Origin of the sequence: Streptomyces wedmorensis (genome assembly GCF_000716445.1) — a bacterium.
Taxonomy (GTDB): Bacteria; Actinomycetota; Actinomycetes; order Streptomycetales; family Streptomycetaceae; genus Streptomyces; species Streptomyces wedmorensis.
The window spans coordinates 1-54558 of the sequence record NZ_JNWK01000047.1; the positions used below are offsets into that span (position 1 = coordinate 1).

50 protein-coding genes and 7 pseudogenes are annotated in these 54558 nt (G+C 70.1%); 31 read left to right on the forward strand and 26 right to left on the reverse strand.

From position 1 onward, the window contains the following. Nucleotides 1-686 precede the first annotated feature (686 nt). The 5 genes from OO54_RS30175 to OO54_RS30195 all read left to right on the forward strand — a co-directional run bounded on the left by OO54_RS30175 (nucleotide 687) and on the right by OO54_RS30195 (nucleotide 5010). Nucleotides 687-1688 carry a magnesium and cobalt transport protein CorA gene (locus tag OO54_RS30175; RefSeq protein ID WP_200146748.1) on the forward strand — a complete coding sequence of 334 codons (1002 nt, stop codon included), beginning with the start codon at nucleotides 687-689 and terminating at the stop codon, nucleotides 1686-1688. A gap of 372 nt (nucleotides 1689-2060) precedes the next feature. Further along, the gene (locus OO54_RS30180) at nucleotides 2061-2429 is read left to right on the forward strand and encodes an SAV_915 family protein (protein ID WP_033208691.1); all 369 of its coding nucleotides are present in this window, start codon (nucleotides 2061-2063) and stop codon (nucleotides 2427-2429) included. A gap of 217 nt (nucleotides 2430-2646) precedes the next feature. After that, nucleotides 2647-3729, forward strand: a complete 1083-nt coding sequence (corA, locus tag OO54_RS30185; protein ID WP_033208763.1) for a magnesium/cobalt transporter CorA — start codon at nucleotides 2647-2649, stop codon at nucleotides 3727-3729. A 170-nt stretch (nucleotides 3730-3899) separates the two neighbouring features. Beyond that, nucleotides 3900-4628 carry a DUF998 domain-containing protein gene (locus OO54_RS30190; protein ID WP_157856531.1) on the forward strand — a complete coding sequence of 243 codons (729 nt, stop codon included), beginning with the start codon at nucleotides 3900-3902 and terminating at the stop codon, nucleotides 4626-4628. After that, the gene (locus tag OO54_RS30195; protein WP_033208694.1) at nucleotides 4621-5010 is read left to right on the forward strand and encodes a hypothetical protein; all 390 of its coding nucleotides are present in this window, start codon (nucleotides 4621-4623) and stop codon (nucleotides 5008-5010) included. The genes OO54_RS30190 and OO54_RS30195 overlap by 8 nt, the downstream gene beginning before the upstream one ends. A gap of 156 nt (nucleotides 5011-5166) precedes the next feature. Here OO54_RS30195 and OO54_RS30200 read toward each other — a convergent pair whose 3' ends face one another. Together OO54_RS30200 and OO54_RS30205 are read right to left on the reverse strand one after the other, a co-directional pair. Further along, nucleotides 5167-7296 carry a trehalose-6-phosphate synthase gene (locus OO54_RS30200; RefSeq protein ID WP_051787284.1) on the reverse strand — a complete coding sequence of 710 codons (2130 nt, stop codon included), beginning with the start codon at nucleotides 7294-7296 and terminating at the stop codon, nucleotides 5167-5169. Between the two features lie 923 nt (nucleotides 7297-8219). Next, nucleotides 8220-8624 (reverse strand): hypothetical protein, encoded by a 405-nt coding sequence (locus tag OO54_RS30205; protein ID WP_033208697.1) that lies wholly within the window; start codon nucleotides 8622-8624, stop codon nucleotides 8220-8222. 186 nt (nucleotides 8625-8810) lie between these two features. Between OO54_RS30205 and OO54_RS47645 the strand changes: the two are divergent. The 6 genes and pseudogenes from OO54_RS47645 to OO54_RS30230 all read left to right on the forward strand — a co-directional run. Further along, nucleotides 8811-9082: pseudogene (locus OO54_RS47645) on the forward strand (type 1 glutamine amidotransferase family protein); the annotation flags it as partial. A gap of 141 nt (nucleotides 9083-9223) precedes the next feature. Then, nucleotides 9224-10402, forward strand: a complete 1179-nt coding sequence (locus OO54_RS30210; protein ID WP_033208700.1) for an alginate lyase family protein — start codon at nucleotides 9224-9226, stop codon at nucleotides 10400-10402. A gap of 818 nt (nucleotides 10403-11220) precedes the next feature. Further along, nucleotides 11221-11895 (forward strand): annotated as a pseudogene (locus OO54_RS47650) (ATP-binding cassette domain-containing protein); the annotation flags it as partial. 222 nt (nucleotides 11896-12117) lie between these two features. Then, a pseudogene (locus OO54_RS47655) lies at nucleotides 12118-13254 on the forward strand (SpoIIE family protein phosphatase); the annotation flags it as partial. 783 nt (nucleotides 13255-14037) lie between these two features. Next, entirely contained in the window at nucleotides 14038-15195 is a 1158-nt protein-coding gene (locus OO54_RS41810; RefSeq protein WP_051787286.1) for a serine/threonine-protein kinase, read from the forward strand. Between the two features lie 43 nt (nucleotides 15196-15238). Then, nucleotides 15239-16027, forward strand: coding sequence for an MFS transporter (locus OO54_RS30230; protein WP_051787287.1), 789 nt, complete (start codon nucleotides 15239-15241; stop codon nucleotides 16025-16027). Between the two features lie 259 nt (nucleotides 16028-16286). Here OO54_RS30230 and OO54_RS41815 read toward each other — a convergent pair. Beyond that, a pseudogene (locus OO54_RS41815) lies at nucleotides 16287-17482 on the reverse strand (FAD-dependent monooxygenase). On the opposite strand from OO54_RS41815, the gene OO54_RS30240 reads away from it, so the two are divergent. Further along, a complete protein-coding gene (locus tag OO54_RS30240) occupies nucleotides 17467-17943 on the forward strand; it encodes a TetR/AcrR family transcriptional regulator (RefSeq protein ID WP_051787296.1) in 477 nt (158 codons plus the stop codon). The pseudogene OO54_RS41815 and the gene OO54_RS30240 overlap by 16 nt on opposite strands. Nucleotides 17944-18114: 171 nt before the next feature. Here OO54_RS30240 and OO54_RS44070 read toward each other — a convergent pair whose 3' ends face one another. The 3 genes from OO54_RS44070 to OO54_RS30255 form a co-directional block, all read right to left on the reverse strand. Continuing rightward, nucleotides 18115-18417, reverse strand: coding sequence for a WhiB family transcriptional regulator (locus tag OO54_RS44070; protein ID WP_033208703.1), 303 nt, complete (start codon nucleotides 18415-18417; stop codon nucleotides 18115-18117). A 239-nt stretch (nucleotides 18418-18656) separates the two neighbouring features. After that, the gene (locus OO54_RS30250; RefSeq protein WP_033208706.1) at nucleotides 18657-19277 is read right to left on the reverse strand and encodes a LysE family translocator; all 621 of its coding nucleotides are present in this window, start codon (nucleotides 19275-19277) and stop codon (nucleotides 18657-18659) included. Between the two features lie 131 nt (nucleotides 19278-19408). Next, nucleotides 19409-20008 carry a CGNR zinc finger domain-containing protein gene (locus tag OO54_RS30255; protein WP_033208708.1) on the reverse strand — a complete coding sequence of 200 codons (600 nt, stop codon included), beginning with the start codon at nucleotides 20006-20008 and terminating at the stop codon, nucleotides 19409-19411. Between the two features lie 88 nt (nucleotides 20009-20096). Between OO54_RS30255 and OO54_RS30260 the strand changes: the two genes are divergently transcribed. Further along, entirely contained in the window at nucleotides 20097-20861 is a 765-nt protein-coding gene (locus OO54_RS30260; protein ID WP_033208711.1) for an MBL fold metallo-hydrolase, read from the forward strand. A 386-nt stretch (nucleotides 20862-21247) separates the two neighbouring features. Here OO54_RS30260 and OO54_RS30265 read toward each other — a convergent pair whose 3' ends face one another. Beyond that, a complete protein-coding gene (locus OO54_RS30265; RefSeq protein ID WP_033208713.1) occupies nucleotides 21248-21826 on the reverse strand; it encodes a TetR/AcrR family transcriptional regulator in 579 nt (192 codons plus the stop codon). A 90-nt stretch (nucleotides 21827-21916) separates the two neighbouring features. Between OO54_RS30265 and OO54_RS30270 the strand changes: the two genes are divergently transcribed. Beyond that, nucleotides 21917-22363, forward strand: a complete 447-nt coding sequence (locus OO54_RS30270) for an anthrone oxygenase family protein (RefSeq protein ID WP_033208774.1) — start codon at nucleotides 21917-21919, stop codon at nucleotides 22361-22363. 240 nt (nucleotides 22364-22603) lie between these two features. Here OO54_RS30270 and OO54_RS30275 read toward each other — a convergent pair whose 3' ends face one another. The 3 genes from OO54_RS30275 to OO54_RS30285 form a co-directional block, all read right to left on the reverse strand. Next, complete coding sequence (locus tag OO54_RS30275) at nucleotides 22604-23194, reverse strand: agmatine deiminase family protein (protein WP_051787288.1); 591 nt, start codon at nucleotides 23192-23194, stop codon at nucleotides 22604-22606. A 392-nt stretch (nucleotides 23195-23586) separates the two neighbouring features. Continuing rightward, nucleotides 23587-24045: a hypothetical protein gene (locus tag OO54_RS30280; RefSeq protein WP_033208716.1), complete on the reverse strand. Its 459-nt coding sequence runs from the start codon at nucleotides 24043-24045 to the stop codon at nucleotides 23587-23589. 44 nt (nucleotides 24046-24089) lie between these two features. Continuing rightward, nucleotides 24090-24791, reverse strand: coding sequence for a cysteine hydrolase family protein (locus OO54_RS30285; protein WP_234439518.1), 702 nt, complete (start codon nucleotides 24789-24791; stop codon nucleotides 24090-24092). Between the two features lie 44 nt (nucleotides 24792-24835). Between OO54_RS30285 and OO54_RS30290 the strand changes: the two genes are divergently transcribed. Next, nucleotides 24836-25348: a PadR family transcriptional regulator gene (locus OO54_RS30290; protein ID WP_033208720.1), complete on the forward strand. Its 513-nt coding sequence runs from the start codon at nucleotides 24836-24838 to the stop codon at nucleotides 25346-25348. Nucleotides 25349-25522: 174 nt separating this feature from the next. Here OO54_RS30290 and OO54_RS30295 read toward each other — a convergent pair whose 3' ends face one another. Then, complete coding sequence (locus tag OO54_RS30295; protein ID WP_033208723.1) at nucleotides 25523-25885, reverse strand: winged helix-turn-helix transcriptional regulator; 363 nt, start codon at nucleotides 25883-25885, stop codon at nucleotides 25523-25525. A gap of 139 nt (nucleotides 25886-26024) precedes the next feature. On the opposite strand from OO54_RS30295, the gene OO54_RS30300 reads away from it, so the two are divergent. Next, nucleotides 26025-26903: an NAD(P)-dependent oxidoreductase gene (locus OO54_RS30300; RefSeq protein WP_033208726.1), complete on the forward strand. Its 879-nt coding sequence runs from the start codon at nucleotides 26025-26027 to the stop codon at nucleotides 26901-26903. A gap of 43 nt (nucleotides 26904-26946) precedes the next feature. Here OO54_RS30300 and OO54_RS46025 read toward each other — a convergent pair whose 3' ends face one another. After that, nucleotides 26947-27642 (reverse strand): NADH-quinone oxidoreductase subunit E, encoded by a 696-nt coding sequence (locus OO54_RS46025; RefSeq protein WP_033208729.1) that lies wholly within the window; start codon nucleotides 27640-27642, stop codon nucleotides 26947-26949. Nucleotides 27643-27765: 123 nt separating this feature from the next. Then, nucleotides 27766-29805: an RICIN domain-containing protein gene (locus OO54_RS30310; protein ID WP_245236736.1), complete on the reverse strand. Its 2040-nt coding sequence runs from the start codon at nucleotides 29803-29805 to the stop codon at nucleotides 27766-27768. 997 nt (nucleotides 29806-30802) lie between these two features. Here OO54_RS30310 and OO54_RS42570 point away from each other — a divergent pair. Further along, entirely contained in the window at nucleotides 30803-31243 is a 441-nt protein-coding gene (locus tag OO54_RS42570) for a hypothetical protein (RefSeq protein ID WP_051787289.1), read from the forward strand. Continuing rightward, the gene (locus OO54_RS30320; RefSeq protein WP_051787290.1) at nucleotides 31240-34194 is read left to right on the forward strand and encodes a tetratricopeptide repeat protein; all 2955 of its coding nucleotides are present in this window, start codon (nucleotides 31240-31242) and stop codon (nucleotides 34192-34194) included. Before OO54_RS42570 ends, OO54_RS30320 begins: the two co-directional genes overlap by 4 nt. A 44-nt stretch (nucleotides 34195-34238) precedes the next feature. Here OO54_RS30320 and OO54_RS47660 read toward each other — a convergent pair. Both OO54_RS47660 and OO54_RS30325 read right to left on the reverse strand, forming a co-directional pair. Then, nucleotides 34239-34440, reverse strand: a pseudogene (locus OO54_RS47660) (hypothetical protein); the annotation flags it as partial. Between the two features lie 86 nt (nucleotides 34441-34526). Continuing rightward, nucleotides 34527-35219, reverse strand: a complete 693-nt coding sequence (locus OO54_RS30325) for a D-Ala-D-Ala carboxypeptidase family metallohydrolase (RefSeq protein ID WP_418953278.1) — start codon at nucleotides 35217-35219, stop codon at nucleotides 34527-34529. 723 nt (nucleotides 35220-35942) lie between these two features. On the opposite strand from OO54_RS30325, the gene OO54_RS30330 reads away from it, so the two are divergent. Both OO54_RS30330 and OO54_RS30335 read left to right on the forward strand, forming a co-directional pair. Further along, a complete protein-coding gene (locus OO54_RS30330; protein ID WP_033208733.1) occupies nucleotides 35943-36455 on the forward strand; it encodes an RICIN domain-containing protein in 513 nt (170 codons plus the stop codon). Continuing rightward, nucleotides 36455-37000 carry a hypothetical protein gene (locus OO54_RS30335; RefSeq protein WP_033208735.1) on the forward strand — a complete coding sequence of 182 codons (546 nt, stop codon included), beginning with the start codon at nucleotides 36455-36457 and terminating at the stop codon, nucleotides 36998-37000. Before OO54_RS30330 ends, OO54_RS30335 begins: the two co-directional genes overlap by 1 nt. On the opposite strand, the gene OO54_RS30340 is transcribed toward OO54_RS30335, so the two are convergent. Both OO54_RS30340 and OO54_RS30345 read right to left on the reverse strand, forming a co-directional pair. Further along, a complete protein-coding gene (locus tag OO54_RS30340; protein WP_234439520.1) occupies nucleotides 36957-37304 on the reverse strand; it encodes a transposase in 348 nt (115 codons plus the stop codon). The two genes, OO54_RS30335 and OO54_RS30340, sit on opposite strands and share 44 nt — an antisense overlap. Nucleotides 37305-37827: 523 nt before the next feature. After that, nucleotides 37828-38628 carry a maleylpyruvate isomerase family mycothiol-dependent enzyme gene (locus OO54_RS30345; RefSeq protein WP_033208738.1) on the reverse strand — a complete coding sequence of 267 codons (801 nt, stop codon included), beginning with the start codon at nucleotides 38626-38628 and terminating at the stop codon, nucleotides 37828-37830. A 377-nt stretch (nucleotides 38629-39005) separates the two neighbouring features. On the opposite strand from OO54_RS30345, the gene OO54_RS46030 reads away from it, so the two are divergent. The 4 genes from OO54_RS46030 (at nucleotide 39006) to OO54_RS30360 (ending at nucleotide 41983) form a co-directional block, all read left to right on the forward strand. Then, complete coding sequence (locus OO54_RS46030) at nucleotides 39006-39149, forward strand: hypothetical protein (RefSeq protein WP_157856533.1); 144 nt, start codon at nucleotides 39006-39008, stop codon at nucleotides 39147-39149. 340 nt (nucleotides 39150-39489) lie between these two features. After that, a complete protein-coding gene (locus tag OO54_RS49055) occupies nucleotides 39490-40233 on the forward strand; it encodes an RsbRD N-terminal domain-containing protein (protein ID WP_033208740.1) in 744 nt (247 codons plus the stop codon). Next, a complete protein-coding gene (locus OO54_RS30355) occupies nucleotides 40152-40787 on the forward strand; it encodes an alpha/beta hydrolase (protein WP_078905413.1) in 636 nt (211 codons plus the stop codon). Before OO54_RS49055 ends, OO54_RS30355 begins: the two co-directional genes overlap by 82 nt. Nucleotides 40788-40816: 29 nt before the next feature. Then, nucleotides 40817-41983, forward strand: coding sequence for an alpha-hydroxy-acid oxidizing protein (locus OO54_RS30360; protein ID WP_033208742.1), 1167 nt, complete (start codon nucleotides 40817-40819; stop codon nucleotides 41981-41983). 59 nt (nucleotides 41984-42042) lie between these two features. On the opposite strand, the gene OO54_RS41820 is transcribed toward OO54_RS30360, so the two are convergent. Further along, nucleotides 42043-42645 (reverse strand): alpha/beta fold hydrolase, encoded by a 603-nt coding sequence (locus OO54_RS41820; RefSeq protein WP_051787291.1) that lies wholly within the window; start codon nucleotides 42643-42645, stop codon nucleotides 42043-42045. Nucleotides 42646-43597: 952 nt separating this feature from the next. Here OO54_RS41820 and OO54_RS30370 point away from each other — a divergent pair. Both OO54_RS30370 and OO54_RS30375 read left to right on the forward strand, forming a co-directional pair. Continuing rightward, nucleotides 43598-44197 carry a 3'-5' exonuclease gene (locus OO54_RS30370; RefSeq protein WP_033208786.1) on the forward strand — a complete coding sequence of 200 codons (600 nt, stop codon included), beginning with the start codon at nucleotides 43598-43600 and terminating at the stop codon, nucleotides 44195-44197. Nucleotides 44198-44642: 445 nt separating this feature from the next. Continuing rightward, complete coding sequence (locus OO54_RS30375; protein ID WP_033208744.1) at nucleotides 44643-45212, forward strand: suppressor of fused domain protein; 570 nt, start codon at nucleotides 44643-44645, stop codon at nucleotides 45210-45212. A gap of 27 nt (nucleotides 45213-45239) precedes the next feature. Here the strand turns inward: OO54_RS30375 and OO54_RS46850 are convergent, their stop codons facing one another. From OO54_RS46850 to OO54_RS30395, 4 genes and pseudogenes are all read right to left on the reverse strand, one after another. Further along, nucleotides 45240-45719 carry a transposase gene (locus OO54_RS46850; RefSeq protein ID WP_200146750.1) on the reverse strand — a complete coding sequence of 160 codons (480 nt, stop codon included), beginning with the start codon at nucleotides 45717-45719 and terminating at the stop codon, nucleotides 45240-45242. A 353-nt stretch (nucleotides 45720-46072) separates the two neighbouring features. Next, entirely contained in the window at nucleotides 46073-46582 is a 510-nt protein-coding gene (locus OO54_RS46855; RefSeq protein ID WP_200146751.1) for a transposase, read from the reverse strand. Between the two features lie 25 nt (nucleotides 46583-46607). Continuing rightward, nucleotides 46608-46844 (reverse strand): annotated as a pseudogene (locus OO54_RS48605) (ISL3 family transposase); the annotation flags it as partial. Nucleotides 46845-48005: 1161 nt separating this feature from the next. Continuing rightward, the gene (locus tag OO54_RS30395) at nucleotides 48006-48935 is read right to left on the reverse strand and encodes an AraC family transcriptional regulator (RefSeq protein WP_033208749.1); all 930 of its coding nucleotides are present in this window, start codon (nucleotides 48933-48935) and stop codon (nucleotides 48006-48008) included. A gap of 110 nt (nucleotides 48936-49045) precedes the next feature. Here OO54_RS30395 and OO54_RS30400 point away from each other — a divergent pair, with 110 nt between their 5' ends. The 3 genes from OO54_RS30400 (at nucleotide 49046) to OO54_RS30415 (ending at nucleotide 51142) form a co-directional block, all read left to right on the forward strand. After that, nucleotides 49046-49726 carry an NAD(P)H oxidoreductase gene (locus OO54_RS30400; protein WP_033208751.1) on the forward strand — a complete coding sequence of 227 codons (681 nt, stop codon included), beginning with the start codon at nucleotides 49046-49048 and terminating at the stop codon, nucleotides 49724-49726. Nucleotides 49727-50415: 689 nt separating this feature from the next. Next, nucleotides 50416-50682 carry a ribosomal protein L7/L12 gene (locus OO54_RS30410; RefSeq protein WP_033208754.1) on the forward strand — a complete coding sequence of 89 codons (267 nt, stop codon included), beginning with the start codon at nucleotides 50416-50418 and terminating at the stop codon, nucleotides 50680-50682. Between the two features lie 85 nt (nucleotides 50683-50767). Further along, the gene (locus tag OO54_RS30415; RefSeq protein ID WP_234439365.1) at nucleotides 50768-51142 is read left to right on the forward strand and encodes a hypothetical protein; all 375 of its coding nucleotides are present in this window, start codon (nucleotides 50768-50770) and stop codon (nucleotides 51140-51142) included. A 34-nt stretch (nucleotides 51143-51176) separates the two neighbouring features. On the opposite strand, the gene OO54_RS30420 is transcribed toward OO54_RS30415, so the two are convergent. Then, nucleotides 51177-51428, reverse strand: a complete 252-nt coding sequence (locus tag OO54_RS30420) for a DUF7660 family protein (protein ID WP_033208756.1) — start codon at nucleotides 51426-51428, stop codon at nucleotides 51177-51179. A gap of 385 nt (nucleotides 51429-51813) precedes the next feature. Here OO54_RS30420 and OO54_RS41830 point away from each other — a divergent pair, with 385 nt between their 5' ends. Continuing rightward, the gene (locus OO54_RS41830) at nucleotides 51814-52059 is read left to right on the forward strand and encodes a hypothetical protein (RefSeq protein WP_157856534.1); all 246 of its coding nucleotides are present in this window, start codon (nucleotides 51814-51816) and stop codon (nucleotides 52057-52059) included. A gap of 284 nt (nucleotides 52060-52343) precedes the next feature. On the opposite strand, the gene OO54_RS30430 is transcribed toward OO54_RS41830, so the two are convergent. After that, nucleotides 52344-52775, reverse strand: coding sequence for a winged helix-turn-helix transcriptional regulator (locus OO54_RS30430; protein WP_051787295.1), 432 nt, complete (start codon nucleotides 52773-52775; stop codon nucleotides 52344-52346). Between the two features lie 96 nt (nucleotides 52776-52871). Between OO54_RS30430 and OO54_RS30435 the strand changes: the two genes are divergently transcribed. Then, entirely contained in the window at nucleotides 52872-53222 is a 351-nt protein-coding gene (locus tag OO54_RS30435; RefSeq protein WP_033208759.1) for a DoxX family protein, read from the forward strand. A 105-nt stretch (nucleotides 53223-53327) separates the two neighbouring features. Here the strand turns inward: OO54_RS30435 and OO54_RS30440 are convergent, their stop codons facing one another. Together OO54_RS30440 and OO54_RS45275 are read right to left on the reverse strand one after the other, a co-directional pair. Further along, nucleotides 53328-54419, reverse strand: a complete 1092-nt coding sequence (locus OO54_RS30440; RefSeq protein WP_200146648.1) for an IS630 family transposase — start codon at nucleotides 54417-54419, stop codon at nucleotides 53328-53330. Nucleotides 54420-54468: 49 nt separating this feature from the next. After that, nucleotides 54469-54558: pseudogene (locus OO54_RS45275) on the reverse strand (IS5/IS1182 family transposase); the annotation flags it as partial.

Here is a 54558-nt window from a genome sequence, read left to right on the forward strand (position 1 = left end):
ACGGCCGAAACGCCCCAGTAGCTCCGCTACGAGGGCGCCCCGGCCGCACGCCGATCGCACGCACCGAACGACCCGGCCTGATCCGACGCGAATTGTCAGGCAGGCCCTAGGAGCCCCAGACGTCCACCCGCCGCCACTTCCTCGCCGGGTCCCCGTCCGCCGTCGGCCTCGCCTCGTTCTCCGCCGCACCGGCGGCCCAAGCGGCGGCTCAGGTTGCGGCGAGTGGGGCCGGACGTGCGGGAGGGATACGGCCCCCCTTGCTCTGCCGGCAAGGGGGCCCGGAGGGCAGCGCGGGCGGAGGTGCCATCCTTCGTGCCCCGTGGGGCGTGCGCATGACCTCGTGGTCGTGGACGAGTGGTGGAGCGTCCTTCGCGCCCCTGACCACGGGGCCCTCATGGCTGCTGCCAGGGGAAAGGGCTTGGAGGGCGTGCGACGTTGGCGCACAGGGCGCCGGACCGGTGACGAGGGCGGCGTCGAGTAGTCGCTGCTGCGCGTCAGGAAGTCCGGGTCTGGTCCAGACAGGACATTCCCGATGACTTGGAGGAACATCTATTGTCGTGAGGCCGGCACGGCGCGCCACGCCGCCGGGGGCCAGGAAACGGCGCACGTCGGCCGGCCGCGAGGAGGCGGCGATGATCGTCGACTGTGCTCATTATCGGGGCGGGCGTCGGCAGCACGAGGGCGCCATGCCTCTGGAGCAGGCGGCTGCGCACTGCAAGCTGGGCGGGTTCGTCTGGCTGGGCATGTTCGAACCGGGTCCCGAGGAGCTGAGCCGGGTCCGGGAGGTCTTCGGACTGCACGAGCTCGCCGTCGAGGACGCCCGGACGTTCCACCTGCGGCCGAAGGCCGAGCAGTACGAGGACGGCACCGAACTGATCATCCTCCGCACGGCGCGCTACGACGACGAGCGGGAGGAAGTCGACACCGGAGAGATCAGCATCTTCCTCGCCGAACACTTCGTGATCACCGTGCGTCAGGGCATCGCGAGCGAGCTGCACGAAGCGCGAAGCCGACTCGAGAGCCGCCCCGAGCTGCTGAAGACCGGCAGCGCGTCCACGCTGTGGGCCATCTTCGACCAGGTGGTGGACAGCTACGCTCCGGTCGTCGAGGAGCTCGAACGCGACATCGAGCAGATCGAGGCCACCGTGTTCTCCGGGGCGGTCGCTCCTACCGAACGGATCTACTTCCTGCGCCGTGAGGTGACCGATTTCTACCGCGCCGTGCACCCGCTGCTCGCCGTGCTCGGGCGGCGCCTGCAAGCCGGCAGGTCGCCGTCCGTGCTCCTGCCGTACATCCGCGACGTGCACGATCACCTACAGCTGGTCAACGAGGAGGTCGCCGCCCAACGTGACCTCCTGACCACCGTCCTCGAAGCGAACATCGCAGTCATATCCGTCGAGCAGAACAAGATCAACCTCCGGCAGAGCGCCACGATGGAGCGGCTCACGATTCTCGCGAGCGTGTTCCTCCCGCTGTCCTTCGTCGTCGGCTTCTTCGGGCAGAACTTCGAGTGGCTGGTCAGCCACATCAGCGGCCTCACGGCATTCCTGGCCCTCACCATCGGCGGACTCCTGCTGCCGTGCCTGATGCTCTACATCTGGCTGCGCCGACGTCGCGCCCACCCGCCGCAGCCGACACCGGAGGTGACCGACACCCTCCGTCGCGGAGCAGCAGCCCCCAGGGAGTGAGGACGGCACCGGCGTGGAGCTGACGGAAGACAGCCGGCCGTCGCTCCCGGGCAGGCGCGTTGCAGGTGCGGATCACCTTCCACAGTGGCGGGGCGAAGCCCCCGTGCGACCGGACTTCACCTCTGCCGCTTCTCTGACCGGCTCAGGGCTGTTCCGGCTCCCTGGCAGGCATGTGCAGCGTTCGCGCGCCTGCCCTCGTACGGCAGGCATGGGTGTGTCAGGGATTCGAACGAAGACGGTCGGTGGCCGTCAAGGTCCCGTCAGGGGCCGGCCGGACGGGTGGGGACCGGGGCATAGCTTCGTAGCCGTGCCGGTTCGAGTTCACGCGTCCGGCAGGTGTCCACCCGTTCCACGTTCCTCAAGGAGCGCCTCATGTGCCTCTTCCAGTTCGACGACGATCCCGAGCCCGAGGAACCCGCCCCGGCCGGGCTCCTGTACGTCCCGGTCCGGCCGGGAACACACGCGGTGGCGGTCCGTGTCTTCCACACGCCGCCGGGCAGCCGTACGACTGTCGGGTTGACCACCGTGGAGAGGCCGGCCGCCACACTCGGCGCGGAGCAGTCCTGGATTTGCCTCCCGGAGTCGGTCCTGCGCTCGTTGGCCGAGCCGCTGGGGGTGGAGCCGCTGACCGTCGACCCGACACTCACCGCCCCCGCCGTCACAGGCCCCGGGGCCTCCGCTGGGTCGCTGCGTGCGGGTTCGGCCGTCCGTGACGTCGGGCACGCGGCCCGGACCGCCTGACCATGCCACACACCGCGCCGCGCCGGTCCCGCCACGACGGAACCGGCGCGGCGCGGTGTGTGGCCACCAAGGTGAAGCCGGACACGGCCATACCGGGGCGCTCTCCGCCCCCGGACGCGGGCGGGCACGCGCCCCGGACGCGGCTGTGACCGCCTGTCGTCCACGAACGGACTGGTGGCAGACTGGCCGCGATCTGCCGAAGGAGCACCTCGTGTCGATGATTCACCGCCTGCGCAGCGCCGTCCGCCGCACGTACCGGCGTGCCGTGGACCTCAGCCACCCGGCGCGCTCGCCGCTCGGCAGCACGGTGGTCAACTGCGTCGTCTACCGCGACGGAGTGCGGCAGGGCGGGGTCCGGTCGGCCGAGGAGGCCGTGCGGCGCGTGCGCAAGTCCGGTGACGGGTTCGTGTGGATCGGTCTGCACGAACCGGATGAGAAGGAGTTCGCGGGGCTGGCCGAGCTGTTCGGGCTGCACCCGCTCGCGGTGGAGGACGCCGTCCACGCCCACCAGCGTCCGAAGCTGGAGCAGTACGACGACGTGCTGTTCGCCGTCTTCAAGACGGTGTGTTACGTGGAGCACGAGGAGCTCACCGCATCGAGCGAGGTGGTGGACACGGGCGAGCTGATGGCTTTCACCGGGCCCGACTTCGTCATCACGATCCGCCACGGAGGGCACGGTTCGCTCGGCCCGCTCCGCGAGGCCCTGGAATCGGAGCCGGAGCAGCTGGCCAAGGGGCCCTCCGCGGTGCTGCACGCGATCGCGGACCATGTCGTCGACGACTACCTCGCCGTCGCCGAGGCCGTGCAGGACGATCTGGACGCGATCGAGACCGCGGTCTTCTCCGAACAGGGCCACCGGAGCGACGTCGGCCGGATCTACCAGCTCAAGCGAGAACTCCTCGAACTCAAGCGGGCCGTGGCACCACTGGGCCGTCCGCTCCAGCGCCTCACGACCGAACCCTTGCCGATGGTCGCGCCGGAGATACGTGCGTACTTCCGGGATGTGACCGACCACCTGACGCGGGTCACCGAGCAGGTCGCCTCGTACGAAACGCTCCTCGACTCGATCCTCCAGGCCCACCTCGCGCAGGTGACCGTCGCGCAGAACGAGGACATGCGCAAGATCACGGCTTGGGCCGCCATCATCGCGGTCCCGACCATGGTCTGCGGCGTCTACGGGATGAACTTCGACCACATGCCCGAGCTGCGCTGGACCTACGGCTACCCCGTGGTCCTCGGCGTCATGGCTGTCGCCTGCTTCGTCATCCACCGAGGCTTCCGCCGCAACGGCTGGCTCTGACCTCCCCTGACGCGAGGCACGGCCGTGTCGGCTCGCTGAGGGCAGAGACGACGGCGTGCCCGTGACGTAGGGCCTGTCCCACCCCGCTTCAGGGGGCTCGTCGGCGTGTCCCGGTCCGGCACCGCGTGATCGGCTGTCCTCACGGAACACGCGTGACGAAAGGCGGACAGGTGAGGACACGGATCGGGTACGGGGCATGGATCGTGGGCGTGGCGCAGTTCTTCGTCGTCCACGTGATCGCCGAGTCGGCGTGGGCCAGACCCTACAGCTGGGCCCGGAACAACATCAGCGACCTGGGCAACGTGCACTGCGTCGTGCAGTCCGAACCTGAGCCGCGGTACATCTGTTCCCCCGAGCACGCTCTGATGAATGTCTCGTTCACCGCCCTGGGCGTGCTCCTCCTCGTCGGCGCGGCTCTGACCGGCGGCGCCCTATGGCGCACCGGCCGGCCCGCCGCCACGGCCCGCCTGCTGCTGGCCGGTGCCGGAGCGGGATTCGTGCTGGTCGGGCTGGCGCCCGCGGACGTCAACGAGAACCAGCACGTCCTGGGCGCCCTCCTCATCATGGCGGCCGGCAACATCGGCCTCGTCGTCGCGGGATTCGCCCTGGCGCCACGCGTACCCGTCCTCCTGCGGTGGGGCGCCGTCCTCTCGGGCGTGGCAGCGCTCACCGCCTTGGGGCTGTTCCTCTCACACACCTACCTCGGTCTCGGCATGGGAGGCATGGAACGGGTCGCCGCCTTCCCCCTCCTGCTCTGGTCGCTCGCCGTCGCCACGCACGGCGTCATCGCCCGGCCGGCACGTGCCCGAAAGGCACCGGGCCGCGACGTCCTCCACGCGGCCACAGCCCCGCGGAGCGGAACCGCCGACCTGCCCTCGACGTCGAAGGGCCATGTCTGAGAGAACCGCACAGATCATCGTCACCCTCATGCTTGCCGCCGGCGTACTCACGGGCTGCACCGAGTCCGACACGGGAAGCGCAGAGGCCGACACGGGCGGCGCGCGGGCCGTACGGTCGACACCGGCCGTCCGGACGATCCCCTTCGACCTCCTCACGCACTGCGGAATCGACGAGGCCCGCATCGGCTCCACGTACTTCGAAGCGGAGACCCCGCTCTCCAACGGCTCGGGCAGCCCACCCGAAGGGTGGGACAACCCGACCCAGCGCGGCACGATGACCTTGAAGTCCGAGACCGAGGCCGTCTTCACCGACGACGCCGGGCACGAGGTGATCTTCCGAGCCAGGCCGGGCGCGTCCGCGTTCAAACGCATCTGTGCCTGAGACGCCGTCGTACTCGATGTGTCGTCAGTAGACGACGGGAAGCTCTACATCGACCTCGAGGACGAGCAGGACGAGCAGGACGGTCAGCCCGTCATCCGGCAGCGCCGCCGGCCCGCCATCCGCGCCGCGCCGCCATCCCGCCCTCCTGGCTCGTGCTCACACCATGGCGTGAGCGGCGGGGGTGAGGGGGTGAGCGGGCTGCTCGGGGGTCCGGGAGCGGTGGATGGCGGTGATGCAGGCGCGGGCCCACTGGTCGGGGGCCGGGAGGTCGAGCAGGTCGTGCAGGCGGTTGATGTGCGCCGTGCGGTCCGCTACGGGCATGGCCAGTGCGGTGCGAAGGGTGGCGACGAGGTCACGCTCGCTGTGGGGGTCGGTGAGCAGGGCGGCGGATCCCGTGTGCCGGGCCACTCCCGCGTACCGGGACAGGACGAGGGTTCCGGGGCGGTGGGTGGCGTGGTGGGTGGTGACGTACTCCTGGGCCGTGAGGTTCATGCCGTCGGCGAGTGAGGTCACCCAGAAGACGTCGGCGGCCAGGTAGTGGTCGACGACCGCGGGGAAGTCGAGGTTGTGGGGGATGTAGTCGACGGGCTGCCAGGCTGCTGTGGCCCAACGGTGGTTGACGCGGTCGACCGCGCTTTCGAGTTCCTCGCGCGTGGTGTCGTAGGCGGCGATGCCGGGTTCCGGAGGCGGACATATCAGCCGGTAGGACACCTTCTCCCGGAGCTGGGGTGTCTGTGCGAGGAGCGTGTCGAGTGCCTGGATCTTGCGAACAGGTGCTTTGGCGTAGTCGAGCCGTTCCACGGACAGGACGAGCTGGGTGTCGCCACCGGCGCCCTGGCGCCGGTGGCCGAGGCGGGCCTTGGCCATCTCGGCGACGGCTCGGCGGTCGATGCCGAGGGGATGTACGCCGAGTTGTGGTGTTGTCCTGAAGGCAGAGGTGAAGAGCCGGCGGAAGTTGTCGGCGCTGTCAGCGGTGTGGAACCCCGCCCAGTCCAGGTACGCCAGGGACGAGATCAGCTGCTCGGCTTGCGGGATCCGGCGGAAGACTTCGGGTTGGGGGAACGGCGTGTGGTGGAACAGGCCGACGGCCAGGTCGGGTCGACGGGACTTGAGCACCGCGGGGACGAGCCAGAGGTTGTAGTCGTGCAGCCAGACCGTGCCTCCCTGCGCCGCGAGGGAGGCGATGTGGCGGGCGAAGGCGACGTTGACCCGCTCGTAGTCGGACCAGTGCTCGGGCAGGTCGCGGATGAGGTCGGGCTGGGACATCAGGGCGGGCCACAGTGTCTCCTTGCACGCACGGTGGAAATAGCCCGCCCATCGATCGGGACTCAGCGGCAGGAGCGAGAGCGACACCCCGGCAGCCGTCGCGGCTGTGGCGGTCGGTGCACTCTCGCCGGTGTGGGCCGCCGCCCACACGGCGTCCAGACGCTCATCGGCGAGCGCGCTCCGCAAGGTCGGCAGGATCCCGTTGGGACTGCACGGCGAACGCCAGCCGCCGTCGATCCAGCGTACGGGAGGGCGGTGATAGCCGACCGTCACCGAACGGCAGTCCAGCCAGCCCAGCCGCTCCATGCCCTCCAGGACCGCCGCGGCGCCTTCCCATACCGAGTGATGCACTTCCTCCCTCGCGGGAGCAGCGGCGGCCAGGGCCACTTCGGCGTTCGCCACGACGACGGCGTGGGTGCCGGTGGAGAGCATCGAGAGGTCGTTGAGCGAGTCCCCCACCGCGAGGACCCCCTGACGTGCCCAGCCCATGCCTCGCCGGAGGAGCTCCAGGGCGTTCCCCTTGCTCGCACCGACCGGCAGCACGTCGAAGAACCGTCCCGAGGAGTAGGTCCAGGAGCACCCCAGGTCCTTGACCGCGTACCGCAGAGCACCGGTGAGACCCGTCGGGTCCAGATGGAACGAACACCGGCCTTCCTGCGCCACACCGTCCTGGTACACGAGCTGCGAGAAGGAGCTCAGCCTTGCCCGCACCTGTTCCGCGCCCGGCCAGCCCATGCGCAGCTGTTCCTCCAAGGCGTCGACGTGCAGCATCCGCGGCCCGTCGATGACGCTCGCACCGACGTCCGCGATGATCCAGTGGGAGATCGGTATCAGGGGGTCGTCACGCAGGAGTTCCCGCACGGAAGCAAGACTGCGCCCGGTGGCGAAGACCACCTTGATGTGCGGATGCCGGGCCAGAGCGTCGCGCAGGCGTCGCCGTTCCCTCCGATCGCCGCCGAGGAGGGTGCCGTCCAGGTCGGTCACCAGCACCCTGGCCGCTGAGACTGCTCGCCGGTCCATCGGAGTCTCCCTTCACCGTCCACCGCCGCCGCGCCACCGCGTGCGCGGGGTGATGCTGTTCGGTCTGTGGTGCTTCGGCGCTTCACCAAACGGGGTCGCACTGAGCGGAACTCACCCAGCGGATTTCACGAAGAGGGATCCCGTCTGGGCGGATGCCATCAAGACGGATCTCACCAGGCGGGATCGTGAGTGACGGGGTCCATGGGCAGGACTTCCTCGCCTGCTTCCTTCGGATGCGCAGAGGCTTGCCGGCAGTCTCGGATCGCCATTCCGAGCAGTGACTCGCGACGGTCGTCGCTTTCCAGGAGCCGAGTGATCAAGCTGTCCGGAGCGTTGCACGCGGCTTCCACGAGACGATCGGCGGCAGGCTCATGAGGTGCCATCTGTACCTCCCGTTGCACTGAGGAAGGGCGTCGAGCCGCACGCTCATCACCCACCGGGCAATGCGGACAGAGCAGGGCCACCGACCTCGGCGGGGCCGTGTGCTGCCGTGCTGCGCCCCGGTCCGCCGCAGCATGCGATGAGCTGGGCGACGTGCCGAGGGCCGTCATACCGACGAGCGGGCGGCTCGCTGTCCTCCACCAGACGGCGTCGCTTGGATGAGAGCCCCGGCAGGGGCACCGTAGGGTGAATGCCTCGCCGACGTGGGCACGAGCCCAGCGGACCTGCCGCTCCCGGACTACGCCTTCACCACACTTACACCGGTCATGATCGCTCGCACGGCCGCGGCGTGCACGGCCCTGGCGGCCATTGGAGTGACGGCCCGCACGGACGACAGTGCCCCGGCTTTCCGGTTCACCGACCGGCCAAGGCGCTCGGAGCGCCCGGCTCCCCGGCCGGCCAGGCGCTCGGAGCGGCTGTCGGGCGGCCCTGCGGGCTGCGTCAGAACAGCCCGACGACGTCCAGGGGCCCGGGGAAGGCGGCTATGGACCGGTGGCCGGGCGTGGCATCGAGCGCGGGAACAGGGATCGGACCAGCACGAGGGTGCTGAGGGCGAACATCACCACACCCAGCGGGACGTGCAGGGATGCCACGTGCGCGATGCCGAGTACGACCTGGGCCGAAGCGAGGAGAAGGAGGCCGGTGGAGTACAGGATGGGACGCGGGGACCCGCCGCCCGGGCGCCAGGCAAGGATCGTGGCGAGGACGTACAGCATCGCGGCCGCGTACATCACCTTCGAACCGTAGTCGTGCATCTGGTAGGCGCGGTACGAGGTGAGGAGCAGGCCCGCGGTGGAGGCCTGGAAGAAGAGGGCAAGGGTCTGCAGGACTGCCGCCGCCTTGAGGAAGGTGCCGGCACGCGGTACTGCGGTCGTCCGTCTGGTCATGGTGTGGTGCCTCTCTGGTCGTGGGCGATGACGGGGGTGCTCCGAGGCGTCGAACGCCCCGGCGTGCCGCGTCGAACCCACCTCAGCGCGCCGGGTGTTCGTGTCGCCGATCCGTGTGGGGTCCGCCGAGCTCCGTCGTGAAGATCCTGGCGCGGAGCGTTGCTTGACACGAGTGTCGGAAACGACGTGACCCGTACAGTTCCGGACACCACCACTGTCGCCCTGGCCTTCACCGAAGGCGTGCTGCATCTCGAACCGTCCCTGGCGATGGAGGTCTTCAGCTCCGACCCGACCCACATGGTCGCCCCTTGTACGACTTCCAGCTCTGCGGCCCGAGCACCGTGCGGGGCCGGATCGGCCGCTTCCGGCTGGACCCCGACCACGGACTCGACCATCTGCAGCGAGCCGACACCGTGATCGTCCCCGGCTGGGCCGACGTCGACCAGGACCCGCCATCACGGCGTCGGGCGACAACGCTCTTGAGACAGGGCTTCCTTCACATCTTGACGGAGGCATGGTCCAGACCTATGGTCTCCGCTCAGCGCGCTTGTTCAGTAGAGCGCTTCACGTTCACATACGAGAACGGAAGGCCCCAACTCATGCGCAGAACCGGACTTTTCGCAGCTGCCGCCGCCCTCGTCGCCGGTGTCCTCGTCTGGCCGGCCGCACCCGGCGCCGAGGCGGCCCCCGCCGTCTTCACGCATCCCGGAGTCACCGTCTCCCAGAGTCAGTTGGACTTCGCCCGTTCCAAGGTCCTCGCCGGCGCCCAGCCCTGGAAGGGCGCCTACGACCAGATGATGGCGAGCAAGTACGCCGACCTGAACCGCACCCCCAAACCTCGCGCGGTCGTCGAATGCGGCTCGTACTCCAACCCCAACTACGGCTGCACCGACGAACGCGAGGACGCGATGGCCGCGTACACCAACGCTCTCGCCTGGTACATCACCCGTGACGCGCGCTACGCGCAGAAGTCCATCCAGTTGATGGACGCCTGGTCCGCCGTCATCACGGACCACACCAACAGCAACGCCCCGCTGCAGACCGGCTGGGCCGGCTCGTCCTGGCCGAAGGCCGCCGAGATCATCAAGTACACGTACACCGGCGGCTGGCCGAACTCCGGCCGGTTCGCGACCATGCTCCGCAACGTCTACCTGCCGGAAATCATCAACGGCTCCAACTCCAACGGCAACTGGGAGTTGTCGATGATGGAGGCCGCCGTCGGCATCTCCGTCTTCCTGGAGGACAGGACGTCGTACGACAAGGCCATGGCGAAGTTCCGCACACGCACCGCCGCCTACGTCTACCTGGCCTCGGACGGGGCGCTGCCCAAGACCGTGCCGAGCCAGAACCTCGACACGCGCGACAAGATCGTCAACTACTGGCAGGGCCAGTCGACCTTCGTCACCGGCCTCACCCAGGAGACCTGTCGCGACTTCACGCACACCGGCTACGGCATCTCCGCCATCTCGCACGTCGCCGAGACCAGTCGCATCCAGGGCCAGGACCTGTACGGCACCGACGTCGGCGAGCGCCTGCGCCAGGCCCTCGGGTTCCAGTCCAAGTACGAGCTCGGCACCGCCGTCCCGAGCTGGCTGTGCGGCGGCTCCCTGCACCTGGGACTCGGCCCGGTCACCGAGGTCGGCTACAACGCCATGCACAACCGGCTCGGCTTCGCCATGACCAACACGGAGACGCTGACCCAGCGCAACCGCCCGGCCGGCAGCAACAACCTCTTCGTCGCCTGGGAGACCCTCACCCACGCCGACAACCCCTCCTGACCGGGGAGGGCCCGCCCCCGCAACCCCTCGGGCCCGCACGGCGGGCTGTGACTCCATCGGGCGAATCCGCTTCGCCCGATGGAGTCGACCCGCCACGGCCACGGACTCGCCGGCCCGCTTCCTTGAGCCCCCTGACACTCCACCAACCGCCCGGACAGCTTGCCCTGCAGGTCGAGGCGACAGGCGTCACCTTCACCTTCCGGACGGAGGCCGTCTCCGAGCCCGTCCCGGAGAGCGCCGGCCACCGGATCGGCAGCCACGATTGCACACCCCCGGCAACCGACGCTCCAGATGACGGCTTCGGCGCGTGGTCGAACCGGGCCCGACCGGTCGACTGATGAAGCGCAACGTTTCCGGAGCTTGACGACGAGACCCGTCATCGTGCCAAGTCACCTCGGTCTCCACGTCTGCGCAGCCGGCAGCCCCGGGGCCAGTTCCTCGACGAGCGCGACGACGCGGTCGACTGCATCAGCTCTTGCCTCTCATCCACGCAGCCAGTCACCGTCACCCCGCCGGGCACCCCCGACCTCATGCAGGGCGAGGCCATCTGTACCACCGTGGGTCCGCTCCTGCGCTACGTCCGCTCCTGCGCCACCTCCGCGCCTCGAAGCCTTCGGCCACGCCTTCCCCGGCTTCCGCAGCGAGACCCACGAGCGCACCCTCGGCCCCGCCACAGGCGACCACCTCGTCGAGTGTGTCCGGGCCCCGGCGGAGGACCCCCGGGCCTGAGCGCCCCACGACACTTGCTCACCGGCCCGCCGCCACGGCCGCTGACCGACGTGACCTGGCTCCGGTGCGCGTCCGGAGACCGGAGCGGGATGCCGCCGAACGGGGCCGTTCTTGCGTGTCCCGTCTCGGAGGCGCGCGACGCCGGTGCCAGGCTGGACAGCCCGTGCCACAGGTTCCTCAGGTTCCTCGGAAGGGTCGCCGGGGCGGGGCGGCGGAGCGACCGTCCCCCGGTGGGCCGTGGAGAGGGTGGAGGTGGGCGAGTGCCTCGGGGTCCGCTGTTGTCCCTGCGCGGGATCACCAAACACTTCGGCGGGGTCGTGGCCCTCGACGCGGTCGACCTGGAGGTGGACCGCGGGCAGGTCCTGGGTCTGGTCGGTGAGAGCGGAGCGGGCAAGAGCACACTGGTGAAAGCCGTGTCCGGAGTCATCCCGCCGGACACGGGGACCATCGAGTGGCAAGGCGTTCCGGTGGAGCTGGGCCGGCCCTCCGACGCCCAGCGGCTGGGCATCGCCACCGTCTACCAGGACCCGTCACTCGTCGACCGGATGGACGCGGTCTCCAACCTCTACCTCGGCCGTGAGCTGCGCCGGTTCGGGGTCCTTCGGCAGATCGAGATAGAGAAACGTTCCCTTGCGCTGCTCGACCAGCTCTCCATCACCCTCCCCGACATCCGGGTCCCCGTACACACGCTCACCCTGGGCGAGCGCCAGACGGTCGCCATCGCCCGGGCACTGCTCGGCCGCCCCCAGCTGGTCGTCCTCGACGAGGCGACCGCCACGCTCACCGTGGAACAGACCTCGAGGATGCTCGACCTGATCCGCCGGCTGCGCGACCAGGGACACGCCGTGATCATGGTCAGCCACAACCTGGACGACGTCCAGGCCGTCGCCGACCGCATCGCCGTACTCCGGCTGGGCGGCAACGGGGGAGTGTTCGACGCCCGGTACACCAGCCAGGAGCAGCTCGCCGCCGCCATCAGCGGCGGACACCCGCTCGCGGTGACCCTCCAGCAGAGCCTGCTGCCGCGCGGCCTGCCGGCGCAGGACGCCGTGGAGGCGGCCCACCGGTACCTTCCCGCACACGCCGGAGTGGGCGGCGACTGGTTCGACGTGATCCCACTGTCCGGCGCCCGCGTCGCACTGGTGGTCGGCGACGTCGTGGGCCACGGCCTCCACGCAGCCGCCACCATGGGACGGCTGCGCACCGCCGTGAACAACCTCGCCATGCTCGATCTGCCTCCCGACGAACTCCTCACCCACCTCGACGACGTCGTCGCCCGCATCGACGAGGAGCAGACGGCCGGCGGGCGCGAGGAGGCCGTGATCGGCGCCACCTGCCTCTACGCGATCTACGACCCGGTCACCCGCCGCTGCCAACTCGCCCGCGCCGGCCACCTGCCCGCCATCCTGGTGAGACCCGACGGCACGGTCGACATCCCCGACACCCCCGCCGGCCCGCCCCTGGGTCTCCGCGGGCTCCCCTTCACCACGATCGAGCTCGACATCCCCGAGGGCAGCCGGCTCGTCCTCTACACCGACGGGCTGGTGGAGTCGCGAACCAGCGACATCGACGTCGGTCTCGACCGACTCCGCGCCGCGCTCGCCCACCCCGGGCACACTCCGGAACAGACCTGCCAGGCCGTACTGTCCGCGATGCTCCCGGCCGATTCGCCCGACGACATCGCCCTCCTCGTCGCACGCACCAAGGCGCTGCCCGGCGACCGCATCGCCGAATGGAACGTCCCGCCCGACCCATCGGCAGTGGCTGCGAGCCGAGCCGCCGCCACCGCCCACCTGCGTCGCTGGGGCCTGGAGGAACTCGTCCTCGGCACCGAACTGATCATCAGCGAACTGGTCACCAACGCCATCCGGTACGGCGCCGCCCCCATCTGCGTCCGCCTCGTCCACGCATGCACCCTGATCTGCCAGGTCGCCGACGCCACCGGCACCTCGCCGCGCGTCCGACTGGCCGCCGACACCGACGAGGGCGGCCGCGGTCTCTTCCTGGTCGGACAGATCGCCCAACGCTGGGGCACCCGGTACACCGAGACCGGAAAGATCATCTGGACCGAACAGGCACTACCCCGACCAGAAGACGCACCCCGCACCGGCCACCGGCGGTGAGCCGGCGCCGCCCGTCGCTCACCGGGGGGAGGGCGTCACCGGCCGGCTCCGACACCGAGGAGCTGACCTTCATCGCCACACTCACCTGCCCCTGCCCCTGCCCCTGACTCTGAGCCGCGAACGCCCGAACGGCAGCACGAGAGACCACCGCACCGCCAGGCGCAACGGCCGCCGCCACTGAGAAGGGGGAGGCGGCCGACCCGCCAGAGAAGCCCTACAACCGATGGCCGATGTCAAGAGCGTGTTCCTTCAGGAACACGCCCGCATGGGCCGCCGCCTCCTCCGCGGTCGCGTAGTGCGTCCCATCGGCGGCCGCGCCGCAGGCCCCATCGGCGCCTTGACCGGTCCAACCCCAATCACCGGAAGGCGACCGCACCAACTCGGCAGTCCCTCCGAACAGCGCGAGCGTGCGGTGGCCCCCCGTCGCGGCCGCTGGGCGGCTGACGGCGTCGGGCCACTTCTTACGGGCCCTTGCCGGGTGATGCCCCACACGGCCCCCAACTGCTCATAACTCGCTCCGTAGGAGCCGGCGGTCGCCCCCGCCTGTCGCGAGGAATGGTCCGGAACGTGCGGGTGACCCCGTAGTCGCGGGGCAGTGACCACGCGTGCGCGAGCTGCTGGCCTCAACCCCCTTCTGCTGCCGGACAGTTGCTCTACCTTAGGAGCCCGGTGACCCCCCAGGGGGATCACGCATGGGACACAACGAACTGTCCGCTTCGACGCGGATCGGCGTACTGCCGTGCGACGGCAGTCCCGTGCACGTGAAGGGTTGAACTCTCCGTCGTGGAACAGCTGACGGGGGAGGACCCCGCACACATCGGCCCGTACCGCTTGATCGCCCGCCTCGGGGCGGGCGGGATGGGCCTGGTCTACCTGGGCCGATCCGACGTGGGACGTACGGTCGCGGTCAAGGTCGTACAGGCCGAGCACGCCCAGAACCAGGAGTTCCGGAAGCGGTTCGCTCGGGAGGTGGCCGCGGCCAGGCGGGTGGGCGGCGAGTGGACGGCCGACGTCCTGGACGCCGACACGGAGGCCGCGGTGCTGTGGGTGGCGACCCAGTACATTCCCGGGCCAGACCTGACCACCGTCGTGGCCCAGGACTTCGGGCCGCTGCCCGAGCGGTCGGTCCGTACGCTCGCCAACCGACTTGCGCTCGCTCTGCGAGCCGTGCACGAGGCGGGCCTGATCCACCGGGACCTCAAGCCGTCCAACGCGCTCGTCACCGTCGACGGTCCCCGTGTCATCGACTTCGGCATCGCGCGAGCGATGGACAGCCTGGCCGGGGACAGCCTGCACACCCGCACCGGCATGCTGATCGGCTCGCCCGGATTCATGTCGCCGGAACAGGTACGGGGCCTCGAACTCACCCCGGCCTCGGACGTGTTCTGCCTGGGTGCGCTCCTCGTCTACGCCGCCACCGGGCGCCTGCTGTTCGGCGCGACGGAGACGGGCCTGAACGCACACCTCTTCCGGGTCGCCGAGGAGGAGCCGGACCTGACGGGCGTCCCGGATTCGCTCGTCGATCTCGTACGCGCATGTCTGCACAAGGACCCCGCCGAGCGGCCCACCCCCCAGGAAGTCGCCGAGCGCACCGCGGCTCTCCAGGCCGACGAGTGGCTGCCGGGCACCGTCCTGGCTCAACTCGGCCGCCGCGCAGCCCACCTGCTGGACTACGCCCTGCGCTTGCCCCGGCCCCACCCGCCGGTCAGCCCGCAGGCGTGCCGAGCCCGCGAGGCGTGCATGTTCAGCCGCAGTCCGCGCCGCCCGCGTACACCCCGACGGCCCCCGCGCACCCCGGGGCCGCGCCCCTCTGGGGAGCGCCTGCGGTACCACCGGCCGGTAACCCGGGCGTTCCCGCCGCTCCGGCCGGGCTCACGGACCCGTCCGACCCGCATCCCCGGCGTTGGTGGGGGCTGGCGGCGGTGGCCCTGGCGCAGCTGATCGTGCTGTTCGACGCCGCGTTCACCGTGATGGCGATGTGGCGATGTGGCGAGGCGGCTACGCGGACCTCAGGCACGTCCTGGGGGTCTGGCGGGTGACGTCCACGGTCTACCTGGATGCGGTGCCGACGCTCTACGTGCTGGCCTTCACGGTGACACTGCTCCTCGGTGCCCGCCTCGCGGACCGCGTGGGCCGCAAGAGGACTCTCCTGATCGGCCTGGTGGGCTTCGCGGTGGCCGCCGTGGTCGTCGCGACGGCGTCCACTTCCGAATGGTTCACCGCGGGCCGCATGGTGCAAGGTGTGTTCGCCGCGCTGGTCTCCTCGTCCGCACCCGTCCTCGTGTCCACCTCCTTCACGGACCGGGAGGAGCGACGCAAAGCCTTCGGGATCCACCTGGCGATCGCGTGCAGCGGCCCGACGCTGGGCCTGCTGGCGGGCTGGCCGCTCCTGGAAACTCTGGCCTGGCGCTGGTCCGTGCTCGCCGTGACCCCCCTCGTTCTGGTCGCCGTGCTCGGAACGGCGACCCAGGTACACGACAGGCCGGGCCGCCTCGGCGCGCGCGTCGACGTGCCCGGTGTGCTCCTCGGCTTCGGCGCGATCGCCGCCGCCGGCGGCGCCGTGCCGCACTTCACGAGCCAGGAGGTGGTCCTGCCCCTTGCCACCGGCATCCTGGTGACGGCGTTCGTCTGGTGGCAGACCAAGACAGCCGGGGCGCTCGCTCCTCTGCCCGGCGACGACGTGCGGGCCTCTGTCGGTTACGTCCTCGCGACGGCTCTGGGCGGCGTCAGCGCCGGATTCCTGCTCGCGGCCATGGGGCACGGATACTACTGACGCGTGGCGCAGAAGAGCGTGTCCGGGCGGGTGACGCCCGAGTCTGGGTCGGCGTAAATCCGCTGCCGCTGCCGCTGCCGCTGCCGCTGCCGCTGCCGCCCTCGCCCTGCGCACCGCCTCCGCCGCGCTCGGCACCGGCGTGGGCGCCGGGGCTGGTTCTTCCGCGCATCCCTCTGGCCGCCGGCGACTGGTACCGCCGGCCTCGGGCTTCGTATCGGCTCGGAGTCGTCCGGCAGAGAGGCGGCGGGCGCGTACCGCGTCAGGTCAGCGACGGCGGCACCCAGGCGTGGTGACGCAGGATCATGCGTAGGGCGGCCCGGGACGGTGTCAGGCGCATGGCCGTGTCGCGCAGGGCGACAGCTAGAGGGTGGGACACTTTCTGGCCCATGCTCCCGGCATGCCGGGCGGCCTGCGCGACGGCCTGCGCGACGGCCTGCCGGGCGGCCCGCGCGACGGCCTGGCTGCGCGGCCGCCGCTCGGCGTCGTACCGGGCGAGCGCGGCCTCGACGGTGGTCTCGGCCCGGAGGGAGGCGGCCAGAGTCACCGCGTCCTCCAGGGCCTGGCAGGCGCCCTGTCCGAGGTTGGGGGGCATAGCGTGGGCGGCGTCGCCCAGCAGGACGATCCGGCCGACCGTGTGGGCGGGAAGCGGCGTGCGGAGTTCGTCCACGTCGTGGTGAAGCACGGTGTCCGCCCGAGTCGCGTCGAGCAGAGCGGGGATCGGGTCGTGCCGGGTGTGGAACCGCCGGCGCATTTCGGCCAGTGGGTCGGCGAACCGCGTTTCCGACGGGAGGCTGAGGACCGCGTGCCATTCGGCCCGCCCGTCCAGGAACGCGATGTGCCCGAACTCGGCCCCCCCCGGCCCCAGGTGAGCTCGAAGTCGGTACACAGGTCGACCGCGTGGTCGGTGATCGCGCGCAGCACCGTCGAGCCGCTGTAGACCGGACCAGGGTGGTCGGGAAAGAGCCGGCTGCGGACTTTGCTGCCGATGCCATCGGCCGCCACCACCAGATCGGCCTCCAGGACGGTGGCGCTGTGACCGACGTGAACCTTCCCCGGGCCGGCCGGCTCGACCGTGGTGGCCTCGGAGCCGAGCACCAGCGACCCGGCGGGCAGCGCCTCGCGGGGGAGCCGGTGCAAGGTGGACCGGGGGATGCCCATGATCGGCGTGCCCACCGCCTTCTCCAGCGCCGCGCCGTCCATCCGAGCCACTCGGCCGCCCCGGGGCGTCCGAGTGCCTCCGCTGTACTGGCCTCGCGATGCGTCCCGAACCGCCCTGCCGGCGCCGAGTTCGTCCAGTGCCCGCACGCCGTTGGCAGTCAAGGAGATACCCGCCCCCGCGTCCGCGAGCGTGGAAGCGCGCTCGAGGACCGTCACGTCCCAGCCGACGCGGTGCGGGCCGATCGCGGCGGCGAGTCCGCCTATGCCTCCTCCGATCACCACTGCCGTGTTCCCCATACGGAAGTCCCTCCTTCTACACCACCTCGGCCTACTTCCGTACGCGCGCCGCGCTGCTCACCGGACTCGTCACCCGCCTGGTCCGCCTCGACCAGGCGGAACTCCAAGCGGCGGCCGAAGCGTTCCCCTCCCCGCGCACGGCTGCGGAGCTGGTGAACGGCATGGTTCTGCTCACCCGTCAGCGACTCACCGGTGAAGGTCGGCGCCGCTCGCTCGCCCGCCACGCCTGCGCCGTCGAGAGCGTGCGTGACCAAGAGCTGCGGGCGATCCTCGTGCCCCACGAGAACGCCGGACGCGAGGCCGTCCGACGGTTCCTCGCCGCACACGGCGTCAGCGACGTCGAGAACCGCACCCACACCCTGCTGACCTGCATCGACGGACTCGTCTTCGACCGTCTGGTGAACGGCGGCGAGGTACCGCGCGACGCCCTCGAAGGACTTGTTGCCGCCGCCCTGCGTTAGGGACTCGCGAGGGAACGGCGGGACGGGGGCCAGGAGACCAGGGTGACAACTCGACGGGGCCCCGCGAGTCGTACGTGCGAGGGCAGGGCTGCCGACCGGCCCCCCCGCAACACGCCACGCCAGAGGCGCCGGGGCCGCAATGAGCCCACGCGTCAAAAACGTTCCGCCTGCTCAGGCGTAATCACGTTTCGAAGGCGCCGCCCCACCATCGTGCTGACGTCTGGCGGCGTCCAGGAGCCGAACCCAGGACTGCACCGTGGGCCGACGCTTCAACAGGGCGCGCCGTTCCCGTTCCGTCATCCCACCCCAGACGCCGTGCTCGATCCGTCCGTCCAAAGCGTGTGCCAGGCACTCGGCCTTCACGGGACAGCCGGTGCACAGAGCCTTCGCCTGATTCTGCGCAGCCCCTTCGACAAAGAGATCATCCGGGTGCACCGTCCGGCACGAAGCCGACACCATCCAGCGCTCGTTCATATTCCCCCGCCCTGGCCCCGCACCGCCTCTGGAGTCGGCGGCGCTGACAGAGCAGGGACGCTACGGAGGCATGTGCCACGGGTCTACGGCTCGGTGCCCGCTTCCCTCTATCGGGTGACACGGACACCTGCCCGCAGCCAGGGTCCGACGGCATCCGGCCATCAACGCGGGGGAGGTGGAGCACCCGGTTCACCGCCGCCGACAGCCGCGCCCCTTGCCGAGCCCCGTAACCTGTCCGTTCAGCTTTCGATGGCCATCCGGATGCCGAGGATGAGCAGCACGCCGCCGGATACCTGCTCGAGACGCTTGCGTACTCGGGCCCGGGAGATGACCTTCTTGAGGCGGCCGACGAACCATACGTACACGCCGTAATAGCCGATCTCGAAGACAGCCCATATGGCAGCCAGCCCGATCATGGTGGCCAAGTGGGGAGCGTTTTCCGGCACGAACTGCGGCAGGAAGGACATGGCGAAGACCGCGGCCTTGGGATTGGCGAGGTTGAGCAGCAGGCCGGAGCGGTACGCGCGCCACCCCGATCCAACTGCCGCAGTACTGTGGTCGGCTTCTTCACCCTGTCCTCGTCGGGCGTTCACCAGCGCCTTGACGCCGAAGACGATCAGAACCGCGGCGCCGACGATCCGCATGACGTCATACGCCAACTGGGAGGCCGCAAGCAGGGCCGTAAGGCCAAGGGCGGCGGTTACGCCCCAGATGAAGACGCCGGTCTCGTTGCCCAGCACGGTGAGAAATCCAGCGCGCTTGCTGCGCAGGGAGTTCTGGATTATCAGCAGGGTGCTCGGGCCGGGTGAGGCCGCGATCAGGGTGCAAGCGCCGAGGAAGGCGAGGAGGGTGCTGAGCATGCACTCATCGTCGGCTCATGTGCTGACCTTGTCCACAAGTCATCGGCAAGGATGACGGGTTGGCCGCGCAGGCGCGTCGGCCGGGTCCACGCCCGCTGCCGTCGGCGCGGGGTGCTGTGATCGGTTGCCGGTCAGGAGGGTGTGGGGTGGGTGCGGCGAGCGTACGCGCGGGCGGCGCGGGCGCGGTCGCCACATCGCACGGAGCACCACTGGCGCCGGCCGTGGCGCAGTAGGTAGCGGTTGCAAGGAGGCGAGCCACAGGCGGTGAGGCGCTCGGCGTCGGCGCCGGTCAGCAGGTCGGCCGCGTTGGCCGCGAGCGTCGCCAGAGCGCGGTCGAGGATCTCGTGGGTGGGGCATGGCGTCGCGCGGTAGGGGCCGTTCTTCTCGTCCCAGTGCAGCAGTGCGGCCGCGGGGGCTCTGCCCAGTGCGTCGTTGACGGCCGCCAGTGCCGCGGGCAGGGCGGGCAGACCCTGTACCCGTGCGGCGAACAGCGCTCTGAGGTGTTCGCGCAACGAGCGCAGTTGCGTAGCGCACGTCTCCTGTACCCCGGCGTTGGACGGAGCCAGCCCGTGCTTGGTGAGCCACTGGTTGGTCGTCGCCGGGGTGCCGAGCAGGTCGATGTACTGCCCGCCGGGAACCGCGATGGCGCTGTTGACGAAGTCGAGGGCGAGGTGGTCCTCGGCTCCCGGCGCGGGCGGCGGTACGGCGTCGCCTGTCTGGGGCTCATCCATGCTTCTCATGTTACAGCTTGCTCTTATCCGTGAGGGGGAGCTAGCTTCCTCTCACGGATAAGTGACTTCTCAAACGTGAGGCATCGTGATGACGGCAATACCTGTCCGTGTCTTCGGCGGTCCGACAGCCCTGTTCGACTACGGCGGCCTGCGCTTCCTGACCGACCCCACCTTCGACGAGCCCGGCGACTACGAGGTGCCGGGCGCTCGGCTGACCAAGACCACGCCTTCCGCCGGCGCACCCGACCACGTCGATGTGGTCCTGCTCTCCCATGACGAACACCCCGACAACCTCGACACCTCCGGCCGCGCCTTGCTCGCCGAAGTCCCGCTCACGCTCACCACCCCTGGGGGTGCTCAGCGGCTGGGCCGCGGCGCCAAGGGACTGGCCGACTGGGAGTCGGTCGAGCTGCAACGGCCCGACGGCGGCACGATCACCGTGACCGGAGTGCCCGCGATCCACGGACCCGGCGCCCGCGAGGACGTCGAACCGATCATCGGTCAGGTCGTCGGCTTCGTCCTGACCGGACAGGGCCTGCCCACCCTCTACGTCAGCGGCGACAACGCCTCCCTCGACGCCGTCAAGCAGATCGCCGAACACTTCGGCCCCGTCGACACCGCCATCCTGTTCGCCGGAGCACCGCGCTTCGACATCCTCTTCGGCGGAGCGGTGATCGTCCTGGACAGCGCCCAGGCAGCCGAGGCCGCCAGGCTCCTCGGCGCCCGCCGTGTGGTCCCCGTCCACTACGAAGGCTGGGCCCACTTCACCGAAGGCCGCGACGCCCTACGAGCCGCCTTCACCGCCGCCGGCCTCGCCGACCGCCTCGACCTGAACCGAACCGAACTGAACTGACGGCTCAGGCCTTCTGGGGAGCGGCCAGGGCCGCCACCGCGCAGCCCAGCCTTTGCCATGGAGAGCGTGCCGGACGCCTTGCCTGGGCTGGACGATCTGCCCAGGCAGGGCGTCTCGCTCGTGCCGTACGTCCTGCCCGGGCCGGACGTTGAGACCGGCACCGCCCGCCGCGAACAGTCCGTTTCCCCGCGTTGCTTCCGGCATCGAGGCAGTGGCTGCGTGACCCGCTTTCCGGGGTGGCCCCGACGGCGGCTTCGGTCCCCTGACAGCCCTGCACGAGCTCGACCGGGCAACGGGCCGGGGGCTCGATCCGAGGCGCCGATGGAGAGCGACAGCAAGCGGCGGAGGCTCGAGGGGCCCGGCCGCTTGCCTGCTGAGCCGGTGCGTCAAACCACGGCGAGGCGGTCCACCAGCAGTTCCACCCTCTGTGCGGCGTCCTGCGGCAACAGCCGTCCCGCCCGGGTCAGGGTCGCGAGGCCGTGGAGGGCGGCCCAGAACGTCTCGGTGAACAGGCCCGGGTGGACGCCGTCCCCGGCGACTTCGCTCAGGGTCTCCATCAGGGCGGCGAAGGCGTCCTTGAGTGGCTCGGGGGTGTCCTCCTGTGCGTATGTGAGGCCACCGTCGAGCTGGAACAAGGCGTCGTAGACCGCCGGGTTGCGTTCGGCGAAGTCGAGGTAGGAGCGGGCGAGGGCGGCGACGCGTTCGCGGGAGCCGTTCGCGGCGGAGGTCGCGGCCCGCATGGCCGCGGCCATCTCGGTGGCGCCTTGGAGGGCGACGGCGCCGATGATCTCGCGCTTGCCGCGGAAGTGGCTGTAGAGGACGGGCTGGCTGTACTCGATGCGCTCGGCGAGCCGGCGGGTGGTGACCGCGTCCCAGCCCTGCTGCTCGGCGAGTTCGCGGGCAGTGGCCACGATGAGGCGCTCGCGGTCGGCCCGTTCGCGCTGCTTGCGTTCCTGTACTGACATAACTCGATTCTAGCGTCGCTAGACAATCGAGCGGTAGTAGGTCTAGCGTTGCCTCATCAGCTAGCAACGCTAGAAGTTTTGGGGGTCATCATGCTCAACGCACTCGAGGTCTTCACCACCGTGACCGTCGGCCTGATGGTGGGGGTCGAGTTCTCCGTCGCCTTCGTCATGAACCGGATCTTCGGCGCCCTCCCCGAGGATGCCGACCAGCAAGCCCGCTCCCACGGGGGCCGGATGCTCGGCGCTCTGATGCCGTTCTGGTACATCGGCTCGCTCATCCTGAGCGCGGTCTGGGCCGTCGCCGGATGGCATCACCCCGGCACCGGCCTGGTCGTCATCGCCGCCGTGCTGCTGATCGTCAGCGTGGCCATGTCGCTCCTGCTGCTCGTCCCGATCAACAACCGAGGCAAGACCTGGACCCCCGAGAACCGACCCGCCGACTGGAAGGAGCAGATGAACCGCTGGGACCGCTTCCACTACATCCGCGTCGCCGTCATCATCGCCGCCTTCACCCTGCTCGTCACTGCCCTCGCCTGACACCAAGGCCGCCACGACACGCACCGATTCGCCCTGCGTGTCGACCGCCGTCGCCCCGTCGGGGTGAGCCCGGCAGGGCTTCGGGTTCCGGCCTCCACCGCGGGCTGACGCCGCGCCGGTGGCGCACAATCCCACTTCACGGGCGGCGGGTGGCCACCATATTCCCGAGGTCCTGGAATGCGGCAGCCGCGCAGATCCCAAAGCAGCGATCCCGGCAGACTGCGCCGCGATCAGCCGCGATCAGCCGCGATCAGCCGCGATCGGCCGCGATCGGCCGCGTCCTCGCGGCCCGGTCGGGCCCCATACGTAGTAGTCGAGCAGGGTGGCGGCCGCGACGGCGTCGTTGGCGAAGGGCTGGTAGTAGGTGGTGCCGGTCTTGCCCCAGCCGTTGAAGTTGGTGTCCAGGCCGGCTGTGACGCCGGGGCCGGTGAGGAACGTCGGACCGAAGTCGCGGATCCACAGGTCGTCATTGGCGATCTCCAGCACGGTGATGCTGTAGTACGCGCCGTTTCCGCAGGCGTACCGGGCGCCGGCTGCCTGTCCGGCACGGGCCAGCATGACCACCGGTTCGTACCGGGAGATCTGGTAGGCGACCTCGGCGATGTCGTTGCGGACGCCCGACAGGCTGTTGCCCCAGACCGCGGACAGCGCGGGCCAGGCCATGAAGGTCCGCGCGTGGCGGCCGTCCTCGGCCGGCATCCGCAGCTGCACGCCGGTGGGGCTGGTGGCGGCACGCGCGGTGGTGGGGAGGAGGCCGCCGAGCGCCAGGGCGGGGGCGGTTGCGGCGCCGAACTTGAGCAGGTTGCGCCTGGAGGTTTCAGGCACGTTCATGGAACTCTCCCTGGAGGGGGTGGGGAGGCGAGGTGTGGTGCGCCGCACATACTTGCGTTAACTGAAAATTCAGTCAAGAGGCGTCCTGGGGTGATGATCGTCCGGATACCTCGGTGATTCCGGCTCGTACTCGCCACCTACCGCCGGTCACGCCTCTACCCGACGAACCACCAGGCCGAGTGCCCTTCAGGCGCGGCCTTCAGTGGCTGCGACCCGTGCGCCGCGGAGACGCCGGACTGCCCGTCCACTGGAGGACTCTCCGGGGCCGCCGGTGGGTCTTGAGTCCGCGGAGGCGGATCAGCGTGTGCTCGCACCCCCGAGGGGGGTCGCTTCCCGGCCCTCCTCTCGATCCGCGACCGCGAGTCCGGTACGTCCTCACCCAACTCGCGTTTCTAGTCGAACGTGCAGGTCATCATCGGCGCCGACACCAAGTTCGTGATCGCGGCGGCCAGGTCGGTTCCCGGCGCCACCGCGGACGCGAAGGCCTGGCGGGACTCCGGCCTGACCGCCGTCTGTGAGGGTGTGACGGCGCCGGTCGTCGGCGCCTTCCTCAACGCCAGGCTCGTCGTCCCGCACCGCAAACGCCCCGGCCGAGCCTTGCCGCCGGGTGAGGAGGGGGGCAATGCCGAACACCGCAAGGTCGGGGCCCGCGTCGAGCACGCCTCCGTCCGTAGGGAGCGCGACAAGCCCTTCGCGGCCACCGTCGGCGCCGCCAGGGCGGCGGGGGCCTCCACGGCCTCCACGGCCTCCACGGCCTCCACGGCCTCCACGGCCTCCACGGCCTCCACGGCCTCCACGGCCTCCACCACGCAGCCCGAGCCGCCGCCCACCTGCCCCGACCTCGCCTCCATGTCCGCCTTCCGCCGGCCGCCGAGGTCCGTGCGTGCCTGCGCTGTCAGTCGGTGTTCGTCCGGTCGGCCGGCCCTGGGGGGCCGGCATCGGCCGTGGTCAGGTGGTGGGTGATCTCCTGGGCGGTCAGCACGGATGCGAAGCCCTTGCGGAGGACGGCGAGTTCTGGTTCTTGCCGGGACTCGTCGTCGGTGGCCGTGACGTCCGCGCCGAAGACGACCTTGTAGCCGCGTTCGTATGCCTGGCGGGCTGTGGTGCCGCAGCAGTAGTTGGTGAGGGTTCCCGCGACGATGACGGTGTCGCGGTCGAGGTTGCGGAGCATCGTGTCGAGCGGCGTGTCGTAGAACGCGCCGTAGGAGGGCTTGCGGATCACGGCTTCGTCTGGGCGGCGGCCCATCTGCTCCCACACCTCGGCCGGGCCCGGCCGGCGCCAGTCGGTGTCGGAGTGCGGAAGGTGGCGCAGGGCCTTCGGGCGGTCCAGCCCGAGATGCGTGTCGTCGAAGATCGTCCAGATCACCGGGACCGAGACGGCTCGGCATGCCTGGACCAGCCGGCGCAGTCTCGGCGCCATCCGTGTCGCCGCCGGCACCCAGTACGGGCTCCAGCCGGGCCGGACGAACTCGTCCTGCATGTCGATGACCAGTAACGCGGTCCGCTCCGGCCGTACGGCGAAGGATGCCCGGCCGTGCTCGTAGGCGTCACGCGCCCGAGCGGTCACCCATTCCTCGGTGTACATCCCTACCCCCATGCCTCGATTCGAGATACCTCGTTTCGATGTGCGAGAGTAGCAGCATGCTCGAACTCGCGATCCTGGGATTCCTCGCCGACGGGCCGCTCCACGGCTACCAACTGCGCCGCCGGATTGCCCACTTGTCCGGCCACGCCCGACCGGTCAGCGACGGCAGCCTCTACCCGGCGATCACCCGGCTCGTCAACGCCGGGCTACTGGACCGCCAAACGGAGCCAGGCGCCTCGGCCGCCCAGCGGCACACCCTGACCCTGACCCCGGCCGGCCGCACCGAGCTCCTGCGCCGACTGCGCGACGCGGACGGCCTGGACATCAGCGACAGCACCCGGTACTTCACCGTCCTGGCCTTCCTGTCCCAACTGCCGCACACCGCCGACCAGCACGCCGTACTGCGCCGACGCCTGGAATTCCTGCAACAGCCCGCGAGCTTCTTCCACGAAGGAGAGTGCCCCCTGAGCGCGGAGGAAACAGGCGACCCCTACCGCCGTGGCATGCTCACCATCGCCCGCGCCACCAGCCAGGCAGAACGGTCCTGGCTTCGGGGGGTCCTGGACTGACGACACCAACACGTAGCACTGTTCTGCCATATGAGGGGAGGTCAGGCCGTGGCCTCCACCCCATGGAGTGGCCGACCCGGGCCGTCTCCCCATGGTCAGGACGCGCCGTGAAGCCTGGCGCAGGCGACAGCAGCCCGCCGTGTTCGAGGCGCTCACTGGCCACGCGGGGCGGCCTCAGGCGGCCTCAGTGCTGATCTTCTCCGCGCCGATCCGCTCGATCCGTTCCTGTCCCCACAACGCCATGGCTTCGAGGGCGGCATTGAGGGAGACGCCGTGCTCCGTCAGGGAGTACTCGACCTTGGGCGGCACGACGGGGTAGACCTCGCGGTTCACGAGGCCGTCCTCCTCCATCTCCCTCAGGTGCTGGACGAGCATCTTCTCGCTGACGCCCGGGAGGCCGCGCCGTAGCTCCGCGAAGCGAAGCGTGCCGTGCTCGTGGAGCTCCCAGAGAATCAACGACTTCCACTTCCCGGAGACGACGTCCATCGCCGCGTCGACCCCGCAGAAGTAGGGCCCTCGTCGTGCCGACGTCGCCATGCGCTCCTCCGTGTCGCCCGGACGGTACGCACCTCGGGGTGAGTACCGCACTAATTAGTCCGTACTGGTCAACTCTACTGGCTGCGTTGAGCATTGATTCATCAGCGAAGTTCGACGAGCGACTCGACGGAGCATTGACATGACGGAGAACCACGACACCCACGTGAGCCTTCTCGGGCTCGGCGCGATGGGCGGCGCCCTCGCCGATACCCTGGTGGAGGCCGGAATTCGGACCACGGTGTGGAACCGCTCGGCGGGCAAGGCCGACGCGCTCGTCGCGCGGGGGGCAACGGAAGCGGCCTCGGCCGTCGAGGCGGTCCGGGCGAGCCCGCTCGTGATCGTCTGCCTCTTCGACCACGACTCGGTGCACAAGGTGCTCGACCCGCTCGTCGACGACCTGGCCGGACGGACCCTGGTCAACCTGACCACGACCAAGCCCGAGCAGGCACGGCAGTTGGCCGCCTGGTCCGCCGAGGCCGGGATCACCTACCTCGACGGCGGCATCATGGCAGTGCCGTCCATGATCGGGCAGCCGGGGGCCTCGATCCTGTACAGCGGTTCGCAGGAGGCTTTCCGCCGGCACACGGCGCTGCTCGACCTGTGGGCGACCAGCACCTACTACGGCGAGGACGCGGGGCTTGCGTCGTTGTACGACTTCGCGCTCCTCTCGGCGATGTACGTGATGTTCGCGGGGTTCATGCACGGTGCCGCCATGCTTGCGCCGGCCGGCGTGTCCGCGGCCCGCTTCGCGGAGATGGCCGCGCCGTGGCTGACGGCAATGACCGGCGAACTCGCGGGATACGCCGAGGTCATCGACGGCGGCGACTACACCGTGGCGGGGCAGCAGAGCCTGGAGTTCTCCAACCTCGGCCTGTTCATCGAAGCCAGCACCGAGCAGGGAGTGAGCCCTGAGCCGATCGCCATGGTCCAACGCCTGATCCAGCGCCAGGTGGATGCCGGCCACGGCACGGAGGGATTCGCCCGGATCATCGAAAGCATCAAGCATCCCACCGTGTGACCGGGAAGCCATGTCGGGCCTGGTGCGGTGCCGCCGGCCGCTGTCAGCGCCGTCCGTCCCGCCTGCGCCGTATCCAGATCCCGGCGGCGGCTCCGACGAGTGAGGCGACTACGAGCCCGACCACTGTCGGCCCGGGACCCCGGGTCTGGTCGTCTTGGTCTTCGGCTGCGGAGCGCGATGCTGACAGGGACCTGGGAGCATCCGGAGCCGGTGAGGTCTCCTGCGCCCCTGTAGACGTGTGAGCGGGCGTGGCTGTGGTCCCGCCCGAAGCCGACGGGCCGCCGGTCGACGAGGCACGGGTCGACGAGGCACCGGTCGACGGGTCGACGGTCGACGGGCCCACGGCAGCCGGGGTGACGGCGGCAACGGTCAGCTGCCGCTCGGCGTGCCCCAGTGCGGGCTGGCCTGCCGCGACGGTGACCTTCCAGATGCCGGCCGGGAGCGCTTCGGTGGTGGTCCAGTCGGTGGGGCGGGTGCCGCGGACGAGTTTCCAGGGGCCGGCCGTACGGCTGCCGTCCGCGCTGACGGCGCTGACCAGTGCGGCGACGGGTTCGTCGACGGCGTCGCCGTCGTTCTCCCAGGTGACTTCGGTCAGGACGTGGCCCTCACGGTGACCGGTGATGACCACTTCCAGGTTGTCGCCGTGCGCGGCGGCGGTCTGCGGGACGGCGAGGCCTAGGGCAGGGCCGAGGGCGAGTACCGCGGTGAGGAGGAGTGCGGGTCGGGTGGCGGTGTGCATGGCGGTGCTCCGGTCCGGCGGTGAGGTGAGGACGTGGGGTGGCGAGGCGTGGGGCTCGCGGAGGGCGGGCCGCCGGTCGGCGGCCCGCCCGGGGTGCGGCGCGGATGCGACGTGAGGGTCGGCTCAGCCGGCCCGGCGGGCCGTCCAGGTCTGCGCCGGCCGTCCGTCCACGCGCTGGAGGTCGAGCAGCCAGGCGCCGTAGTACGGACGGTTGCTGACGGTCAGGGCGTAGGATCCGCTGCGGTCGGTGAGCGTGACCGCGCCGTCGACGACCGTCATGCGCCACTGCTGGGCCGAGGAGCCGGCGGCACAGGGCTGCTGGGCCACCCACATGCCGGGGGCGGGTGTGCCGCCGGGCTGCAGGCACTTGGTGGAGGCCGCCGATCGGATGCGTACGAGACCGCTGCCCGCGTCGTCGAAGTACCACTGCTGTTGCTCGTAGCCGTTGCTCTGGGCTGCGACCAGGACCGTGCCGTCGGCGCTGCGGCCGCCCCACAGCTGGGCGCTGAGCCCGGTGCTGCCGTTGGAGAGCAGATAGCGGGTGCCGGGGGTCGTGGTGGTGCCGGCCCCGGCGGTGCGGAAGGTCGTCGCGCGACCCGGTCCGCTGTCACGGCCCTGGCCGTCGCGGACGGAGACGGCGACGGTGTGCGAGGTGCCCGGCCGCAGGTTGTAGATCCGCAGCGCGGTGCCCTGGACCCAGGTCAGGTGCCGGCCGTCGAGGATGACTTGGTACCAGGACGCTCCGCTGACCTGCGGCCAGCTCACCACGACGGAGTCCGACTGGATCTGACCCGCCGTCACGTCCGGCCCGCTGCCGGGCCGCGGCCCGGTCGGCGTCGGCGTCGGCGTGGGGGAGGGGGTGAGGGTCGGGCTGGGCGTGGGGCTCGGGGTCGGGTCCGGTCCTGTACCCCCACCCTTGGTGCGCATCAGGAACTGGTTGTCGGCGATGTTCCAGTGCGTGGCGAGATAGCTGCCGGCCCGCGGGCTGGTGTGGAAGTAGTCGTCGTGGTTGCAGTCGAGGATGTTCTCGGAGGCCCGGTTGGTGCAGACATTGCGCATCTGCGGGTAGTACGGGCTGTCGGAGTAGCACATCACGTCCCACTCGTCCGTACAGTGCGCGCCCCGGCTGGTGTTGGGCGCGCTGTTGTTGACCGCGCCCAGGTTGTGGCCGAGTTCGTGGGCCGCGGTGTGCCCGCCCCAGCAGCCGCTGTCCGTACGCCCGTACGAGGGGCCGAAGTTGCTCTGGTTGGACTGGCCCGGCCGCTCGTCCCCGGCGAAGGTGCCGATGCCGCAGTACACCTGTGCTTCGGCGAAGATCATGTACTTGCGGTCGCGCCGGTCGAGTCCCTTGGCGGCGAGCGCGCGGTTGGTGGCGCTGAACTCGGCCAGTGCGGAGTCGGCGAGTTCGATGTTGAGGACGGTGGGCGTGCAGTCCGCGGCCGTCACGTACCGGATGTGGCGGACGCCGCCGGTCTCCTGGGCGCTGGCCGAGTAGATGAGGTCGGCGTCGGCGGCCCACTTGCGGAAGGAGGCGAGGTACTCGGAGTACCGGTCGCGTCCCGGGCCGTGGACGTACACGACCTGGACCCGGTTGCCGGTGCTGCCGTCGCCGTCGCACTGGACGGTCTGCCCGGCCGGCCCTGCGGCGGCGGTCGTGCTGGTCCCGGTGGCGGCCGGAGCCGTGGCCGCGGAGGAACTCGGCGGCGCGGTCGTGGCCGCGGTACGCGGGGCCTGAGCGTCGACGGCGGGCGCGTCCTGTGAGGGGCCCTGGCTCTTACGGGGCGCGGGCTGCGGCGCGGCAGGCTTGGCGGGATCGGTCGCGGGTGCCACGGACTTGACCGCGGGCGGAGTGTCCTTCTTGATGTCCACGCCCTTGGGCGGCGCGTCGGGTCCGTGGGTGCACAGACCGGTGCCGGTGGCGTAGACGCCCGCGCAGCGGTCTCCCTCCGGCGCCACCTTGAGCCCGTCGTACACCATGCCCCGGGCCGGCTCGTTGGTCGGCTTCTTCCGGATCGGCTCGGGCTCCTCGTCCCTGGCCGGCGCGGCGGCGGGGACGGCGATGTCGGTGACGGGAGTCTCGAGGCGGGCGAGCGGCGCCCCACCCGCTTCCGCGCGCCCTGCCTCGTAAGCGATCCCCCCTGCCATCACCGCGGCGACGGCCATCGCGGCGGTGACGCCTATGAAGGATCTGCGAGGCCGTGCCCCGCGTGCCCGACTCTCCTTCGGCTTCCTATGTCTAGACATGCACACCTCAACTCTTTGGTCAGAAGACTGGGTGCGCGGAAGCCTGTCAGAACCTCCCGGTGAAGAATTCGGACAAAGGGGAGAGTGTTCAAAGAATCCATTCCGTTACCTACGCTTCCGTATCTGATGAACACTCAAGTCCCTTTAAAATAAACGCAGTTACGCGCGTCGCTGACGCTTGGTCCAGGCCTTTTCGTCGATCCCGTTATGTAATCGAAATAATCACTGTCGCTTGTTGACGCGAATTCAGTGAAGGATTCACCTAATTCCTCACCTCTCGAATCCCTTCGATCACCACCCGTGAGCACCCGGGCAGTCCGCGCGCTCCGCACGCCACCGGAGCCGGCCTTCATTCCCGCAAAGCCGGGTGCATCGTGCTGGTTTGGTGTCGGCGGGCGTGCGTGCCGGACTCGCGGTGGCCATCGCTGGAAGAGGCGTTGGCGGAGTCGGGCGCCGCCTTGTTCGTGCTGTCTTCCTCGCGTGGAGGGGTGGGCGATTCCGGCAACCCGCCGGAGGCGGAAGGTATTTCACGATTCAAACGTGTAGATGCCGTCGATCGCCCGCCCGAGGGGGTGGCCGCACCTCCCGTGTCTGTCTCTTCCTCCGCGTTTTCGGCAGCGCCGCCACCAGTGCCCTCTGTACGGTCCCGTAGCCCCCGCCGTACTCCGTATGACCGCATACAGCGGCCGGCCTTCGGTGCGGCCGCTGGGCGAGGCGGCGGCCGGTGCGCGTTCGGATGTGGCCGACTTCCGGAGAAGCGCACTGGCGCCCGAACTGCGCCCCGCGCACGCGAGGGTCTCTGAACGGGTGACGAGCGCGTCAACATCCAGCGACCAGTCCGATCCACCCATCAGCACTGGACGAAGGAGGGTCACTAAACTGATACGAGCATGTTCAGCGAGTGACGGGGGCTTTGATGTCCGATCCGATGACGGTCCTGGCCATGACGGGGGCGACCACTGTCGTGGCCGCGATGGCCACCAGCGTCTGGGAAGGCACACGGGACCGGGTGGTCGACCTGTTCCGGCGCCGTGACGAGGACCGGGGTGCGGTGGTGCGGGCCCAGTTGGACGGTGACGCCGAACTGGTCCTGGGGGAGGGCGAGGACACCGACGGTGTACGCGACGACTTGGTACGGCCCTGGGGGCGCCGGCTCGCCGCACTGCTGCGGGACCATCCCGAGGCCGCCGAGGAACTGCGGGCTCTGATCGAGGACGGTGCCGCGCCTCGGAACGGGGGCACGTGGTCCCAGCACGTCACGGCGCACGCGGGAGGCGCCGCGTTCGGGGCACAGGGCCCCGGCAGCAGCGTCCACGTCCACCACCACCGGCCGGTCCCCGGCGACACTCCGACATGAGCGGGCGGGAGCCTTCCGCGCGCCAGCACATCAGCGCCGAGGGCGGGTTCGCGTACGCGGTGGTCGACGGTGACATCCATGTCTACGTGGACGGGCTGCCCGTCTACGTCCTGGAGAACTGGCGTCCCACCCCCGAAGCGGGCGCGGAATGGCTCCGCGAGCTGCCCAGCCGCATGCTCAGCGCCCGGCACGAGATCGTGCCGTTCACGGGGCGGGCCGAGGAGCTCGCCGACCTGCGCGTCTGGCGCGACTCGGCGCGCAGACTGGCCGTTCGGTGGCTCCAGGGCCCGGGCGGTCAGGGGAAGAGCCGTCTCGCGGCAGCCTTCGCCCGAGAGGCCGTCGCCGACGGTTGGAAGGTGGTCAGGGCGGTCCACGGCGCCGGGAACGTCCTGGCCTCGCCGGCCACCGACGAGGGCGTCGACCTGCGGACCGGTGGCGCGCCCGGGCTCCTCCTCGTCATCGACTACGCCGACCACTGGCCCTTTCCGCACCTGACCTGGCTGTTGAGCAACCGGTTGCTCCACCGGCCGGCTCTCCCGACGCGTGTGCTGATGCTTGCCCGTTCCTCCGACATGTGGCCCGCCGTGCAGGCAGCACTCAGCGACGTCCAGGCCGCCACCTCCCTGCAGATCCTCGGACCTCTGCCGGGCGGGGACGGCAAGGGACCGCGGACCGAGATGTTCCGCGTCGCCCGGGACGCCTTCGCCGCCGTCCACGAACCGGCGAACGGGCCGGCCTTCGCCTCGCGGGTGCTGCCGCCGATGCCCTTGGAGGGCGGTGACTTCGGGCTGACGCTCAGCGTCCACATGGCCGCTCTGGTGGCGGTCGACGCGCTGGTGAAGGGCGAACCCCCGCCCACGGACGCCGCGTTCCTGGTCACGTATCTGCTCAACCGAGAGAGGTCACACTGGGCCCGGCTCCACACGCAGGACGCGGGCCGCCGCGCAGCCGCGGTCGGGCGGGTCCGGACCACTCCGCCCGAGGTGATGAACCGGATGGTGTTCACCGCCGCCCTCACCGGCCCGGTCTCCCGGCAGCCCGCTCTCGACGTCGTAGGCCGCGTGATCGCGAACGATCCGGCCGTGGGGCACTCCGCCGAGCGGATCGTCGCGGACCACATCGCCTGCTATCCGCCTGCCGAACCCCACCGCGGAACCGTGCTCGAACCTCTGCTGCCCGACCGGCTCGCCGAGGACTTCCTCGCTCTCACCCTCCCCGGGCACACCGCGGAGACCGCCTACCCGTCCGCGCCGTGGGCCCCCGCGACCCTCGCTGCGCTGCTGCCGCACGGGGCGGGCGAGCAGCCGGCGCCCTGGGCATCGCGGGCGCTGACCTTCCTGGCCGCCTCGGCCGCGCGCTGGCCGCATCTGCGACACGGACATCTGTACCCGCTGTTGCGACAGGCTCCCTGGCTCGCCGTCGCCGCCGGGGGGCCGGCGCTCAGCACCCTGCTGGCCCTCGACGACATCCAGCCCGACCTGCTGGAGGACATCGACGCGAAGCTGCCCAAGCATGAGAGCCCCGAGTTCGACCCGTCCCGTACCGTCCTCGCTGAACGGCTGTTCCCCCACTGGGCGGGTGCCTCCGACGACCCGGCCCGACACGCCGCGGCGTACGACTCCCTCGCGTTCGCCCTGACGGGCTCCGGACGGCTCCTGGAGGCGCTCGCCGCCACCGAGAAGTCCGTCGCGTTGCACGAGATCCTCGCGGCGCGGCATCCGGTGGCGCGCACGCCGGGGCTCGCGGGGGCACTGGTCAACCAGTGCGGGCTCCTCAACCACCTCGACCGGCTGCCGGAGGCGGAGGAGGCGGGCCGCCGAGCGGTCGAACTGACGCGCAAGCTGGCACGGCTCCACCCGGACGACCAACGCGCTCCGTTGTCCACCGCACTTGCCAACCACGCGGCCGTGCTGCGCCAATGCGGGCGGGACATCGAGGCATTGCGGGCACAGACCGAGGCGCTGGAACTCGTCACAGGACTCGTCCGCGAGCATCCCGGGTCGTACGAGGACACCCTGGGCCTTCGCTTCCTCGACGTCGGCGTCACACTGACGGCGGCGTTGCGGGAACCGGCCGCCCTCGCCGCGACGCACGCCGCGGTCCTCCTCCTCGATCGCGAAGCCCGCGACGGTTCTCCCACGCGCGAGGGCCCCCTCTCGACCGCCCTGACCAACCTGGCGCGCCTCCTGCTGACGCAGAGCCCGGCACTGCGGACGGGAATCGACTGGCGGGAGCGGGCGCTGGAGGCGAGCGCCCGCGCGGTGGACATCAACCGGCGTCGTGCCAAGGCGAATCCGTTCCCCCTGGTGGAGGATCTCGTCCAGTCGCTGCGCATCCACGCCGCCGCGCTCGAGGCGGCTCACCGTCACGCGGCAGCCCGTGCGGTACGTGAGGAGGTGGACCAGCTCTCCTACGCGCCGGATGCCTCCAGTCGACGCGGCCACTTCCCCTCCGTCACGTACGACCGCAAGGAGAGCGAGGAGGTCGTGGACGCCCTGGAGCTGTCGGTGTTCCGCCACATGGCACGTCACGACGTGCGCGCATACGGCGACCACCTTCTGCCTCGCCTCCACGATGCCCTTCGGCGGGACGGCACGGCGGGTATCCCCTTGCTGGAGGAGATCGCCGACCTGCACCACCGCCTGGCCCCGTACGACCGGGCGCACCGCTATCTGCTGAGCAACACCTACGTCTCGATCGGTCTGGAACTGTGGCAGGCGGAACGGCGCCTGGAGGCCGTCCGAGCGCTGGAGCGCGCCGTGGAGGTAGACCGGCATCTCGCCGCGTCGGACCCGGGAAGGTACCGCGATCACCTCATCGACGGCCTCTACATGCTGGCGGCCCGCCAGAAAGCGGCCGGCCTGCGCAGCGAGGCGCGTGCCACCCGACGCGAGGCCCGTCGCCTCCGCTGGGGCCTGGTCAGGCCGTCGGCAGTGCAGTCAGCTCGGTGACCCGTCGTCGCGGGACCGGTCGACAGCTCCGACCGGACCTTCCCCCACACGGCCGTCAGATTGATCTCGGTGATCCCCGAGCGGACGGGGTCGTCCGCCGGGGTCGGGTGCACCTGCCCGTGAAGTCGCCGTCGACGATCGCGTGGGAGACGGCCGCGGCGCGCGGCAGCGCCGAGACCCCCATCCCATGCCCGTCCTGCCGATCCCTGCCCGCCCGCCGATGAGGAGTGCTTCCGCGTTGTCCATGCGGGCAGGGTGTCGGCGGTCGACGGCGTCCCGCTATCCGACATCGGGCCGTCCGGTGCCCGAGTGCGAGGAACGCGGTCGCGTCGTCAGATGCCGCAGCTGGACGCCGACCAGAAGCGCGCGGCTCGGTGGTCGACGTGGGCGTGGTCGCCGTGTCCGGGGTAGCCCGGGCCGAGAATCCCGTTGAAGCCGTGGTTACGGGCCTGCTGGGCCAGCAGGCACAGCGAGTGAGGGCCGGCGCCGAGGTCGGCCGCGTCTCCGTAGAGATGGCGGCTCGAGGTGGCGCCGCCGACCGCGTCGTTGCAGGCCTGGCTGCGGAAGCCGCTGGTGACGCGGATGCTCTGGTCACCGAGGGCGTGCCGCAGGGCCTCCAGCTTCCACATCGTGCGCAGGGCGTTGGACTTGGCGGTGGCCGCGCTCACGGCGCCGCCGGCCCAGGTGGTGTTGCAGTTGTTGAGTTCGGCGTAGGAGAAGTGGAGGGGGGTGCAGTCGTCGTCCTGGAGCGCGTAGATCTTGCTGAAGGTCGCGGGGCCCGCGACACCGTCAGCGGCCAACCCGTAGGCGGCCTGGAAGCGCTTGACGGCGGCTGCCGTTCCGGGGCCGTAGTCGCCGTCGATCGCCAGGACCCCGCCGTAGCCGGGATACCCGGCCACTCGAATCTGCAGCTCCGTGACGTCGGCGCCGGAGACGCCCTGGGAGAGGGTGCGCGACCAGGTGTAGCAGCTGTCGGCCTGGGCGGTGCCTGCGGTGGCGACCACCCCACCCAAAGAAGCAGCCATGATCATGACAAATGGCAGCAGTAGGCGAAGTGACAGGGAACGCAGGGGGCGTCGGGGCATCGATCCTCCATGGCCTCACGAGTCCGAGGTGACTCAGTGGTGAGAGTCCCCCCGAGACTGACGGTCCGGTCGACGCGCGTCAACCACGCCGGAGCGAGCGTCATTTGTTGAGCCAATGGCGCCCGGATGAACGGGGCGACGCCCCTTCCTCCCCCCTGGCGGTCGGCCGGGCAGGGGTCGCTACGACGACCGTGGGATGGGAGTCCAGCAGCGATGCGACCACCTTGGCGGCAGTCGCTTCGGGCCCGCCTGTGGAATGGGAGGGTGCGGCACCAGTGGGTGGCACCGCCGCCACTGCCGCCCTCACCGGCCGTCCCATCCCATCCCTAGGCCTACCGGCCGTACCGGGCGGCTGGAAGCGCCGTGACCTCGTTGGTGAAGCGATGCCCGTCTTGCCGACCGGCGCCGTCCGCAGGAACCATCGAGGCGATCACCGTGGTGATCTCAGGCGCCTTCGCTTCGTTTCGCGCGGAAGTGACGAGATCGGGATCCGCGGCAGTCCATGGCGGCCAGGCCGGAGCGAGCTCGTATGTGGATGTCGGAAGCATCCTGAGGCGGGGGCCAAGCGCCAGTTCACCCGAATGGGCGCGTTTAAGGCCTGATGGTCACCGGAGGGCGGCTAGCGTCGCCTTGCGGGTACTCCATGTGACCGAAGGGGGACCCATGAGCGACACGCCTCGGCGCCCCGTGGCCCACGTGGCCGCAGCCTTCGGGATCGTCGCCGCGCGGTTCCTGGCCCTGGGGGCCCTGAGCGCGGGCCCAGCTCACGCCGCCGTGCAGTACTACGAGATCCGCAGCCCGGACGGCAAATGCCTGAGCGTCGCGGGAACCTCCCAGCGCTCCGGTGCGGACGTGGTTCTGCGGGACTGTCTGGGAATCACGGACCAGCGGTGGCGGGTCACGGACATCGCCGACAGACCCATCGGGGAGTTGGAGGACCGGCCCCCCGTACAGCAGACCGACCACATCCTCTTCGTCAAGCTCCGGGCGCAGCACAGCGACAAGTGCCTCGCCCTGGCGGGGGACCGCTTCGAGGCGGGCAGCGACATCGTGCAGGCCGACTGTTCAGAGGTCGTTGTCTTTCCGGGCTTGAGGAGTGCGTTCTCGCTGGTCAGGCATAGGGCCGGCGGTCTCGTGGCAGTGGTGTCGTGTCGTTGCTTTGGTGGAGGTCGATGATGCCGGCGGTCGTGGGACTGCTGGAACAGCGTGAGCTCACCGCTCGCCGTCGTGTCGACGATCTGCGGGAGGAGGCCGACCGCCTCCAGGCGGAGCTGGCCGTGGCTGAGCGGGAGTGGAACGAGTGGGTCATCGCCCGCTCACACGTTGGCGAGGTACTGGCCCCGGGCAACGACGCCGTCGTCGGCCCCGCCGCCTCCGAGGATCTGCCGGCTCCCGGTGTGCAACCGGCGCGGCCCGAACCGGCGGAGGCGGCGAAGCCGAAAACAGTGGTGCCGGTGTGGCGCGCGGGGCTGGCCTGGTCGGCGCTGTCGGTGGACTACCAGCGCATCCTGCAGGCCCTCAGTGACCGTAACCGGCTCGGTCAAGGAGCTTTGACGTGCCAGGAGATGGCCGCCTGCTTCGGCCTGGGCCCCGTACCGGGAAAGGTGGGGGCACTGCGATCGAAGACCAAGCTGCTGACGGCGCGCGGCTGGCTGATCGAGCCGGCACCTGGCCGATTCACGCTCGCGAAGGACATGGCCTGGCAACGCGGCGGGTCATGAGCATCGTCATCGACCAGTAGACCATCGCCTCCGCGCCGGCGATGGAACGCTCGAAGTCGCGCACGAGACGGCGACTTCGCATCAGGTGGGCGAAGAACCGCTCGACGATCCACCGCTTGGGCAGCACGACGAAGCCGCGCATGTCGTCGCTGCGTTTGACGATGGCGAGGACCAGGGCGAGGGCCGCGAGGCAGTACTCGACGAGGCTGCCGGTGTATCCGCCGTTGGCCCAGACCAGGGCCAGCAGGTGGTGCGCGGCAGTGACCTGGGTGAGCAGGACCTGGGCCGCGGCGCGGTCACCCACAATAAGCCTCCGGTTGCCCGCCCCGCCCCGCCCCGCAGCCGGCCCGGCACCGGCAGCAGTGGCCGGACCACCGCCCACTCGGCGTCCGACATGTCGGTGGGATACCTACGCTCGCGCGCCCCGTGGTCTCTGGCGTTCCCGAACCTGTGAGCCAGACAGTCACATGCGAGAGTGGCTGAAGTGGGCCCCACTCCCGCGTTGCCGTAGAAATGCGACAAGAGGGTCTCCTGGACCGCACGTGGGTTTCGACACCCTTCGAGCTACCAAGAGGCGCCGCTCTCATGCACGGCAGCCGCCGCAGTCACCCGATCGACTGACTTCTCGACGAGATCGGGACGACGGCAGTCGCGTCGCTTCTCGTGATTGCTGGGACGGACGAATTCGCACTGCCCTCCAGGTAGACGGTCGGCTTGGTGACGCCCGGAGGCCGCCTCGCGGGTTTGAGCCCGGTGCCGCGACTGACGAACCTGGCGAAGAGTCGTGTCTTACCGCTCGAGGCGCGGCCAACCGCCCCCGCTACGTCCTACTTCTCCTCCGGCTCCCAGGCGCGGAGCAGGTCGAGCAGCCCTGCGTCTCCGTCAACGTGCAAGGAGTCGGCCCGGATCCGGTCGTACAGGTAGAGGACCAGCTCACTGGCCGTGCCGTGGACGGAAGCGCCGGCTGCGTCCGAGTCCTCGCCGGTCGCGGCGGTGGGCGCGGGGATGCGGGTGGTGCGTGCGCCGTCGCCGTCGACGGTGAGGCGCCAGGAGCGGCCCTCGGCGGCGTGGAAGTCGAAGGCCGTGGGCTTGTGCGGCCAGGCACTCGGCGTTGCGCAGACGGTGAACAGGAACTCCTCCACACCGTCGAGTGCCAGCTCGACCGGCAGTGGCTGCGGGGCGCCCCCGGCGAGCTGGGCGTCGTAGGTGTGCACCGCGGTCTCCTGGACCCGGTGCCGGGCGGTGCCGCCGGCGGTCTGCGGTGACTGAGACGCGGGCCACCACGTCCAGCAACCGCTCTCCGGTCCCGCCGCGCGCAGGGCGCCCAGCAGAAGCTGCGTCGACGCGTCCAGCCAGGCCAGCAGGGCCTCACGCTCCTGCGGCACTTCCAGCGCGGCGCGCGCGGCGACGGCCTCGGCCGGGGGAGCGTCGGCAGACCCCGCGTCGACGATGGCGGCCCAGAAGCGGTCTCCCCCACCCAGATGCTTCACCAGATCGAACAGCGTCCACCCGGGGCAGGTCGGCACCTGCGCGTCGAGACCGGGCGCGGCGGCGACCACGGCGCGGAAGGCGGTCGACCGTTCATCGATCAGTCGCAACAGGTCAGGGAACTCAAGATTCTTTTCCACGCCGGATGTCTATCACCGTGCTCCGGTGAGCGGACAGCGATTTTCACAGTCGCCGCCGGTTGGCCATTGCGGACGTCCTCGCCTCCCACCGCTCGGGTGACAAGCTGCGCACTGCTGCGAGGACGCTGGTGGTGGCGGTACGCCAGGCATCGTGCCTATGGGTGCTCTGGCCTCGCCGCGCGGCCGGGCACCTCGGCGACGTGACGTCCACCCGGTGCGCGCGGTCATGCTGCCGCTCGATGTGATGGACGCGGAGGTCACGACGGCGGAGGAGGAGCGGTCGGGTCGGGAGTTCAGGTGACTACCGTTCGACCAGCACTCCTCAAGTTCGGAACAACAACAGCCACTGAGACCAGAACCTGCACACAGACTGGTCCATGACCGGACACGGGGACCGCTTCCGGATCGACAGCGAGCACTGTGTCGGTGTGCCGGGCGGGAACCATGGCAACGGCACCACTGTCGTCTACGAGGCCTGCACCGAGAACTCCCCGAAGTGGCTGTCCAAGCCCTGGCAATGATCTGGATCGCTCTGAGCGTCCCCTCCTGGTGTCGGTGGTTGCCTGGCAGCACCTTCGAGGGGCTCGAGAGGGGAACCTCGCCGAACTGATCGACACCGAGGCCACCCAGGAGACTGGGCTTCGTGTGCCATTGCCGACCCTCCCTTGGCGTGCGCCTGCTCGACCCAGGGCCGTGCTCGGGCGAAATCCTCGGCATGGAAGAAGCGGAGGAGCATCGTCGGCTTCTGGAGGGTTCTCCGGTCGAGCGGGTGGTGGCCGAGTCGGCCGCCGCGCTCGTCCGGGAGCGCCGGCCTACGGGGAGCACGACGCGGAGGGGCTGGGCCGGGAACTCCTCGCCATCGTGGAGCCCACGCCGGCGTCGCTGCGGGAGGGGCGCGAACTGACGGGCGAGGAGGCGTTACGTTTCGAGGAGTTCGGGGCGCTGCGGGTGGAGCAGGGCATCGCCTTGGAGCCGTTCCTGGAAGCGTTCCGGCTGACCGCCCGGCGGGCCTTCGACGCGCTCTACGTCCTGGCCCGCAGCCATGCCGACCAGGCGCTCGCACTGGAAGCGGCCGGCGAGTTCTGGGCCCGGTGTGATCAGGTCTCGATCGCCGTGGTGCGCGGGCACCGCCGCCGCGAGGCCGAGCGGGTGCGTGTGGACCAGCAGCAGCGGACGCTGCTGCGGCAGCTGCTGCTGGGTGAGCTGTCGGTCGACTGGCTGCCTATGGCGGCGGACATCCTCGGTCTCGGCTCACGGGCGGAGTACCGGGTCTGCTACGCCGTCCCCGGGAGGGGACGGGATGCCCTGGACCGAGCGGGCCCTGCGGGGGCAGCTGCTGGTGCGCTTGGCCGAGCCGGGTGCCGATCGTGCGGTGGGCCTGACGGCGACGTCTCCGTCCCGCGCGGTGGGCGTGCCGGTGGGTGCCGGCCCCGCCCGGCCGCTGGCACGGCTGAACGAGTCACCGGTCGAGGCGCGGCGGGCCGGCGAGGTGGCTGTTCGGTTCGGCCTGCACCGTGCGGTGGATGCCGGGGAGCTGCCGCTGCACATCGCGGTACTACCGACTGCTGCCGCACGCCGACTGGCGCAGCGGTGTCGGCGACGTGAAGGCCGCCGTCGGCTGGGTGCGTGACAACACGGCCCGGTTCGGGATCGACCCGGCCCGCATCACCCTGTTCGGCGAGTCCGCGGGCGGTCACCTCGCCCTCATGGCCGCCTGCACCGAGGGCGATCCGATGTTCCCCCCCCCGACGACCCCGCACCAGGACACCTCGGTCCGCACCGTGCTCAACTTCTACGGCACCACCGACTTCGACGACGTCACCGCCAACGCCACGGCGCCCGGCCCCATCCGCCAGGCGACACAGGAGTACACCGGCGGCACCAAGGCGCAGCACCCTGACCGCCGGCACGCCTCCTTGCCCGTCCACCATGTCCGGCCCGGCCTGCCGCCCACCCTGACCATCCAGGGCGAGGACGACCGGCTCATCCCGGTCTCCCGGATGCACCTGCTCGACAAGGCACTCACCGATGCCGGAGTAGAGCACCGAAGCGTCGAACTACCTTGGTCCAGCCACTTGTTCGACCTGACCCGGGGCGATTTCGCCACGCAGATCTCCGCCGGGGTCCTCGAGCAGTTCCGGCAGCGGTACGCCCACTGACCCCCATCACCCACACAGGATGGCACGAGATGACGAACCCGCAGTTCGGCGACTACCAGAACGAGATCTACTTCGACGGCCTGAGCGGCGTGCTGCCCGCACTGCCCATGGCGCTCGACGAGCTGGAGGCGAAGGCCCTGGCCGCCCTCCCGCCGTCCGTCCGCTCCTACGTGGCCGGCGGGGCCGGGGACGAGCACACCCAGCGCGCGAACGTCCGAGCCTTCGAGCGGTGGGGCCTGTACCCGCGGATGATGGTCGGCGCCACCCGTCGGGACATGACGGTGGACCTCTTCGGCCACCCCCTGCCCTCAACGCTCTTCATGGCCCCCGTAGGCGTCATCGGGCTCTGCGCCCAGGACGGCCACGGCGACCTGGCCACCGCCCGCGCCGCAGCCCGTACGGGTGTGCCGATGGTCGCCTCCACCCTGACCGTCGACCCACTGGAGCAGGTGGCCGCCGAGTTCGGCGACACCCCCGGCTTCTTCCAGCTCTACACCCCCACCGACCGTGACCTGGCCGCCAGCCTCGTCCACCGCGCCGAGACCGCCGGGTTCAAGGGCATCGTCGTCACCCTCGACACCTGGATCACCGGCTGGCGTCCCCGCGACCTCGCCGCGAGCAACTTCCCCCAGCTGCGCGGCCACTGCCTCGCCAACTACTTCACCGACCCGGTCTTCCGCGCCCGGCTGGCGAAGTCGCCCGAGGAGAACCCGGGAGCCGCGATCCTGGAGTGGGTGAGCATCTTCGGCAACCCGCTGACCTGGGACGACCTGCCCTGGCTGCGCTCGCTCACCGACCTGCCGATCATCCTCAAGGGCATCTGCCACCCCGAGGACGTCCGCCGCGCCAAGGACGGCGGAATCGACGGCATCTACTGCTCCAACCACGGCGGACGCCAGGCCAACGGCGGCCTGCCCGCCCTGGACGCGCTCCCCGCCGTTGTCGACGCCGCCGACGGCCTGCCCGTCCTCTTCGACTCCGGCATCCGCAGCGGCGCCGACGTCATCAAGGCCCTCGCCCTCGGCGCCACCGCCGTCGGCATCGGCCGCCCCTACGCCTACGGGCTGGCCCTCGGCGGCACGGACGGCGTCGTCCACGTCCTGCGCTCGCTGCTCGCAGAAGCCGACCTGATCATGGCCGTGGACGGCTACCCGGCCCTGTCCGACCTGACCCCTGAAGCCCTCGTCCGCCTCTGAAGACACCCTCACGGCCCCCGGGCCCCCGCCAGGAGGGCCGGGGGCCGTGAGGTGTCGCCTCAGGGCAGCGAGCCGGCGAACTGCGTCAGCAGCTCGTTCACCGCCGCCGGCTCGTCCAGATGAGCAGCATGTCCAGCGCCGGCCACCACGGCGGCGCGGGCCGGCGGACTGAGGCCGGCCGTCGCCCGGGCATGCTCGGACGGCCAGAACTGGCTCTGCTCACCGGCGACGATCAACGCCGGAACGGTGATCCGGGCGACCACGTCACGCCAGTCCTGGCACGCGTGATCGCACATCAGCGGGTAGGTATCAGGTGTGATGTCGGGCAAGGCGCCCCTGCCGCCCGCCGCGCGGATCTTCGCGTCCACCCCCGCAGCGTCCTGCCACGGCCGGCCGTGTCCGGTGTCCAGGAGGTTCGCCGGGTCGAGGAAGAACGTCCCGACATTCTCGGCGGTCAGCCCGTAGAAGCCGTACTCCCATCCGGGTCCGTTGACCATCTTCGGGGACTGGTCGACGGTGACGATCCCTGCGAGCCGGTCGCACCCGAACAGGCTCGCGTAAGCCCAGATGTGGCTCGCCCCCATCGACTGCCCGACGAGCGGGACGGCTTCCAGGCCCAGATGAGTGATCAGCTCCCGCACGTCCTCACCACCCCGCGACATCCGCAGCCCCTACGGCGGACGACCTGAACTCCCGGCCCACCGCCGATCCGGCGACACCACCCGGCAGCCGGCCTCCCACAGCGCCTCCCACCGCAACGCCCGGTCGTCCGCCGACGCGCCATATCCCGAGATCAGGACGACGGCACGGCCCCCGTCGCTACCCCCTCGTCGTAGTAGTGCAGGTTCACGTCATCGGTTGTGGTGAAACGCGGCACGGGCCGACCTCCGGACACTCAACCGGGCCGACCTCCGGACACTCAACAGGGGCAAACCCGGGTCTACCCCACTGCATCGTCACCATGACCGACGGAACCCGGCTCCACAACCGCACCGATGTCCGATGCCCGATGCCCCCGAACTGGCCCCATGGCCACGCCGGCCACAGCACGAGCCTCGTCGCTTCCCCCCTTGTTAGGCGCGGCCGCAGGTCCGGGACCGAACGCAGTCAGGCATGCGGTGCCGACCATGCCCCCGCAGGAAGAGAGCGAACACCACGGGTCAGGCGGAGGCCGGCTCGTAGCTGACGACGGTCGAGGAGCATCCCCGACGAGGCCGATGCGAGCCCGGCACTCAGCCTCGTCGGCGGCCAGGTCCCAGCGCAGCTTCGTACCGACCAGGTCGCCGCGTAGGCACAGTGGTCAAAGGCGTCCGGGGGCCGCCACTCGGCCGGGTCCTTGTCGGCCTTGGACCGGTCGGACGCCGCGGTGACCGCGATCAGGGTGTCGGGGCTGTCCTAATCGTTCGCGTATGCCTCACGCCTCACCGGACTCCACGCCGTCTGCTCAGCCGGCAGGGAGCGTCGTTCGAACCGTGCGTATTCCTGCTCGCCTCGGCGCCTGAGAGGTTTGAGCCGGGCGCTCCCTCGGCGTCCGGGCGTCCGCAGCGCCCAAGAGCTGTCCGGCCCGTGGAAAATCGGATGACCCGCTCCGCCCCGCATCCCTACCCTGCCGCCATGGAACACGGACCCGCGCTTCTGAACGTCGTCGACGTCGAGGCCACCTGCTGGGAGGGGCAGCCGCCGCCCGGCGCGGTGAGCGAGATCATCGAGATCGGGCTCACCGTCGTGGATCTGACGGCCCGACGGCGCGTGGGGCGGCACCGGATCCTCGTACGGCCCGAGCGCTCGGAGGTGAGCGGTTTCTGCACCGAGCTGACCGGGCTCACCTCGGCCGAGGTCGCCGTCGGCGTCGGCTTCGGCGAGGCCTGCCGGATCCTCGCCGACGTCCATGACGCGCGCAGCCGCCCCTGGGCGAGCTGGGGAGACTACGACCGCAAGCAGTTCGAACGGCAGTGCCGGGCGGCCGGCGCGCCCTATCCGTTCGGGCGGCCGGCCGAGCAGGGGCACACCAACGCCAAGGCCGTGTTCACCGAGGCGTACGGCCTGCGCAAGCGGCCCGGCATGGCAGGGGCCCTGCAGCTCGCGGGGCTGCCGCTGGAGGGCCGCCACCACCGGGGCGAGGACGACGCGTGGAACATCGCCGCTCTCGTCCTGGACCTGGTGGAGCGCGGGGCCTGGACGGCCTCGGGGATCAGTCCGTCGTCGACACCGTAGCGTCGTCGACACCGTAGCGAGGAAGCCCGTCTCCGGCAGCGAGCCGTCCTCCCTCCTGGCCCCGCAGGCCGCTGGATCCACGGAGACGAAGGCCGGCGTTGCGGTCCCGGAGCCCCAGTTGCTGCCCGCCGGCACCACCGAGCATCCAGCCCTCGTACCGCCGGTGGAGGCGTCGGAAGCCGGCCAGGACAGCCTGCTGTCCCGTGTAAGGGGGTAAGTTCCAACGCCGATCTCGTCGAGCTGCGCACTGTCGGGGACGAGGTCGAGAACGCGCGGACCCTGCTGGTGAAGCGGTAATGCGACCGCCGGCTCCACTATTGCCCCGCCTCACATGGCTTTGTCGATGAGAACGGGTTCTGGCACAGCTTCTGTGGACCTGTTGCGGAGCGTGACTGGTGACGGCCCCGGTGGCGTGTGCCGGTGAGCGATCGTGCAGGCTGGACACATGGCCAGTCGCGTGGAGAAGTACCTCGCCCATCTTGATCGACTTTCCGGGGGAAGGGAGCCCCGCTTCTTCCCTGTCGAGTCGACCAAGCAGGGACTGCGGGGCGTGACGGAGATCGTTTACGACAACCTGCCTGACGGGCTTCTCACGGCGCTCACCTACGGCTTGTCGCTGGCGGAGCATCCCGATTGGCAGCACGGCTCGCCGGAACTCTGCCTCAGCGTGAACTCGACCAACGTGATCTGGGCCCACGCCGTGGGCTTCCTCGCCGAGCAACTCCGTGGGACCTGCCCATTCGGTTACGGCAGCACGATCAACTTCGGTGAGCGCATCGTGCCCGAGTCAGAGATGACGGCATTCTGCGTGTTCGCGCCGCTGGTCCTCGACAGAGACGACTACCTGGGCATCGACGTCGGCATTCCGAGGCACGAGGGCCACGACGTGATCAACATCCAAGGGATGTACCCCATCCACGAGGTCGAACGGCAGTTCATCAACGAGTACGGGCTTGAAGCCTTCTGGAAGAGCGACTGGGAACCCACCAACGTGCTCCGGCGCCCCGCGATCTGATCTGGGCAGAGCAGCTGGTGGACAGCATCAGGCGAGCAGGACTCGCTTGCGTAGGAGCGCGAAGCCCGCTCGGCCGAACATCTGGCGCTTGAGCATCTTGATCCGGTTGACATGCCCTTCCACGACGCCCGAGCTCCAGGGCAGAGTCAGGCCGGCGATGACGGCGTCGCGGTCGCGGTCGATGCCGGCGGCAAGGGTGTGGAGGCTGGGCAGGTCGTCCTGCCGGACAGCGTCGAGCCAGGCTGGCAGGCGTTCGCCCTGGCGCTCGGTGAGCATGGTCGCGAAGGAGCGGACGTACCCGGTGAGGGCGTCGAGTTCGGGGCAGTGCGCCCGGACTGCCTTGAGCTGGAGTTGTTCGGTCTCGGTGAGGGTCTCCGGACGGCGGAGGATCCATCCGGCGACGGTCCGGGGCGAGGGCGGCCGGGCGGTCACCGGCTGCGGCGAGGTGCGCTTGTCGTGCAGGTAGGCGCGAACGCGCTGGTAGCTGCCCTTGTAGCCGATCGGCACGATCTCCTCCCACAGCTTCCAGTCGTTGGCGCAGCCCTTGTTCCAGCGGTCATCCAGGTAGGGCTTTTAGTCGTCGAGGACGGAGGGCCGGTTCTGCCACTGACCAGTGAACAGCTCTTCTTGTGTTGCGGCGTCGGCGAACTGCTTGACGGTGCGGTAGGTCATCCCGAGCTGCCGCTGCACCGAGCGCCGGCTGTGCCCCGCCTTCAGCAGTGCGTGGACGGCGGCATGCCGTGCCCGGGTCCGATCGGCGAATCGGTGCCCGCGCGGCCAAGGAGAACCGGACGAGTCCGCGGCCGGAACAGCCTCGGATCGGGTTCAGGTTCAGGGGCTGTGGGGACCAGAGCGCGGAGTCAGCGACGGTGCTGGGCGACGCTCCGCTCGGCGGCCTCGCTCAGGTTGTGCCAGAGATGCCAGCGGTCCGCGACCTGCACGGCCTGCGGTGCACCGGCGCTGGCGCCCTCGGCGAAAAATGGCGCCCGGTCCTGACACACGACTTCGACGCCGGGCCGGGCGGCGAGCCAGGCCGCCAGGCTCGATGCCTCCCGGTCGGGCAGCAGGTCGACAGGGCGACGGGTTTCGACGCCGACGAGAACGGTGCCGTAGTGGCGGCCCTTGCGGGTGGCGTACTCGTCGACGCCGACCACACGCGGGGCGGGCACCTCCGGCTCGGGAAGAGAGTCGACCAGGCGCAGGACGGTACTCCGGCTGACGGACACCCCGAGCACAGGCATCAGCCGAGCGCCGGCCCGGCCCGCCAAGGCGAGACCGACCGAGGCCAGCGCCGAGCGCAGCCGCTCGGTCCGTTGACCATGTCGACGGGTCAGACCGGGTATCTGCTCGACGAAGGTCAGTCGGTTCACACCCCGAGTTGCCGCAGGTAAACCGGCGGACCCTCAGCCGGAGAACAACGCTTCGCCCAGCGCTCGGCACATCAGCGGGAAACCGCAGGTAGGAACCATGAACCCGGTTCGACCAGACTGCGCAAGCAGGGCAAGCGGCACCGGTCGCAGTGCATTCGGCGTCGACGCGCACTATCGCAATGCCCACGTCCACCGACAGCACCGCGACGTCTGCAATCGACGGGAACAAGAGCTCCTTCAACCGGAGCACGATCTCTTCCACGGCCCCAAACAGTCATCCCGACCACCCTGACCACGGATCATTTTCGGGCGACTTCCCATCCTGCCCGGAGAAGCTCCACCATCACTCAGCGTGGCCGCACCACAGAAGCTGTGCCAGAACCCGTACTCATGGACAAAGCCACCGTGCGATGTCGCCGCACCGTGAAGCCGCCGTGAGGCCCCGCACCGCCCTCATAGCCCGGTACGAAGAAGAGGTTCTGGTCACAGGTAGCGGCTTGTGCAGGTGCTCCCTCAGTAGGGGTCCTGACACAGTGAGCGGCGGTGATTAAGGTGCGGGTTCCGACGACGATTGCCGTACAGGCACTCGAGCCGCCTCCCATACCCGACGACGTAAACAGTCGGCCGACTGTACGGGCTATCGAGCCGCCGCCGGTCCAGGCCGGCTGGACCAGATCGTCCTTGGCGTCCTGCCGGGCCACCTCGGCCATGCCGCCACCGGACCAGTGGGCCTCGATGACGTGTCTGTGCTCCTCGGTGGTGGCGCCGTCGTGAACCACGATGGCGCTGTGCCCTTGTTGGTCGCGGTTCGACCGTCCCGCATTCGCGGTCGATCATCGCGTGGAGCTTACGGCAGTGCCGGGAAGCGGATGGAAGAGGGGGCTGGCCACTCGATACGTCGATCGAGGGGCATCACCATGACCCTGACGGCCTCGCCGGTCCCGCGCACGTGCGGGACGCGGGACCGGCTGTGGGCGACCGTCCTGTAGGGGGTCCGTGCCGACCGTACGGCGGCGCGAAGTGGGGCGCAGGTTCTGATCGGACGACAGGTGGGGGTCGGTCAGTCGGATTCCTGCTCCTTGCACAGGATCGTCACGAGTGCGTGGAGCATGGTGCGGGTGCGGGTGCGGGTGCGGGTGCGGGTGCGGGTGCGGGTGCGGGTGCGGGTGCGGGTGCGGGTGCGGGTGGGGCTGGGGGCTGGGGACGTCGTCCATGGTGTGGATGGGCGCGCGTGGGACGATGGGGCGAGTGGTGCGTCGGCCCACACCCACAAGATCCCCCTCCGACCCGGCGGCGGAGCCTCCCACGACGCCGCCCTCCAGGCGACAGACCGGGCCGGCACGTGCAACGGCCTGCCCACGTGATGCCCTGACCAGGCGTGGAGCCGGTGTCTTTGCAGCCGCGTGCCCTCGCATGCCGTGAGTCACGCGGCCGTGGTGCGGAACGTGCTGGGGCTGAGGCCCTTGTGGCGTTTGAAGGCGGTGCTGAAGCCGAAGGCGTCGGCGTAGCCGACGGTCTTGGCGATCTGGGCGATGCTGAGGTCGGTGTCGGCCAGGAGTGCCTCGGCGTCGTCCATGCGGCATTCGGTGAGGTAGGTGAGGGGCGGACGGCCCATCAGTTCGGTGAAGCGCCGGGCGAACAGTGCCCGGGAGACGCCGGCTTGAGCGGCCAGTGACGCGACCGTCCAGCTGTCGGCGGGCCGTCCGTGGAAGGCGTGCAGGGCGGGGGCGAGGACCGGGTCGGCGAGGCCGCGGTACCAGCCGGGCGCGTCGGCGCCCGCCCGGTCGAACCAGGTGCGCAGCGTGCAGACCAGGGCCCAGTCGAGGAGCCGGTCCATCAGCGCTTGCGAGCCGGCGGAGAGCCGGGCGGCGTCGGCGGCGGAGTTCTCCAGCCAGGCGCAGGTCTCGGCGTCTTCGGTGATGACCAGGACGGGCGGCAGGGCGCGCAGGAGGCGTTCGTGGCGGTGTCCCGAGGCGCGGTAGGCGCCGACGATCAGTGCGGTCGCTCCCTGTGGGCCGGTGCCCCAGTGGATGCCGTCGAGTTCCTGGCCGGTGCACGCGGCGTCCGCGGTGAAGCAGTTGATCTCGTACGCGGTGTGGGGGCGGTGGATGGTGGCGGGCTCGTCCGCGAGGCGGAACGGTGCGGGGCCGCGGACGATGGCCGTGTCACCGGCACCGATCGCGTGCTCGGTGCCGTCGGACAGCAGCAGCGTGCCGCCCCCGCGCAGCACGCTGACCATGGTGAGCGGAGCGGCGTCGGCGAAGGTGATGCCCCAGGGCGCCGTCAGGACGGCATGTGTGACGACCGAGCCCTCGGCCCGGATGCCGCTCAGCAGTGAACTCAGAGGATCCACAGCGCAATCGTAGACGATCTCCTATGTCCCGGAGAGTTTCTCCCATGGATCATCTACGGTGCCGCGGCTGTACTGGACTCACTGCACAGATCGAGCCCTCGGGAGACACCGTGCCGCAGCACAGCAGTGACACCAGGACAGCCCTCGTGGTCGTCGCGCACCACCGCAGCGATTCCCTCACCGCCCACACCGCCCGCCGCGCGGCTGCCCAGCTCGAGGCCGCCGGATACCGCATCGACCTGCTCGACCTGCACGCCGAGGGGTTCGACCCGCGGATGAACGTGGAGGACCAGCCGGACTGGGGCAACCGGGAGAAGCCGTACTCGGACGAAACGCACGCCCACATGCGGCGGATCCTCGACGCCGATGTCGTCGTCGCTGTCTTCCCGGTGTACTGGCAGAGCGTTCCCGCCGTCCTCAAGGGATGGATCGACCGCGTATGGAACTACGGGTTCGCCTACGGCCGCAGCAAGCCCCGCCTGGCGGGCAAGCGCATGCTGTGGCTGGCCCTGGCCGGCGCCACCGCCGACGACCCCATCGCGGAGTCGATGCAGTCCGTCCTCGAGGCCAACCTGAGCGACGGCATCGCCTACTACTGCGGCTTCTCCCGCTCCACCGTAGGCCTGCTCCTGGACGCGGAGGAGCGACCCCAGCGCATCGACGCCGAGGGCAATCTGCTGGTCGGCGAAGCGGTCGCCGGCGCCGAACGGGAGGCGCAGTACACCGATTTCGACCGCCGGACACGGAAGTTCGTGGACGAGTTCCTCGCGGACGAACTCGTCACGGCCTGACGGCCCCCCATCCCGTGGGCTGACACCGCGGCAGCACGTGCGAGACCTGGTTGCCCGGCTCGCACCGGCGGACGCCTTGGCCAATTCCGCCGCCTGCCGGTCGAGCGCTGCGCCGCCGGGATGCCGCCGTACGCGGCGCTGTCGCAGGACGTGTGCGCGCTGGTCAAGGCCGCCGGTCCGGGCCAGCCGCTCCGGCCACTACGGACCCATCCCACGGCTGGACTCGCTCAGCCGCAGCTGGGTGTTCGAGTCGGTCGGAGTACGTGCAGGCGCTGAGGGACCGCCGAGCAAATGGTGATGCTGTGCCGCTGGGCGAGGTCCAAGCAGCACAAGCGTCACACCTGCCGCTCGCGGTCGCGGTCGCGGTCGTGGTCGCGGTCGTGGTCGGCGAGGGCGAGGACGGCGAGGGCGAGGACGATGCTGCGGACCGCCTGAACGTCCTTGCCGTCCTCGGCGGAGGCGTCGAGCGTGCTGCGGTCGGTGAGCGCGGCACAGCGCAGCAGTCGCTCACGCAGCGGGAGACGGCGCCTCTTCGCACCAAATCCTCCTGCTCCTCCTGCTCCTCTTGCAGTTCGGGGGTGCCTTCGTGCGGGTTTCGTGTGTCGAGGTAGCCAGGAGCGCGCGTCACAAGCCGTGGCTGCGGTTTTCGGGGGCGCGTACGCTCTCCGTGATGAGGAGGCGGGGACGAGATGGACGACAAGGGCGTCGCCGAGTACTTCACGCTGGTCTGCGATGACGCGTCCTATGCCGTGGTGCTCCTCGATTGCGGGCCGCGCGAGATGGATGTGGTGCGGGCTGTGCGTGAGGTGGCGGGGCTGAGCCTGTGGCACGGCAGGGTGCTCGCGCGGCGGGCTCCGGTTGCCGTTCTTGAAGGCCTGCCCCAGGACATGGCCGACGATGCGGTTTCCGTGCTCCGGAATGCCGGCGCCCAGGCAGAAGCAAGGCAGGAGCTGTAGCCCGGGCCTGTGTGGCTGTGTCGCCCTGACGGCCCCACAAGGCCCGGGGGCGGATGATGGAGCCGTGTTGGTCCGTACGGAGAGAGTGCTGCAGATCCCGCGGGAGCCTTTGATGGTTCGGGTTCATACGCCCGTGGGTGTTTCCGCAGTGCTCTGGCGGGGTGATCCGGAACGGGCGAAGGGCCGGCACCTCGTTGAATGGACGGCCGAAGAGGACGTTCTTTGGGGGCAAAACGCTGGGCCGGCGGCGGTTGCCGGGCCGGATCTCCGGCAGGAGGGGGATCGGGTGGTCATGCGTGGTCTCTTCCATCTCACCGGGGATGGCGCCGCGTACCTTCAGATGGGTGACTGGCCGATTCTGTTTGATCTCGCATCGCCGATCCCGGACAGTGTTGACGGTACTTGGGTGGAGATCAGCGTGGCAGGAGACAGCATCGCTCTCTACCCCTATCGGACCTGACCTGACCTGGCTGGCGGCCCAGGGCCGCAGGTGGCTACTCGTAGATCGTGGCTGCGTGAAGTGCTCGGGCGAAGAAGGTCCAGTCACCGCTGGCCGGTAGTTCCTCGTTGGCGTTCCGGTACGCCTCCGGAGCGTCGTGCACCCAGGCGGCGAGGGCTTCCAGGAAGCGGTCGAGTGTGTGGTTCTCCCACTCGTGTCCGCGCTGCTGGAACTGCTGGTGGAACTCACGAAGGAACACCACCAGCTCATTGCGACTCTGGATCTGCTCGTGCGGTCGAGAGGGCATAGCGGGAACCTACCCCGCCGGAAGAGCGGCAGAAGCCCCGCGCCGTCACAAGATCCTTTGGCGGAGCCGAAAGGCTTGATCGTCGCACCACGCTCAAGCCGCAGCCCGGGAATGCCCCTCCTTGGAATGCCCCTCCTTGGACGAGAGCATCCACTCGCATGCCGTGCGACAGAGGTGCGTCCTGGCGTTGCTCCAAGCCGGTCTCGGCACCCCGGCCATCGGGGTCTGGCTCGGCCATGCCGGCGTTCGTTCCACGGTGCCCACGTTCACGCCGACATGACCAACAGGACCAGGTAAGCGTCCTGACGGCTCTGGTCAGCCACTGCCCCGCCAGGTAGCTGGCAGCCCACCGACCCTCCGTGTTTCTCTACCGTATGACGCGTGGATGGCTGAACCTGCGATGGACCTGGACCTGGACCTGCCTCCGGCCGGCCGGACCGACGAAGCAGTCCCTGTGCACCGCATCGGGGTGGACCCGCACTCGATCTCCGTCGGCACCGCACGGGATGACACAGTTGAATCCCTGATCACCGTCCACGCGTCCGCGCCCGTGATCGACCCGACGGCGGAGCGCAACGTGGTGGCGGACTTGATGTGCCGACGGGGCCGACTCGCTGTGTCCAGTCCCTGAGTCGACCCGCAGGACGGGCCAAGCATGACCGCTCCCGCCTGGCTGTTGCGAGCCCGGTTCTCCTACCTCCCTTCCGACCCGCCGGTTGTCGAGGGCGTCGCCGCCCGCACACACCAACGGCGGCTCCCGGCCAAGTGGGCCAGCGGCGAAGCCTGGTGGGACGTCACCGTCGCCAGCCAGACGCTTCCCGCCTGCGTACCCACCTGCGGTGGCGGAGCCGTCAGTGCCGTGTCCAGCACAGGACATCGACGACGGTGGGTGCTGTCAGAGGCGAGCCTTATTGATCAGAAACGGCTCGGGTTCTCATCGACATGAGGAGTCTTCACCAAGGTCGCCTGATCCGCCTCGATGGTCCTGGCCGCCTGGGCTGCTTCCCGGAAGGTGACGACCGCCTCGCCGTTCTCCCGCGCCCATGCGGTGAGCATCCTGATGGGCTCCTCCAGGGTTCGCCCGAGATCGGTCAGGCTGTACTCCACGCGCGGCGGCGCCTCGGCGTACGCGTGCCGCTCGACGAGCCCATTGGCCTGGAGCCGGCGCAACGTCTGGGTCAGTACCTTGCGCGAAATGCCACCGCTCAGCTCGACCAGCTCGCCGTGGCGCAACGGGCCGTCGGTCAGCGCGAAGAGCGTGACCATGGACCACTTGCTGGCGATGATCTCCATGGCCAGGAGAGCGGGACAGTCGGCGAGGAAGGCAATTCCGGGTCGCAGGCTCATGCCCCGAAGGTTACCTAGAGGTACCTGACGGCCGCCTATCGTCGTCAAGGTGCGCACGCCCCCTTACTCGCATCTCGCACGATTGAGGTTTCAGGCATGTTCGTCTCCCTTGCCGTCGTCACCGTGTTCATGTCGGCGCTTCTCCTGGTATCGGCCGGGGCCAAGTCTCTGCGGACGCGGCACATCACCGAGCAGATGTCCACCCTCGGAGTGCCGCAGGGCATGATGGCTTTCCTGATCGGCGCTCAGATCGCGGGCGCGGCCGGTGTGATCGCCGGGCTCTGGTGGGGACCCGTCGGAATCGCCGCCGCGCTCGGCCTGGCGCTCTATTTCGCTGGGGCGGTCGCCTTTCACCTGCGCGTCGGCGACCGCAAGGGCGCGTCTCCGGCGGTGGTCCTCACCATGGCCTCCGTCGCCCTGATCGCATTGCGTGCTGCCACCCTCTGACAGCGGACAGCCGGTCTGACGCCCGCCTTGATCGTGCCGAGTGAGGTCGGTCTCCGATGAGGACGGCCACCGTTGATCATCGTGAGTTGTGTCGACAAACGAAGATCAGCCGGTGGTGGTGGGCCACAGCGTATTGATCGAACTCATGGGGTCCTCGTCCAGGACGTAGCGGACGTGTGGGCCGCCGAAGTAGCCGCGGACTATGTGCGGCTGGCGCTGGCGCCGGCGGAAGAAGCGGCGGGTTTCGGCGGCGAGTTCGGCTTGATCGCGGGCTCGGTGCTGCCGGGGCAGGCTGTGCTTGAGGTCGGCGTTGACCAGCTCGTCGGGGTTCAGCTCGGGTGAGTAGGCGGGGAGGAAGTGCAGCTCGACGTCGTCGGGGTGGGCGGCGAGCCAGTCGCGGACCTTCTTGGACCGGTGGGCGGAGTGCCCGTCGACGACGAGGTGGACCTTGTGGTCGAAGTGGCCGGCCAGCCGGTCCAGGAAGTGACACATCACCTCGGCGGTGAAACTCTCGGTGAAGACCATGAAGTGCATCCGGCCCCTGGTGCTGATCGCCGACATCGCGTTCACGGAGAACCGGTTCCCGCTCCGCCGTACGACGGGCGTCTTCCCCTTCTCACCCCAGGTGCGGCCGGTGACCTGGTCCGAGCGGATGCCGACCTGGTCGGCGAACAGAATCTCGCCGCCGTCCCTCCTCACCTTCGCCCTGATCGCCGGCCAGGTCTCCTCGTGCCAGCGGCGCACGGCCTCCGGGTCCTGTTCCACAGCCCGTTTGTCCGGGCGCTGGAAGGACAGGCCCCACCGCTTCAGGTACTTGCCCACCCCCACCTCGGTCAGCCTCACCCGGTACAGCTTCGCGATCAGCTCGCCCACCAGCCGCCGCGTCCACAGTTGCCCGCCCAGGCCCACGTCGCACGGGCGATGGTCGAGAACCGCCTGACGCACGGCGGCCTGCTCGGCCTCCCCAAGTGCCTGGTGCACCCCGACCGGCTTGCCCCGCGGCTGCATGACCAGCGCCTCTCGCCCGCCGGCCCGCCACTTCGACCACCAGATGTCGACGGCCTTCAGCGACACGCCGAAGACTGCCGCCACGTCCGCACGGTCCCGGCCCGCCACCAACGCGGCCACCGCCCTCAACCGCAGGGCCTCTTGCGCCGACGGTGACAGATGCCGCGCGTCCCCCACCGGATCGCTCACACCCCACCAACGACCCAGAACCCAAACCGTTTCGGATCAATGAGCTTCTTCAGCGTTGCAGCTCCAGTGTGAGGACGGCCTTGGCGATTGACGTCATGCGGTTGGGACTGCATCGGGACCTGCGGAAGATCCGCCAGGA

What these genes read in the sequence shown, in the direction of transcription:
- OO54_RS30175 (WP_200146748.1), top strand. Translation starts at nt 687, where the DNA reads ATGCCTCTGGAGCAGGCGGCTGCGCACTGCAAGCTGGGCGGGTTCGTC.
- OO54_RS30180 (WP_033208691.1), top strand. Translation starts at nt 2,061, where the DNA reads ATGTGCCTCTTCCAGTTCGACGACGATCCCGAGCCCGAGGAACCCGCC.
- corA (WP_033208763.1), top strand. Translation starts at nt 2,647, where the DNA reads ATGATTCACCGCCTGCGCAGCGCCGTCCGCCGCACGTACCGGCGTGCC.
- OO54_RS30195 (WP_033208694.1), top strand. Translation starts at nt 4,621, where the DNA reads ATGTCTGAGAGAACCGCACAGATCATCGTCACCCTCATGCTTGCCGCC.
- OO54_RS30200 (WP_051787284.1), bottom strand. Translation starts at nt 7,296, where the DNA reads ATGGACCGGCGAGCAGTCTCAGCGGCCAGGGTGCTGGTGACCGACCTG.
- OO54_RS30205 (WP_033208697.1), bottom strand. Translation starts at nt 8,624, where the DNA reads ATGACCAGACGGACGACCGCAGTACCGCGTGCCGGCACCTTCCTCAAG.
- OO54_RS30210 (WP_033208700.1), top strand. Translation starts at nt 9,224, where the DNA reads ATGCGCAGAACCGGACTTTTCGCAGCTGCCGCCGCCCTCGTCGCCGGT.
- OO54_RS30230 (WP_051787287.1), top strand. Translation starts at nt 15,239, where the DNA reads ATGTGGCGAGGCGGCTACGCGGACCTCAGGCACGTCCTGGGGGTCTGG.
- OO54_RS44070 (WP_033208703.1), bottom strand. Translation starts at nt 18,417, where the DNA reads ATGAACGAGCGCTGGATGGTGTCGGCTTCGTGCCGGACGGTGCACCCG.
- OO54_RS30250 (WP_033208706.1), bottom strand. Translation starts at nt 19,277, where the DNA reads ATGCTCAGCACCCTCCTCGCCTTCCTCGGCGCTTGCACCCTGATCGCG.
- OO54_RS30255 (WP_033208708.1), bottom strand. Translation starts at nt 20,008, where the DNA reads ATGGATGAGCCCCAGACAGGCGACGCCGTACCGCCGCCCGCGCCGGGA.
- OO54_RS30260 (WP_033208711.1), top strand. Translation starts at nt 20,097, where the DNA reads ATGACGGCAATACCTGTCCGTGTCTTCGGCGGTCCGACAGCCCTGTTC.
- OO54_RS30265 (WP_033208713.1), bottom strand. Translation starts at nt 21,826, where the DNA reads ATGTCAGTACAGGAACGCAAGCAGCGCGAACGGGCCGACCGCGAGCGC.
- OO54_RS30270 (WP_033208774.1), top strand. Translation starts at nt 21,917, where the DNA reads ATGCTCAACGCACTCGAGGTCTTCACCACCGTGACCGTCGGCCTGATG.
- OO54_RS30275 (WP_051787288.1), bottom strand. Translation starts at nt 23,194, where the DNA reads ATGAACGTGCCTGAAACCTCCAGGCGCAACCTGCTCAAGTTCGGCGCC.
- OO54_RS30280 (WP_033208716.1), bottom strand. Translation starts at nt 24,045, where the DNA reads ATGGAGGCGAGGTCGGGGCAGGTGGGCGGCGGCTCGGGCTGCGTGGTG.
- OO54_RS30285 (WP_234439518.1), bottom strand. Translation starts at nt 24,791, where the DNA reads ATGGGGGTAGGGATGTACACCGAGGAATGGGTGACCGCTCGGGCGCGT.
- OO54_RS30290 (WP_033208720.1), top strand. Translation starts at nt 24,836, where the DNA reads ATGCTCGAACTCGCGATCCTGGGATTCCTCGCCGACGGGCCGCTCCAC.
- OO54_RS30295 (WP_033208723.1), bottom strand. Translation starts at nt 25,885, where the DNA reads ATGGCGACGTCGGCACGACGAGGGCCCTACTTCTGCGGGGTCGACGCG.
- OO54_RS30300 (WP_033208726.1), top strand. Translation starts at nt 26,025, where the DNA reads ATGACGGAGAACCACGACACCCACGTGAGCCTTCTCGGGCTCGGCGCG.
- OO54_RS46025 (WP_033208729.1), bottom strand. Translation starts at nt 27,642, where the DNA reads ATGCACACCGCCACCCGACCCGCACTCCTCCTCACCGCGGTACTCGCC.
- OO54_RS30310 (WP_245236736.1), bottom strand. Translation starts at nt 29,805, where the DNA reads ATGGCCGTCGCCGCGGTGATGGCAGGGGGGATCGCTTACGAGGCAGGG.
- OO54_RS42570 (WP_051787289.1), top strand. Translation starts at nt 30,803, where the DNA reads ATGTCCGATCCGATGACGGTCCTGGCCATGACGGGGGCGACCACTGTC.
- OO54_RS30320 (WP_051787290.1), top strand. Translation starts at nt 31,240, where the DNA reads ATGAGCGGGCGGGAGCCTTCCGCGCGCCAGCACATCAGCGCCGAGGGC.
- OO54_RS30325 (WP_418953278.1), bottom strand. Translation starts at nt 35,219, where the DNA reads ATGGCTGCTTCTTTGGGTGGGGTGGTCGCCACCGCAGGCACCGCCCAG.
- OO54_RS30330 (WP_033208733.1), top strand. Translation starts at nt 35,943, where the DNA reads ATGAGCGACACGCCTCGGCGCCCCGTGGCCCACGTGGCCGCAGCCTTC.
- OO54_RS30335 (WP_033208735.1), top strand. Translation starts at nt 36,455, where the DNA reads ATGCCGGCGGTCGTGGGACTGCTGGAACAGCGTGAGCTCACCGCTCGC.
- OO54_RS46030 (WP_157856533.1), top strand. Translation starts at nt 39,006, where the DNA reads ATGACCGGACACGGGGACCGCTTCCGGATCGACAGCGAGCACTGTGTC.
- OO54_RS30355 (WP_078905413.1), top strand. Translation starts at nt 40,152, where the DNA reads ATGCCGGGGAGCTGCCGCTGCACATCGCGGTACTACCGACTGCTGCCG.
- OO54_RS30360 (WP_033208742.1), top strand. Translation starts at nt 40,817, where the DNA reads ATGACGAACCCGCAGTTCGGCGACTACCAGAACGAGATCTACTTCGAC.
- OO54_RS41820 (WP_051787291.1), bottom strand. Translation starts at nt 42,645, where the DNA reads ATGTCGCGGGGTGGTGAGGACGTGCGGGAGCTGATCACTCATCTGGGC.
- OO54_RS30370 (WP_033208786.1), top strand. Translation starts at nt 43,598, where the DNA reads ATGGAACACGGACCCGCGCTTCTGAACGTCGTCGACGTCGAGGCCACC.
- OO54_RS30375 (WP_033208744.1), top strand. Translation starts at nt 44,643, where the DNA reads ATGGCCAGTCGCGTGGAGAAGTACCTCGCCCATCTTGATCGACTTTCC.
- OO54_RS30410 (WP_033208754.1), top strand. Translation starts at nt 50,416, where the DNA reads ATGGACGACAAGGGCGTCGCCGAGTACTTCACGCTGGTCTGCGATGAC.
- OO54_RS30420 (WP_033208756.1), bottom strand. Translation starts at nt 51,428, where the DNA reads ATGCCCTCTCGACCGCACGAGCAGATCCAGAGTCGCAATGAGCTGGTG.
- OO54_RS41830 (WP_157856534.1), top strand. Translation starts at nt 51,814, where the DNA reads ATGGCTGAACCTGCGATGGACCTGGACCTGGACCTGCCTCCGGCCGGC.
- OO54_RS30430 (WP_051787295.1), bottom strand. Translation starts at nt 52,775, where the DNA reads ATGAGCCTGCGACCCGGAATTGCCTTCCTCGCCGACTGTCCCGCTCTC.
- OO54_RS30435 (WP_033208759.1), top strand. Translation starts at nt 52,872, where the DNA reads ATGTTCGTCTCCCTTGCCGTCGTCACCGTGTTCATGTCGGCGCTTCTC.